The following is a 57,671-nucleotide window of genomic DNA, read 5'->3' as shown; positions in this document are numbered from 1 at the left end:
TATCCGATTGGTCACCGCAAAAGACGTGATGAGGCGAAACCAAAACTAGTAGAAAAGTTTGAACAAAATTTAGCGACTAGATTCCCAGCTAAAAGAGTAGAATCAATTGTTGCACTTTGCATGGATCAAAAGAGATTAGAAGAAACAGCTGTGCATGATTTTATGAAATTATTTAAAATTTAGTCTGTAAATATCCTTCGATTCATAAGTATGATCGAAGGATATTTTTGTTAAAAGCAAAAATTATAAAGGAATAAATTAACTGTTGTAGAAAGTGTTAAGTAAAGGAGGAGATAGAATTGACTGAACAAAATTATAAAAATCACGTAAGAATGCATCCCGTGTATCATTATGTCGGAGCACCTATTGTGTTTATAGCATTTATAGGAACGATCATTCATTTAGTTTTATCCATTATTTCTGGAGAAAATATTTCTACTTCACTTCTTTGGGTTGGGGGAGCTGTTGGGCTTTTTATCGTTTTTGGACTTGTTCGATTATATTCTAACAAGTTGCAGGATCGAGTGATTCGCTCAGAAGAAAATTTGAGACATTATGTTCTTACTGGACGCTTGTTAGATCCTAATTTAAAGATGAGTCAGATTATTGCTCTAAGGTTTGCAAGTGATGAAGAATTTCCAGTTTTATGTGAAAAAGCAGTGAAGGAGAATTTAGATAGTAAGCAAATTAAAAGATCCGTGCAGAATTGGCGTGGGGATTATGTTCGGATTTGAAAAATAATTAGAACTTAAATCATTGTTTTCTTAAGTTGAAAAAAAGCGCTCATTGTAGTGCTATTTTTTATTTAATGAATTTATTAAGAAAAAGTAAAAGTGTAGAAGATATAGAATTATTTTTAGAACAAAAAGAAGAAACTGTTTATAATTTCGTCAAACATTCCACATAGAATCTGCATAATTTATTGTTAAATTATCTGTATAAATACATTGTGAGGTGTTTAAGATGAAAAAAAGATGGATATTGATTTTAGCTGTTATCATGGTATTTAGCATTGGAACCACAATATATGCTAATGGGACTGATCAAGAAGAAAATAGCATTACTAATTTTGATGAGGTACTTTCTTTTTTCAAGCAAATGCACCCAGATTGGTCAGATGAACAATTAGAAGATATGTACAACGATTGTCATGGAGATGAAAACAATATGCAAAATTTTATGAATTGGTGAAATAGTTGAAGCTGTTAAAACTAGATATGATTTTAAAGATATGATGAAGAGTAAAGATGTTATTGTAAATTACTTTAATTATGCTGAAAATCCAATGAGACATTTGGAAAAAAAGCTAGCTCTATTAGCAAAAGTAAAAAAGAAGAAATATATTTAAATGAAAATTTATGGCATATTTTTAGCTGTGAATTACTACCACATGAAGATAAAAAAATGCGAATCGAATAAAGCTTTTGATAATGTAAAGAAAACAAACGCTATATTTTCTATTAGAATCAAAATCATATTACAATAGATAAGAGATAGTATTGGAACTGAAGAATATTCTTCAATTCCAATACTTTATTTGTTTTGTATCCAAAAAGAGATTTGTATTTTTGCTAAGATTCATGTCACATAAAATTACTCTCCTCACGAATCTCTCTCACTTTTCCATTGGTTTCATTTAAAATTTCTACAATATTTATACTATCTGAGTTTAATGTTTCAACAGATGCTGCTACCTCTTGCAAGCTAGCACTTGTTTGTTCTATCAATGCAGCAAATTCATCAATAGCTTGGTCTCCTGCTTGTGTTTTTAATTCTACTTCACTTGAAAAACCAGTTAAATTCTCCATATGTATATTAAGCTGCTGGAATGACTCATTGATTTTATTAAAATATATAGTGGTCGTTTCGGTAGATTCACTATGGGATTGTATTTCTTCATTGCTAATATTCAATTTTTCTTTTACAAGAGAATTGCTATCCCTAATTAAAGCTAAATTATTTTCAATCTTAATGGCTGTTTTTTCTGTTATAGATGCTAGCTTTCTCATTTCCTGAGCAACGACTGTAAATCCTTTGCCTGCATTACCTGCTCTAGCTGCTTCTATAGAAGCATTTAAAGCTAGTAGATTGGTCTGGGAAGTAATCGCTTTGATTAGATCAGTTAATTCATGTGAATCGTTTATTTTTTCTGTTAGCTCTTCAAAAGTAATAAGCACTTCATTTACGATATCTGTTAAATGATTTATACCTAGTGTTAAATCATTCATTTTATCAGTTCCTTCTTGAGCTCTTAGCTGTGCTTGTTTCGATTCTTTTTTCACAACTTCAGACGTATGGTGGACATTTCCAAATAGTTTTTTAATTTCTTTAGTTTGTCCTACGATATTATGAATATGGTTGCTCTGTTTTTCGCTGCTAGATGATATTTCCTTTAAAGCTATATTCATCTCATTCTGAGCTTGGAGGTTCAGGTTGATTTTTTGGAATATGTCTTCAAGATGATTTAATACCGACCTAATATTTTTTTCAAACTTTATCCTCCGTTTTTCTCTTTTTTTAGCCTCGTCTTGAGATTGCGTTAGTGCTTTTAAGTTTGTAAACTGCTTCGAACCTAAGTGTATGACTAACCCCAGTAAAAGTACGATAATAACAAGGGCCAGAGACAAAGTAGTATAATTTTGCAAGAAAAAGGTTTCGTTTTCTGGTTCAAGAATGACATTAATGATCATGATTATGACACTGAGGATACTTCCAACAATAAATATTTGTTTATGTAAATGTATAGCTGAAAAGATAAGAAAAATGTATACTGCAACCATAGTAGTAATAGAGGGTTTTATTAGAGTAATTGAAACGACAACAAGCACAAAGAATAGTACAACAACTGCATAGGCATAACTAAATTGATTTTTAGATTTTTTATAAAATTGAAACAAAACAATGTTTAATACTAATGTACTACTAAGAAGGAAATAAGATAATAGGGTATTTTCAGTCATAAAATTATTCAATATCGCAACAATACATATAATTGTAAAGATAATAAACATGAACTTGTTTTTGGTTCTAATATCTCTTTCAATTAGTTTTAAGACTTCATTCATAACAATCACCTCAGCTTATATAAAATAGAAAAAGTGCAGCAGTTACTTAAACAGACCATTTATTATAGTTATTTATAACAACATAACATTAGAAATATATTACGATATTTTCCATCTATAGTAAATAGGTATGTTGTCCCAATTTTATATAAAAACTGCCTTAATAATATATAGGTTAAATATTGATTTGAAATCTTTATGTAAAATGAAAATAAGATAGTGACAAAAAAGGAAAAATCTAGTATTGTTTAATTAAATATAGTATTTATTTCTAATGTATTGATTCCATCATTTAGTTACTTCGACCTTTCTACTAATTTGTTATTTACTCATACTCATCTAGTAGAGCTTCCACTCATTTAATACAATTCAAAATATTTAGTTCCATAAATGTAAAACTTTCAATCTCACCTTAAATTCATCTTGTAAATTTTCTATTTTCCTTATCCTTATGTTTGATTAACATTAAACGCTTATATATGAACTCCTGTGAATAAATGAATCAGGGGTGAATATAGATTGTATTGTGTTTCTTTTCAACATAGCATCAAGTTATACGTAAAAGTAATTTACTCTGATATGGGAGGTGAAAATGGTAGAAATGAATCATTTGTTTCAGAAAAATTTCATAAGGAGGAAGAAAATGCGATGAAAGTAGTTCGAATCATTTGTATCTGTTTTCTGTCACTTCTAGTGTTGTTCTCTGGAATGTTTGAAAATTTTCTAATAGGTAAAAAAGTGAATGCCGCATCCGATTCATATAATTATGCGGAAGTACTGCAAAAATCGATTTATTTTTACGAAGCACAGCGTTCTGGTGTATTGCCTGATAATAATCGGGTGGAATGGCGTGGAGATTCAGGTTTAAATGATGGTGCAGATGTTGGACTTGATCTAACAGGAGGCTGGTATGATGCGGGGGATCATGTGAAATTTGGTTTTCCTATGGCAGCCACAACAACAATGTTGGCTTGGTCAGTTTACGAATATAAGGATGGATACATACAAGCAGGCCAATATGAAGAAATATTAGAAAATATTAAATGGGCAACTGATTATTTTATCAAAGCTCATACGGCACCTAATGAATTATATGGTCAAATTGGAGCAGGTGGAGTGGATCATGCTTGGTGGGGGCCAGCAGAAGTGATGCAGATGGAGCGTCCCTCCTACAAAATTGATGCAAGCTGTCCAGGTTCAGATTTAGCCGGAGAAACTGCAGCTGCGTTAGCCGCATCCTCTATTATTTTTGAAGATACAGATCCAACTTATGCAGCCACTTTATTGGATCATGCGATTCAGTTATACGATTTTGCTGATCAATATCGTGGAAAGTACTCTGATTGCATTACAGATGCAGCCTCTTTTTACAACTCATGGAGCGGTTATGAGGATGAGATTACTTGGGGAGCTGTTTGGTTGTACCTAGCTACGGATGATGAAGCTTATTTAGATAAAGCTATTGCTTCTACAGCGGATTGGGGGACTGAAGGTCAAACACCTTATTGGGGTTATTTATGGACACAGGCTTGGGATGATAAGCATTATGGGGCTCAAGTTTTGCTTTCTAAAATTACTGGAGATAGTCAATTTATGACCTCAACTGAACGGAATTTAGATTACTGGACTACAGGAACAGATACTGGACAGCAAATAACTTATACACCTGGTGGATTAGCTTGGTTAGATACATGGGGTGTTTTAAGATATGCTGCAAATGCTTCCTTTATAGCATTTGTATATTCTGACTGGTTGGAAGCCAGTGATCCAGTAAAAGCTCAAAAATATCGTGATTTTGCAGAAAGTCAAATTTTATACATGTTGGGAGATAATCCAGACAATCGAAGTTATGTAATTGGTTTTGGGAATAATCCACCAGAGCATCCACATCATCGAACTTCACACGGTTCATGGGCAGATAGTCAATCTGTACCAGAAAATCACAGACATGTGTTGTATGGGGCTTTAGTTGGAGGGCCAGATCAAGGTGACAATTATACTGATTCTATAGGAGATTATGTAAGTAATGAAGTAGCTACAGATTACAACGCTGGTTTTACAGGTGCGATTGCTAAGATGAATATAATGTACGGAGCAGGACAAGAGCCTTTGCCTAATTTCCCCACACCAGAAGTGCGTGAGGATGAAATGTTTGTAGAAGCTTCGATAAACAGCTCAGCAGAAACATACACAGAGATTAAAGCTCTATTAAATAATCGTTCAGGTTGGCCTGCAAGAATGGGAGATAAACTATCCTTCAAATATTTTGTGGATTTAACAGAAGTGTATGAAGCTGGATATACCGTTAACGATTTAACTACTTCATATGCATATAATCAAGGAGCAACGGTTTCAAACTTTATTCCTTATGATATTGATAACAATATTTATTATGTCTTAATTGATTTTACAGGTGTAGAGATATATCCTGGAGGTCAGTCAGCGTATAAAAAAGAAGTGCAATTTAGAATGGCAGCCCCTTCTGGAACATCCTTTTGGAATCCGAACAATGACTACTCATACCAAGGATTAGCTTCTGCAACTTCAGTTGTGAAAACACCATATATTCCAGTTTATGATGCAGGTTTGAAAGTATTTGGAGATGAGCCTGGTCCTGCTGTTCCTCCTAGTGTTCCGACAATTCTTTTAGTTGAGGAAGGAAATGGGCAAATCACTTTAAGTTGGGATCATTCAGCAGGGGCAAACAGTTACCAAATTCAAAGAGCTGAGGTTAGTGGAGGTCCATATGAGAATGTTGCTTCAACCTCAAATAATAGTTATATAGACACTGGTCTAATCAACGGCAATTCATATTTCTATGTGGTTAGTGCTTCCAACAGTTCTGGACAAAGCCAAAATTCAACTGAAGTACAAGGGACCCCATTTTTATCACAACCAGGCGCTTTTACTTTATCGGCTACGGCAGGTGATGCTCAGGTCGAGCTGAGTTGGAGTGCATCCAATGATGCAGTGAATTATGATGTGTTAAGAGCGGAGCAAAGCGGGGGGCCTTATACAACTATTGCAAATGGAATAACGTTTAGAGATCTCATAGATAACAACGTTGTAAATGGCACCACGTACTATTATCAGATTGTTGCAATTAATGATGCAGGGACAGCAGTGTCAAATGAGAGACAGATTACACCACAGTTGCAGCTACCGGGAATTTTCACATTATCGGCTGATGCTAGTGATGGACAGGTAGATTTAAGTTGGACTGCTTCTTCTTATGCAAACCATTATGAAGTCATGCGGTCAAATTCAGAGGATGGAACATTTCATAGCCTGACATCAGAAATTTCAACTACCTCTTTTGTCGATTCGACTGCTTCAAATGGCACAACTTATTATTATAAAGTAGTTGCATCCAACAGTGCTGGAAGCATCGATTCAAATGTTGTAGAAGCGACTCCAAATGCACCTGCAATTGGAAATTTAGTATTGCAGTATAAAGCGGGGGATACAAGTGCATTTGATAATCACTTTAAACCACATTTTAATATTGTGAACAATGGGAATAATCCTGTTCCTCTAAGTGATTTAACGATTCGTTACTACTATTCAATAGACAGCAATCAGCAGCAGCAATTTCATTGTGATTATGCTTCGATTGGCTGTGGAAATGTTAATGGTAATTATGTATCTATCAGTCCAGCAAATGGAGCTGATTATTTTCTAGAGGTTAGCTTCACATCTGGGGCTGGAAGCATTGCGGCTGGGGGACAAAGTGGGGAAATTCAAACTCGTAACAATAAAATAGATTGGAGTAACTTTGACGAAATGAATGATTACTCTTTTGACAGCACTAAAACCCAATTTACCGATTGGGATCACGTTACACTGTATCAAAATGGTCAATTAGTGTGGGGATTGGAACCTTAAATCGTATGGATGCTCGTGATTGAGCATCCATAATATCCTTTGGATTGAAAGCAATATAAAACAGCCATTAAATTTAAGTTTTAAATATTGTTTGAGAAGGGAGGTTTCCTGTGAAAGGAACATAGAATTTAAACAATCTCTTGTAATCATATATTATTTTTTGAAGATTAATTTAGGATATCAATCAAATCCCTTTATGTTCTTAATAACAGGAATGGAATATGGGAAAAAAATTATTTATTATTTTCATAGCGATTATTCTTGTATTGTCTTCTTATAACTTGCCGCTTTCATATGCAGATTTTGATACTGGAAATGTACGTGTGAATCAGATTGGTTATTTACAAAATGTGGATAAGGTTGCAACAGTAATTAATAGCTCCACATCATCCCTCAATTGGGAGTTAAGAGAACTAGGCACTGGAAATACAATGGCAAATGGATTTACTACTGTATATGGAAATGATCAAGCTTCTGGTGATTTTGTTCATCATGCTGATTTTTCTTCGGTAACAACTTCAGGAAATTATACATTGTGGGTAGAAGGGGTTGGGGAGAGCGTCACTTTTAAAATTGGAACAGATTTATATCCTAATCTTGCAAAAGAAGCAATGGAGTATTTTTATTTTCATAGAATGGGTACGGATATTGAGGCTCAATATTTGACAAATCCAGTCTTTGCACATCCTGCATTACATCCTGGGGACAACAATATTAGTTGTTTTAATAATTGGTGTAATGGAGATGTGTTAAATGTTCAAAAATCATGGGCGGATGCTGGTGATTTTGGCATTTACTCTGTGAATCAAGCGATATCCGCTTGGACTTTATTAAACTTATTAGAACGTTATCCCTCTGTTTTTCCAGATGGATCATTAAATATCCCTGAGAACGGAAATGGCATTCCAGATATCTTAGATGAAGTTAATTTTGGTTCAACTTTTATGAAAGGCATGTTGCCAGCTTCAGGCGGATTAGCTTCTCATAAAGTTCACAATGACAATTGGAGTGCATTCCCATTAACGAATATAGCTGGGGAAAATGGAGAAGCAAGGTTTGCACAGCCTCCCTCTACGAATGCTACCTATGCAGTTGCTCGAAACCTAGCACACTTATCTAGACTTCTTCATATTTATGACCCTGTTTATGCTTCAGAATTGTGGAGTACGGCAGAGGAAGCATGGATAAGAGCAGAAGCAAACCAGAATGTGGATTACACAGAAAGTACAGGGGATGCTGTAGGTGGAGGTGATTATCCGGATACGAAAAACAGTGATGATCAATATGCAGCAGCAGTGGAGTTATATTTAACTGCATATGCATTAGGGGATAGTGATGAGCAGACCTATCAATCTGCTGTACAGAATTCTCAGCACTATAAAGAAATAAGTCATTTTGATTGGCAAGAGGTTACAGGGGCAGGTACATTATCGTTACTAAGTGCCAACCATGATTTGCCAGCACAAGATACTACAGAGATGGAACATAATCTATTAACACATGTAAATAACAACTACTTAAATGTAATAAATACAGAAGGTTATCCAGTTCCTTTGTCTGGCAGTGAAACTTATCCGTGGGGTTCCAACTCATTTATTGTAAATAGTATGATTTTTATGGCTGTTGCTTATGATGTTAGCGGAGATATTGATTATTTAAAAGGCATTCACAAAGCAATGGATTATCTGATGGGCAACAATGCGATGAAGATTTCTTATATTACTGGTTACGGTGAATTTTTTGAAACAGATACCCATGATCGTTGGGCTTGGGGGAAATATCAAGGAGGTACTCCATATCCTAAAGGTTGGTTGTCAGGAGGTCCTAACAATGATAATTCAAATGATCCCGCAACACCACAAGGACTTCCTGCTGCGAAATCGTATGCAGATAAGGATACAGCTCCTAGTGCATGGGCATCAAAAGAAAATACGATTAATTGGAATGCACCGCTTGTATGGATTTCTCAATATATACATGATACACAAGATGATTTAAGTGAACCTGATATTCCAACAGAACCAAATAGACCAACTTCATTAAGTGTATCGATAGGGAATGGAGAAGTCACGTTGAACTGGAATAGTGTGTCTGAAGCAGATCTTTATTTTGTAAAACGAGCAGCGGTTTCAGGTGGACCATATCAAACCATCGCGGATAATGTAACTGCTACTACTTATACTGATTCTGGTTTAACGAATGGAACAACGTATTATTATGTAGTAAGTGCTTTAAATGAAGTAGGAGAGTCGAATAACTCAACTCAAGTTCTAGCTACACCGAAAGAGCCTGGAAATATGTCTCAAAATAAAGCACGATTTTTAACGATGTATGATCAAATTAAGGATCCGAATAATGGTTACTTCTCACCAGAGGGAATTCCATATCATTCAATACAAACGTTGTTAAGTGAAGCACCAGATTATGGGCATATGACAACCTCTGAAGCATACAGCTATTGGTTGTGGTTGGAAACGTTATACGGTTATTTTACAGGAGATTGGATTCCGTTAGAGAGTGCTTGGGATAATTTAGAAACGTATATATTACCAATTAATGAAGGAGATGGTGTAGAGGAACAGCCAACAATGAGTTACTATAACCCGTCTAATCCTGCTACTTATGCACCTGAACATCCTTATCCAGATCTGTACCCTAGTTCATTAGGAAATTCTCTTCAGACTGGAGCTGATCCATTGGATGCGGAATTGACTGCAACTTATGGGGACAATGAAACATATTTGATGCATTGGATATTGGATGTAGACGATTGGTATGGTTACGGCAACACATTGAATCCTTCGCGTACTGCAACTTATGTAAATACATTCCAAAGAGGTGAGCAAGAATCCGTTTGGGAAGCTGTTACCCATCCTTCACAAGATGATTTTTCATTTGGTAAACCAGGTGAAGGTTTTGTTTCTTTATTTGTAGATGATGGTGCTGCCCCTTCTCCACAGTGGAGGTATACAGCAGCTACAGATGCAGATGCTCGTGCAGTTCAAGTTATGTATTGGGCTAAAGAAATGGGATATAATAATCCAACCTATTTAGATAAAGCGAAAAAGATGGGTGACTATTTGCGTTATGGTATGTATGATAAATACTTTCAAGAAATTGGAAGTGCTGCAGATGGAACGCCAAGTTCAGGTACAGGTAAAGATGCAAGTCACTATTTGATGTCATGGTACACTTCATGGGGCGGTGGTCTTGGTGAGATGGGATCAGGCAACTGGGCATGGAGAATAGGCTCAAGCCATGCACATCAAGCTTACCAAAATACCGTTGCAGCTTATGCACTCTCTGAAGGTGGTTTAATTCCTGAATCAGCAACAGCTCAGGAAGATTGGGAATTATCTTTAACACGTCAATTGGAGTTTTATACTTGGTTAATGACTGCGGAAGGCGGCATAGGTGGAGGAGCTACGAATAGTGTGGGTGGAGATTACTCAAGCTATCCAGCTGGAGTGAGTACTTTTTATAATTTAGCATACGATGAAGATCCGGTTTATCATGATCCACCTTCGAATACTTGGTTTGGTTTCCAAACTTGGCCGCTTGAGCGGGTTGCAGAATATTACTATATATTAGCTGAAAGTGGAGATACGAGTTCAGCCAATTTCCAAATGGCAAAAGAAGTGATTGATAAATGGATTGACTGGTCTATTGATTATACTTTTGTAAATGAAAAACCTATGACAGATGATGATGGTTACTTTCTTGACAGTAATGGGAATCCGATTTTAGGAGGATTAAATCCTGACATAGCGACTACTTCTGATCCAGGTCAGTTTTATATTTTAGGTGGTCAAGAATGGAGTGGTCAACCAGATACATGGAAAGGATATGAGAACTTTACTGGAAATCCTGATTATCATGCTATTGCTAAAGGTGCTAGTCAAGATGTAGGGGTTTTAGGAAATTACATTAAAGCGTTGACTTTTTATGCAGCAGGTACAAAAGCACAATATGGAGATTATCCGGCACTTGGAAATCAAGCAAAGGAAATGGCAGAGCAATTATTAAATACAGCATGGAATTTTAATGATGGTGTAGGAATCGCTATACCAGAGGAAAGAGCAGATTACTATCGCTTTTTTGAGAAAGAAATTTATTTCCCTGATGGATGGGATGGGATGTTTGGTCAAGGAAATGCAATACCTGGAACAGACGGTGTTCCTTCAGATCCGAGTAAGGGCGGAGATGGTGTATATATTAGTTATCATGAGCTTCGCCCAGAAATTAAAAACGATCCGAGTTGGACTTATTTAGAAAACTTATACAACACATCTTGGAATCCAGCTACCGAAACATGGGAAAATGGGAAACCTACATTTACTTATCATCGATTTTGGTCTCAGGTGGATATGGCAACGGCTTATGCGGAGTTTGATCGTTTAATTGGGGATACGACACCAACTGTACCGAATGCTCCAACGGGAGTTTCAGCGGTAGCAGATGAAAGTGAAGTGATTTTAAGCTGGAACAGCGTCTTTAATGCGAATAGCTACAATATTAAACGTGCTATTGACTCTGGTGGTCCTTATTCAACCATAGCTAATAATGTAACAGGCAACAGCTTTGCAGATACATCTGTTACAAATGGAACAACCTATTATTATGTGGTCAGTGCGGTAAACGACATAGGAGAGTCAGCCAATTCCAGTGAAGTTTCAGCCATACCGAATCCACTTCCAGCTCCAGGAAACTTTACTTTGAGTGCAGAAGCAGGGAATGCAAATATCGATCTAAGCTGGACAGTATCCTCTGATGCAACAGCTTATGATGTGAAGCGTGCAGAAACGGAGAGTGGTCCGTATATAGCAATAGTTACAGGATTAACAGGCAATAGTTATCTTGATACAGATACTGTGAATGGCACGATGTATTATTATGTAATCACGGCAAACAACGGTGCGGGTAGTACAGATTCTAATACAATCACAGCGACACCACAGCTTCCACTTCCAGATTCCTTCACCTTAAATGCACAGGCTGGCGATGGATCAGTAAATCTAACTTGGTCTGATTCTACCTTCGCAGATTCGTATTCCATTGCACGTTCTGCTTCCAGTAATGGAGATTACATTGAGCTTGCAACAGGATTAACAGTGACAAACTACAATGATACAGGTTTATCCAACGGTACTACTTACTATTATGTAGTTACAGCTGAAAATGGCACTGGCACAACAGACTCTAACTCGGTGAGTGCAACCCCTCAATTGCCAAGTGACCTAAAACTTCTATATAAAGCAGAGGATACAAATCCGACAGATAATCAATTCAAACCACGATTCAATATTGTCAACACAGGAAATAACGCTGTACCATTAAGCGAGCTGACGATTCGTTATTATTATACTGCGGATGGAAGCCAGTCCTTTGAGTTCCATTGTGATTATGCGGTCATTGGCTGTGGTAATCTAAGTGGTACTCATGTACAAATGAATACGCCTGTAGATGAAGCAGATCATTATTTAGAAATTAGTTTCCCTGCAGGGGCAGGCAGTTTACCTTCTGGGGGGCAAAGTGGAGATATTCAAGTACGGAACAACAAAGTAGATTGGAGCAACTTAAACGAAACAAATGATTATTCCTTTAATGGCAACTTCATCGACTTTACAGAGTGGAATCAAGTTACTTTATATCAGAATGGTGTTCTAATTTCAGGAAATGAACCGGATGGATCGGGCGGTGGTGATCCAATATCGCCAGAAGCACCAACAGGAGTTGTGGCGAGTGGAGGAGATGAAAAGATAAGCTTAAGCTGGAATCCAGTAAGTGGAGCGGACAGTTATAACGTGAAACGATCCACAACTGAAGGAGGAGTGTATGCAACCATCGCGAGTGGATTGATCTCTGCAAATTACACAGATACGGGTGTCACAAATGATACAACGTATTATTATGTGATCAGTGCAGAAAATGAAGTAGGCGAAGGTAGCGATTCAGCCGAAGTGAGTGCGATTCCGCAAAGTGGAGTCACTGTACCAGCAGCACCGACGGGAGTGACAGCCAGTGCAGACGATTCGGAGGTAAGCATTAGCTGGAGTACAGTAAGTGGAGCGGACAGTTATAACGTGAAACGATCCACAATTGAAGGAGGAGTATATACAATCATCTCAAGTGGATTGACTAGTACAACATACACAGATATAGGTGTTACAAATGGCACGACTTATTATTATGTGATTAGTGCAGAAAATGAAGCAGGAGAAGGCAGTGAATCAGCCGAAGTGAGTGCTACTCCGCAAACTAGTGGGGGAGGAACCCTTAGCGATCTTGTTTTACAGTATAGATCGGGGGACATCAATGCGACAGACAACCAATTTAAACCCCATTTTAATATAGTGAACAATGGATCTGAGGACATTGCTTTAAGTGATCTCACGATTCGTTATTATTACACGTTAGATGGGAATCAATCGGAACAATTCAACTGTGATTATGCCACTATTGGCTGTGAGAATGTGAATGGAACTCATTATCAAATGGCTTCTTCTACGGCAGAAGCAGATCATTATATGGAAATCACCTTTACGGCAGGAGCAGGTACCATTTCAGCAGGAGAACAAAGCGGTGAAATCCAGACTAGAACGAATAAAGCAGACTGGAGCAATTATGATGAAACCAATGACTACTCCTTTGATGCTTCGATTACGTCCTTTACCGATTGGGATGATGTGACCTTGTATTATAATGGTCAGCTTGTTTGGGGGATTGAACCTTAACCTTAAATAGAAATTTGGTGGTAGGCACTCAGTGTGTCTGAGTGCCTACCAAATAAAAATGAAGCATCATAGAGTATGCACATAATAAAATAAATGGTCTTAAATATAAAATGAGGAAGTGAAAATGATGAGTTATAAAAATTTGTACCGTAAAAATATTTTACTCATACTTTCAATCATATTAATATTAAGTTTATTTATTGGTGTCCTTCCTAAATCTATTTCAATAGTTTATGGTGAAACACATGTAGATAATCCATTTGAAGGTGCCACCTCTTATGTGAATCCTGATTATGCTAATTTAATAGATTCTTCTATAGCTCTTGTTAATGACAGTGAATTAGCAGCTAGAATGGAAACGATAAAATCCTACCCTACTGCCGTTTGGCTTGATCGCATTGCTGCTATTCATGGTGGAGATCAGAACAGTGGACGTAAGAGTTTAGCTGATCATTTGGATGATGCACTTGCACAAAAGCAAGACAACACCCCAATTACAGCTACGATTGTCATTTATGATCTGCCAGGTCGAGATTGCGCTGCTTTAGCTTCCAATGGTGAGCTTCCATTATCAGAAGAAGGACTTCAGAGATATAAAACAGAATACATTGATCCTATTGTATCCGTTTTTTCGGACCCTAAGTATCAAGATATTCGAATTGTAACGGTCATTGAGCCAGATGGACTACCTAATCTAGTAACTAACCTAAGTGACCCAGAGTGTGCTGAAGCAAACTCTAGTGGTATTCAAGTAGAGGCAACTCAGTATGCACTTGATCAACTTCATTCTATAGATAATGTTTACATTTATATGGATATTGCTCATTCAGGTTGGTTAGGATGGGACAACAATTTACAAGGAGTAGTTAGTTTGTATACTGATGTTGTTCAAGGAACAACGGATGGATTACAAACGATCGATGGATTTATTACAAACACCTCTAACTATACTCCACTTGAAGAGCCATATTTAACCGATCCAGATTTGACTGTCGGAGGGCAACCTTTGAAATCCTCAAATTATTACGAATGGAACCCTAATTTTGATGAAATCGACTTTACAGCAGCATTATACAACGCATTCGTAGCGAACGGATTTCCAGAGGATATTGGTTTTCTTATTGATACATCCCGTAATGGTTGGGGAGGAGAGAATCGACCAACTGAAGCTAGTGGAGATACAGTGAATAGTTATGTTGATTCAGGACGTATTGATCTTCGAGATCATCGCGGTTTGTGGTGTAACGTTAATGGTGCTGGAATGGGATTACCGCCACAAGTGGCGTCTGGAGAATTTGAAAACACGCATCTAGATGCCTTTGTATGGGTGAAACCTCCAGGAGAATCAGACGGTGCTAGTGAGTTTATTGATAATGATGAAGGAAAAAATCCTGACCCAAACTGTGATCCAGAATATACTGATGGTGCCAATGCAGGGGTACCTACAGGAGCTATGCCTGATGCACCGTTAGCAGGTCACTGGTTCCACGAGCAGTTCGTCATGTTAGTGGAAAATGCTTATCCTTCTATTCTTCCTGCTGATAATACTGCTCCTAGTGCTCCTAATGGATTGAGTGCGATTTCTGATGATGGTACTGTAACTCTAAGTTGGAGCAACGTGATCAGTGCAGACACTTATAATGTGAAACGATCAAGCGACTCTGGAGGACCTTATACGGTCATAGATACAGGTCTAACATCCTTAAGTTATACAGATAGCGGATTAACGAATGGAACAACATATTATTATGTGGTAAGTGCGGTAAACGACATTGGGGAGTCAGTCAATTCCAGTGAAGCTTCCGCCATACCAAATCCACCTCCGGCTCCAGGAAACTTTACTTTGAGTGCAGAAGCGGGAAATGCAAATGTTGATCTAAGCTGGACAGTATCCCTTGATGCAACAAATTATGATGTGAAGCGTGCATCTGTGGAGAGCGGTCCATATACAGCAATTGCTACAGGATTAACAGCCAACGGTTATATTGATACAGATACAGTGAATGGAACGACGTATTATTATGTAATCACTGCCAACAACAGTGCAGACAGTACAGATTCTAATACAGCCACAGCGACACCACAGCTTCCACTTCCAGGTGCCTTCACCTTAACTGCACAAGCTGGTGATGGTTCGGTAAACCTAACATGGTCTGATTCTACCTTCGCAGATACGTATTCCGTTGCACGTTCTACTTCCAGCAATGGAGATTACATGGAGCTTGCAGCAGGATTAACAGTGACAAACTACAACGATACGGGTTTATCTAATGGTACTATTTATTATTATTTGGTTACAGCTGAAAATGGCACGGGCACAACAGACTCTAATTTGGTGAATGAAACCCCTCAACTACCAAGTGATCTAAAACTTCAATATAAAGCAGCGGATACCAATGCGACAGACAATCAATTTAAACCTCACTTTAATATTCTTAACACAGGGAATAGTACTGTACCATTAAGCGAGTTGACGATTCGATATTATTACACTGCAGACGGAAGCCAGTCCTTTGAATTTCATTGTGATTATGCGGTCATAGGCTGCGGCAATGTAAGCGGAAGTCATGTCCAGATGGGTAATCCAGTTGATGGGGCAGATTATTATTTAGAAATTAGCTTCACAGCAGGAGCAGGCAGCTTGTCTGCTGGGGGGCAAAGTGGAGAAATTCAAGCAAGGAGCAACAAAGCAGATTGGAGCAACATAAATGAATCGAATGATTACTCCTTTAATGGCAACTTAATCGACTTTACGGAGTGGAATCAGGTTACTTTATATCAGAATGGTGTGCTGATTTCAGGAGTAGAACCCGGTGGATCAAGCGGTGGTGGAGATCCTATACCTCCAGCAGCACCAACAGGAGTTGCGACAAGTGGAGGAGATGAAGAGATAAGCTTAAGCTGGAATCCAGTAAGTGGAGCGGATAGTTATAGCGTGAAACGATCCACAAGTGCAGGGGGTGTGTACACAACGGTAGCGACAGGGTTGACATCAACAAGTTACACAGATACGGATGTTATAAATGGAACAACGTATTATTATGTGGTCAGTGCAGAAAATGAAGCAGGCGAAGGTAGTGATTCGGCCGAAGTGAGTGCGATTCCGCAAAGTGAAGTTACTGTACCGACCGCGCCAACAGGAGTCACGGTGAGTGCAGGAGATGGAGAGGTAAGCTTAAGCTGGAATTCGGTAAGTGGAGCAGGTAGCTATAACGTGAAACGATCCACAAGTTCGGGAGGAGCATATACAGCCATTGAGAGCGGCTTGACGGCTACAAATTACACAGATACAAATGTCACGAATGATACAACCTATTATTATGTAATCAGTGCAGAAAATGAAGTAGGTGAAAGTAGCAATTCAACTGAAGTGAATGCGACTCCGCAATCTAGTGGAGGAGGAAACCAAAGCGACCTTGTTTTACAGTATAGAACAGGGGACACAAATGATACGGATAACCAATTTAAACCACATTTTAATATTGTAAACATTGGAACTGAGGACATTGCTCTAAGTGACCTCACGATACGTTATTATTACACGCTAGAGGGGAATCAGTCTGAACAATTTAATTGTGATTATGCAACGGTTGGCTGTGAGAATGTGAATGGAACCTATCATCAAATAGGTTCAGCCACATCTGAAGCAGATCATTATATGGAAATCAGCTTTACAGCAGGTGCAGGAAGCATTTCAGCAGGAGGACAAAGCGGTGAAGTTCAGACTAGAACGAATAAAGCAGACTGGAGCAATTATGACGAAACCAATGACTACTCCTTTGATGCTTCGATTACCTCCTTCAACGATTGGGATCATATGACCTTAAATTATAATGGTCAGCTGGTTTGGGGGATTGAACCTTAATCGGAAAATTTAAAGGAATATGAAAGAAAGATCTGCACCTCAATTGTTAGTGACAATCATCCTAATAATTGAAGGTGCAGTTTTTATATTTGGAGATCTCCAGTAATGATTTATTAAAAATAAAGGGGGAATTTTCATCTAAATATAATGAAATATATACAAAAAATATAAAGTAAACCTTATAGCATAAATAGTTGATCATGTTTAAAATTAAAGAGGGTGTATTAAATTTCCAATTGTCTTGTGGAGTTACGTTAGATGACAATTAGAAACTAAGGGGTGTCGCAAATATGGGTGGAAAGAAAATGAGTGTTTTTATCGCTTTGTTAACCATTGTTTTAATTTTAAGTGCATGTAATGAAGAATTGAAAACCGAACACGAACAAAAAGAACAATTAAAAGAAAAAGAAGATAATAAATTAAGGGTCATTACAGAAACTGTATATGACCCTGATTTGTCTTTAATAGAACTTATAAAAAATATAAGAGAAAATAGAAATGATAGTTTGCCACTTTATGAGATATATAAAGACCTTCCGGTCATTGATGTTCATAATCATGATGCTCAATCAATATCTGTGAGCACTTGGGATACATATGGTTTAGATCGAATTGTATTGTTTGGGAATATATCTGAACCAGCGGCGATTAGTACAGATAACAAATCATGGACCCAATATAAAAACATGCCTGATCGTATTATTCCTTCTTTTGCAGGCGTTCCTATTTATGAAGAAGAAAAGGGTTTGGAGATCGTAAAAGAAAATCTGGAAAAAGGTTATTTGAATATTGGTGAACTTATGGTTGCTTCAACATACTCACCAGCCAGTAACGTAAAATGGAAATCTGAACATCCGTATGATGGGAATCTTCCAGAAATCTATCAGTTAGCTGCACAGTATAAAACACCTATTCTTCTTCACATAGATCCGCCAAATGGTACTCCAATGTTTCAGTTTGAAAAAGCATTAACAAACCACCCTGAAACCATTTTTGTTTTCGCCCACGGTAATGTCTATACTTCTCCCATTCAATTGGAGTCGCTTATGAAAAAATACGATAATTTATATATTGATTTTTTTGCAGGTTTTACAGCATATAATTCAAATAGTGGGTATAAATTGATAGACTTCGTACCTTTAATTGAAAAATTTTCTGAGAGATTTTTTGTTTCAACTGATTCAGGGTCTGAGGTAGGTTATGAAGCTGCCGCACTGTCAATATATGAATTAGTTGATCTGCTTACACCAGAAACAGCAGCAAAAGTAACCTATCTAAATTATGATAGAATCATAGAACTGCAACCTCCTACTTCCTATCAAATCAAAAGAATTGAAGAATTAACTACAAAATTAGGAATAGATGGTGACTATAAATTAAATAAAAGAAAAGCGAATGAGTTCATTTTTGAATTAGAGAAAAAGTAATGATATAGATCGTATAAATAGTACATACATTTTTTAATCTTGTTATATTCTTATTCACTTTAATCAAATGAACATGATTACTAACATGTCCTTATCAAATGATAAGTAGCTTTTAAAATAAAAAATATATAGTTATAATTAAAGCTACGATGATAGCGTTGACAAAAGTTGAATTTGAAAAGGATGTGCAGGCCGATGATTAAAAAAGTTGAATTTAACGATTTAAAAGAAATTCTTCAATTACAAAAACTTGCGTATCAAAGTGAAGCATTTTTATATAATGATTTTACAATTCCACCACTAATGGAAACGATTGAAGAAATAACACAACAATATAACAGACATACCATTTTCAAAGCTGAACAAAATGGCAAGATCATAGGATCCATCCGCGGCTATAAAATAGATAATACAGGTTATATCGGTAGAATTATTGTTCAACCAGATCATCAAAATCAAGGGATAGGAACTAGGTTAATACAAGAAATAGAACAACATTTTAAAACTTGTAATCGATTTGAATTATTTACTGGTCATAAAAGTTTCAAAAACATTTATCTATATGAAAAACTAGGATATAAAAAGTGTAAAGTAATAGAAGAACATGAACGATTGCATTTAGTATTTTTGGAAAAATTAATGGGGGATCTATGAAGCAGACCTTAAATAAAATCATAAAGAAAATGAATCTAAAAGTATTGCAGATCGATAGTGTACCGGAATCTTATAGTTCAATTGTATCAAAGTTACTGTTAACTAAAGGAGAAAAAGTGATTTTAAAAATCTCTCATAATAAAAGAAAATATCATCGAGAAATGAATACATTAAAATTACTAAAAGGAACATTAAATGTTCCGCATCTTCTTGATACTTTTGAAGACGAAGAATATGTTATGTTATTGTCTTATATCGATGGCCTTCCTCCACAGGGAGCAATAAATCGAAAACTCGCTTTTGAATTTGGTGAAAATTTAGCAAAAATCCACTCTGTGAGTTTGGACTATTATGGAGATATAAATCAAACAAATACAGAGGATAATAAAAAAGTCTTATGGGCTGATGTGATCAATGAACATTTTACCCTCTGGATAGAGGACACAGAAAGTTATCTTGATCGAAAATTACATAATAAATGTGTAAAATTTATCAATGAAAAAATGAAGCTGCTGACCAAAAATGTAAATCCTGTTGTTTGTCACTATGATTTTAGACCTGGAAATATATTAGTGCAGGATGATCATGTTGTAGGTGTAATAGATTTTGAATCTTCTAGAGGCGGACAGGCAGAGGTTGATTTTACTCAAATGAAAAAATACGTATGGGAGAGGTATGAGGGCACTGAGGAGAGCTTTTTAAGCGGATATAAGTCGGTGAGAAGTTTACCTGACTTGGAAAACTTGTTGCCTTTCTATGAATTTTATAATGCTTTTGGAAGTATTGCCTGGGCTATAAGAAGGGGATATTTCAACAGTCCTGAAATGGTGACGGAAAATGTAAATAAACTGAACAGCATGTTTAAGTGAAAACATAGAGTGAGCTATGCTACGATCTTATAAAGCAAGATTCTCTTTATTAAATACTGCTTTGCTTCAATTGCGAACTAAGTAAAGTATAGCGAAGACTATATAAGTGAAAAATGATATTGAATAAAATTAACATTTAGGAGTGAAAACATGAAACCAACTAAATTACCGAGGGAACAAAAGGATCAAATGATCTCCATGATACAGCATTACTTTGAAATAGAAAGGTCAGAAGAGATTGGTAATCTAGCAGCTGAAAACTTTCTGGATTTTATACTGAAAGAAATAGGACCATATCTATATAATCAGGGAATTAGTGATGCAAGAACTTTAATTAATGAAAAAATGATTCATATAGAAGATGATTTGTATGCTTTAGAAAAACAATTGAAATAAGATAGGAGGTAGAGCATGAATTCTTATTTACTTAACAGAATGAAAACATTCAAACTAACTGGAAACCTCGAAAAAGATGTCGTTAATATTTTGGAAATTCATGATAAATCTAATATTGCAGAGCATACCATTAGAGTGGCATATGAATCAAAAAAATTAGCGCATCAATTTAAAGTGAACCCTGAAGAAGCTGAGATAGCAGGATTACTTCATGATATTAGCGGGATTTTTCCTAATCATGAACGAATACAAGTGGCTAAACATTTAAATATTGATATATTACCAGAGGAAGAAAAGTTTCCACTCATTATTCATCAGAAAATATCTAGTGTAATGGCAAAGGAGATTTTTGGAATTCATAATTTAAATATTTTAGATGCGGTTAGTTGCCATACTACACTACGTGCTGATGCTACATCTTTAGATAAAGTATTATTTGTAGCAGATAAAATCGAGTGGGATCAAAAAGGTACACCACCTTATATCGAACACCTTCAAAATCAACTACAACTATCGTTGGAACATGCAGCTTTTTCCTATATTCAATTTTTATGGGATCAACGAGCATCATTGAAGGTTGTTCATCCTTGGTTAGCAGATGCCTATTTTGAACTAAAAGAAGTGATTTAAGGTTCAATATCATGTTTTTTTGATTTTTTTTTCTTTTTTGCATCAAAAGGAGATCTCGTATTTTTAGTAGTGATTCTGATTTCAATAATAATGGCTAATATAAAAAATAATAAAGCAAAGATCCATAAATAAAATAAAAATTCCATAATTACTCCTTTATTGAAAAAAATTACTATATTTCTATTGTAAATTGAAATTTGTTCAAAATCAAGAGATAATTTGAATTATTTTCAACTTTATTTTGTAGTTAATGTAAATCCTTTATACTAAATGTCAGAGGTGATCTATCTATGACTTTTGGTATTAGATTGAAAAAAGCACGTAAAAATAAACAGCTGATTCAAAGTGAGGTAGCGAAAGCTTTGGGGATAGATTTTACAACAATCTCAAAATATGAGAACGATAAGTCTGAACCTGATCATCACATCTTGCAGAAATTAGCAGATCTTTATGAGGTTTCAATTGATTGGCTGCTGACAGGAGATACAAAAAGTAAAGGCAACTTGGAAAATAGAATCTATTTTAATGGTGAATATGTAAAATTAACTGATGATGAGGCAAAACATCTGAAAGATACTTTGGAAATGTACCGTTTATGGAAACAGAGTAAAGAGGAAAAGTAACTTTTTTCTTCCCTTATAATGTAATATTGAAATGAAACTTTTCAAGTTATGACACGTAAAATGATGAATATACTAAGAAGATTTTTGAATGTTGAACATCTAAAAATAGGCAACTATTTCCTTAGGTGTTTTTTTTATCCGATAGGAGGTATAACCAATGTATACGAATATTAATAAGCAAATTGATGAAACACAACAACGTCATAGAAAACATAAAAAACTGAAATTAAAATTAGATCAGCTTAGGCTTTCTTTACAGACGGAAAAAAGTAAATTAATTAGGTATAAAACAATATTAGATGACGAGGAGCAGGATGTTAATAAATTGGAGTCTTTTAGTTTAGGTGCTTTATTTTATACGATTGTAGGAACAAAAGAAAAAAAACTGCAAAAAGAAAAACAAGAATACTTAGCTGCAAAGCTGAAATATGATGAAGCGTATGAAACGGTATCAGACATATCGGAGGAAGTATTAGAGTTAGTTAAATTGGTAAAAGAATATCAAAGTTCAGACCAGGATTATGAGAAATTAATAAAAATGAAGAAAGAGATGATTCTGCAATCAAAAGATGAAAATACAGAGAAGCTTATTCAATTAAGAGAAGCTAGATCTGAATTGCAAGAGGATATAAGAGAGTTGAAGGAAGCCATTCAAGCTGGGAACAATGTTAAAAGTAACTTAAGAAATATGTCAGAAGCGCTTCATAGTGCAAAAAACTGGGGTACTTATGATATGTTAGGTGGAGGTTTAATTGCAACTGCAAGCAAACATTCTAAAATAGATCGAGCCAATCGTTATGCTCATCAAGTGCAAAGATCACTTCGTTTGTTTAAAAATGAGTTATTGGATGTGAAGGTTCATGGTAATTTCGACTTGCAGCTCAGTTCATTTGATACCTTTGCAGATTATTTTTTTGATGGTCTTATCTCAGATTGGATAGTACAATCTAAAATAAATAATTCTTTAAATAATGTAAGTGATATGAATAGAAAAATTGCTGGAATTACTCAGAAGTTAAATATTCAATCGGAATTAAAACAGAATGAACTAGATGCAATAAATAAATCTATTCTTCAATTTGTATCTGAAATGGAATAAATACAGAATAAGATAGGAAGTGAATTATGAATAATGTAAATGTTTTCAAACAGATTGTAACCTCAGAAAAAGAACTAAGAGAAATGCTGGGAGAGCCTAGTGAAAGAGCCATAAAAAAGGTGATCTCTAAGCTTGATTCACACTGTAGGAAATATTTGAAATTGTCCCCTTTTGCATTATTATCAACTTCAAATGCGAATGGTGCTTGTGATGTTTCTCCACGTGGAGATGCCCCTGGATTTGTACATATTATAGATGATAAACATATCGTTATTCCTGAACGTCAAGGGAACAAAAGAATAGATTCCATTATGAACATTGTATCCAATCCTCACGCTGGACTTATTTTTATCATCCCTGGTTTAAAGGAGACGTTGAGAATCAATGGGAAGGCTTATGTTATTAAAGATCAGGAAATAATGCAGCAATTGGCTGTAAATGATCGAGTTCCCCTGTTAGGTATTGGTATTGAAATTGAAGAATGTTTTGTTCATTGTGCAAAAGCATTGATTAGATCAAACTTATGGGAGCAGAATACTTGGACTGATAAAGAAAACCTACCTTCAATACCAAATATGATGGCAGCCCATGTGAATAACAGTGATACGACTCCTGAAGTTATAGAAAAGTCTCTTCAAGAGAGTTATACAAAAAGACTTTATTAAACTATAGTTGGGTAGATTGATTTGTGGATCGTTTGAATGAAAGGTGGTTTTAATTTGAATACTTTAAAAAATACATTTCTTGAAACAGAAAGGCTTATACTCAAAGTAATTGATGAATCCTATGTTGAGAAAGTTGTGGATTATTGGAATAAAAACAAACAGTTCTTGAATCCTTGGAGTCCATTAGTAGATGACGAATTTTTTACAGCGTATTTTCAGTCATCAAAACTGAAAGATGATATACAAAGAATGAAAGAAGGACTCATGTTTAAAGTTTGGATGATTAAAAAAGAAGATGAAAAAGAAGAGATCATAGGTTCCATTTCTTTAAATAATATTGTTCGAGGTGTGTTTCAATCATGTCATATAGGATATCAATTAAGTCATAATGAAACAAATCAAGGTTATATGACAGAAGCAGTGCAAAGAGTGATTGATTATGCTTTTTATGACTTAAAGCTTCACAGAATTGAAGCGAATATCATGCCGATAAATGGAGCTTCACTGAAAGTAGTAGAAAAGTTAGGTTTCGAATCAGAGGGACTAGCTAAAAAATATTTGAAGATCAATGGAAAATGGGAAGACCATATTCACATGGTCATATTGAATAAGGAGATGGAATGAGCTAATGGATAGTAAGAAAAGATTTTCAAATAGAGTAGAAAATTACGTGAAGTATCGTCCGAGTTATCCTAAAAAAGCATTAGATTTTTGTTATGAAGAGCTTGGGTTTAAGCAAGATTCTGTAATAGCAGATGTAGGTTCGGGAACAGGAATTTTTACAAAACTCTTACTTGAAAGAGAATCAAAGGTATTATCTGTTGAACCCAATCAAGAGATGCGAGAGGCAGCTGAGAAGTTGCTAGAAAGCTATGAAAATTATACTTCGATCAGCGGATCAGCAGAGAATACATCGCTACCTGATCATGCGGTTGATTTTATTGTTTCAGCTCAAGCCTTTCATTGGTTCGATTTGCAAAAAACGAAAAAAGAGTTCGAAAGAATACTAAAACCAGATGGAGAAGTCGTTTTAATTTGGAATAATCGTTTGACGGAAGAAAGTGATTTTTTAATTGAATATGATCGATTACTAAAGACGTATGCAAATGATTACAATGAAATTAATCATCAAAATATAGGGGAACAGGAATTTAGTACATTTTTTAATCATCAAGGATATAAAGTTTTTACATGTCCAAACTATCAATTGTTTAACTTTGAGCAGCTGAAGGGGAGACTGTTGTCCTCATCTTATTCACCAACACCAGGTGATCAAAATTATGAGATTATTATGGGGAAATTACAAGCACTGTTTGATTTGTATAACGAGAATGGAAAAGTCACTTTTCGATATAATACAGAAATTTATTATGGTGGAGTTTAGTTGATTTGAGGAGGATTGATGGATGAGCATTCAATTAAGAGAAGTTTCAAAAGAAAATTGGTATGATTGTACACAGTTGAATGTTTCTGAAGAACAGCTGAAAGTATTTTCTTTTCCCGTTGTATATTGGATTGCTGAATCAAAATATGATGATGATTTAGAATTGAGAGCTGTTTATTCGGATGATGAAATCGTAGGTTTTATCGTGTACTCATCTAAACCAGATCAAGAAAAAAGCTATTGGATCATGGCATTTATGATCGATGAGAAATATCAGGGAAAGGGTTATGGAAAGGTTGCCATGGAAAAACTAATAGAAATAATGCACACTAACTATAATTGTAAAAAGATAATGCTAGGGCATAGACCTAATAACTTTCTAGCGGCTTCATTTTATGAATCTTTAGGATTTAAGAAAAAAAGCGATGAATTGATAGATGGTGAAACCGTTCGGGTGTTGGTAATAAGCGATAACAAAAATATATGTGATTCAAATTACAGTTTACTGACTGCCCATCCTCACAATTTGGTGGAAAAATAAACTGTAAATGTTACTGAATAACAAAAAAACGGATGAATAGATATTCTTAGTATATCCTTCATCCGTTTTTGTATTCTAGATGAGTATTGCTTTCTAGATTGTTTGGCTAGAGCCCCGCAAAAGTAATAAGATTTCACTACATTGCCACTACATAGCTTATCTTCACTTTTGTGGGTATTAATAATATTATTCTTCAGTCTTGCTTGTATCTACAATACGATCTTCCACTTGTGGATTAATGCTTTCTTCATTCATAAAGTATTCCTCAACTACTGAGTAAATCGTTAACCCTGTATCAAATACTTCATTATCTGCAAACATTTCATAACCATCTCCACCTACTGCAACAAAATCATTTGTAGCAAGCTTGTACGTTTTAGTTAAATCAATTTCTTCTCCTGCTACTTTCACATCAATAACACGTTCACCTGCAGGTTGGCTTGAATCATAAGTGAATGACATACCACTGATTTGTGGGAATTGTCCACTTTGTTCTTCAACTTTGCTTACGCCATGTTCTAAAGCAGCTACTATCTCTTCACCAGTAACATCTAATACCGCTAAAGTATTAGGGAAAGGAAGTAATGTGTTTAAATCTAGTTTAGTAATTTCACCAGCTGATAATTGTGTACGTATACCACCTGAATTCATAATTGCAACATCAGCTTCATAACCAGAAATGGATTGTGTTTTTTCAACTAGTACATCTGTAATTAAGTTACCGACATTTGTTTCACCAGATCTAACTAAAGCACGATCTCCATCTAAATCTACTTCAGAGTTTGTAATCACTACATTCATGATTTCTTTGATTTCTTCAGAAACTTCTGAAACCATTTTCGCGATTTCTGGATCTGCTTCAACTTCTGGATCATATTCTTTTAATCCGCCGCTAAATGCAACTAATTCATCATTATAATAATATAAGTCCGCTCTACCTAAAGATTTACCATATTCCCAGTCTTGAACGATATAAGTTCCATTAACAAGCTCAGGAGTTTCTATCGGTGTATGTGAATGTCCACCAATAATCAAATCAATACCATCAACTGATTCAGCAATTTCTCTGTCTACGTCAAGACCCACATGAGAAACTGCAATGACATGATCTACTTCTTCTTTTAATTGAGGAACCATTTCTTTTGCAACTTCTACTGGAGATTTGAATGAAAGTCCCTCTACATTGTCAGGATGCGTTACGATTGGAGTATCTTCAGTAACAAAACCGATAAAAGCAAATGTTTTTCCAGCAATCTCAGCATATTTAACAGGTTGAAGGAATTCAGATCCATCTTCATATACTACATTAGAAGAGATGACAGGATATTCTAATTGACCGACTAAGTTTAACAACTGCTCATATCCAAAATCAAACTCATGATTACCTGCTGCCATTGTTTCGTAATCTAATGCATTTAAAATTGGAATAATGGATTGACCTTCAGTTTGGTTAACAAAGATTGTTCCTTGGAATGTATCACCTGCATCAATTAAGAAAAAGTTTTCACTTTCTGCTTTCCACTCATCAATAATGGTTGCCATTTTAGCATAACCAAATTCTTTGTTGTATTCATCTTCTTCGATATGACCATGTACGTCATTCGTATGACCAATAGTTATCTGTGTTGTTGCTGCCTCACCTAAAGAATGGAAAAACATTTCACGTGTAACTGTATTACTTTCCTCTAATTCTAGTTCCAATCCAGCTTTTGTTCCTAATTCAATAAGTTCAGAGCTAGTGAGTTTTTTATTCGGATTTTTTACATCTTCAACAATGCCAGTATCAAGTGCCCATTTTAAAGCTCCTGAAGCCCAGTGTTTGATTTCAGGATCAGCTTCTAAATCAGTTACACCTTGAATTCTAGAAAACAAAGTTACAGTTTCAGCAAGGGATACTTTTTGATTTAGTACTAAATCTCCCTTTTCATTACCCTGAATAATTTGTTTATCCTTCATCCAGTCTATATGTGGAATAGGTTGTATTGGTTCAGCATTTACATTCCCCATCATTAATGATAAAGACAAAGCACCTGTTGCTGCTAAAGTTCCAACTTTTTTAAACATTCCCATTCTCCTTCTTAGTTGATGTATTTTGAATTTTGTATTCCTTTGAAGATTGGTATAAAAAAAACTTTATTAAAAATTCATAAAAGTTTAATATAAATTTCATCTTTCCCAAGCAATATTATAACGCTAAATGGGGAGAATAATAAACATCTTAAATTATGGAAAATGAAACGATCATTTATCAACTATAATATATGAGGTGCGTAAAAATAATTGTTTGTTTGAAAAAGCAATATTTAAATAATCTTTTGATAGTTAGTTGACAAAAGTAAGTGTTTGGTGTAGTATGTGATTAGAAGAAAGAAAATAAAATACAGAAATGAAAAAATATCTTGAATTAAAGATAATTGAAGCGATAATAAGGAGGTTGTTGATATTTAAACTTTTTTTATATATAATTATCTTGAATTCGAGATAATTGAAAGGTCTGATATAAAGATGGAACAAAAACAAGATTTATCCTTAAAATTATTTATTGTATTATCCCGTGCAAGTAGAACTATCAATGATTTAGTACATCAGGATATACAAAGCTATGGATTAAATCCAACTGAATTTGCTGTACTTGAGCTTTTATATCATAAAGGGGATCAACCTTTACAAAAAATTGGTGAGAAAATATTAATTGCAAGCGGTAGTATTACTTATGTCGTTGATAAGCTGGAGCAAAAGGGTTATTTAACTAGAAATCCTTGTCCGAATGACCGCAGAATTATTTATGCTGCCATAACAGATAAAGGAAAAGAACTTTTTGATGAGATATTTCCAAATCATAAAAGTAAAATTGATGAAATTGTACGTGGATTATCTGATGAAGAAAAGAACGAAGCTATTTTTTTGCTGAAAAAATTAGGTATTTATGCAAAGCATTTAGAATAAAGGATAGGAAGCGTTAATCCTTTCTATCCGATAACCTCTTCGAGAGACTCAGATAGGTGCTTGTGCTTAATTTTAAATAAATATCTTGAATTCGAGATAATTTTTGAAAGGAGAATTTTATTAATGAGAGAAAATAGAATGGGGATTGGATTGTTAATTATTCGTTTAGTAGTAGGGCTTTTATTTATTGGTCATGGTTCACAAAAATTATTTGGTTTGTTTGGTGGTTATGGTTTACAAGGTACTGGAGGATTTTTTGAATCCATAGGATTAAGCCCAGGTACAGTAATGGCCTTTGTCGCTGGAGCAGGAGAATTAGTGGGTGGCATTTTATTAGTCTTAGGTTTTGTAACACCTATTGCATCCGCAATGATATCCATTATTATGGTGGGTGCAATTGCTAAAGTACACGCTCCAGCTGGTTTGTGGGCAGATCAAGGTGGAATGGAATATCCATTAGTTCTTATAGCAACTGTAGTAGGTATAGCATTCATTGGTTCGGGGAAATATTCTCTCGATCATCACTATTTTAAAAAAAATGCGAAGGGTGATATATAATGATTAAAGTTTATTCAAAGGAATCTAGATTCTCAAGAGATCATGGTTGGTTACAATCAAATTTTAGTTTTTCATTTGCAGATTTTTATGATCCAGAAAATTTACAGTTTGGTTCATTACGAGTATTTAATGATGATTTCGTACAACCAAATGAAGGTTTTGGCAAACATCCACATCAAGAAATGGAAATTGTTTCGATTGTATTGGATGGTGAACTGAAGCATGCGGATAGTGAAGGAAATTCTGCAGTAACTACTTTTGGAGGCATTCAAAGAATGAGTGCTGGTACAGGAATTTATCATTCTGAATTTAATCCATCTTCCACAAATGAAGTGAATTTCTTTCAGTTGTGGTTCCTGCCAGATAAAAAAGGAGTAACGCCAGAGTATGAAAAAACAACGTATGATATTTCAAAAATGAAAAACAATCTACTTCCTGTAGTTTCTAGGCAGGCTTCAGAAAATGTTGCTTATATCAATCAAGACGTGACCATTTTTATGTCTGATTTAGAAATTGGAAATGAATTGACACATACACAGGAAGCTGGGAGAAAAATGTTCTTGTTTGTTATTGAAGGAGAAGTTACTTTAAATGGAGATATTAAGTTATCCAAACGTGATTCAGTACGTTTGACAGATGAGACCTCTGCTAAAATCCTAGCGAATTCTGATGCAAGATTCTTGTTGATTGATTTAGTGTAATACTAATTCGAAAGACGATTTTATTACTATAAAGTAAAAAGTTAACAATAATGATTATAAAGAAAAGCTTATCGATTTCGATAGGCTTTTTTTTCGTCCCAACTAAAAAAACAAAAACTTCCTTTGAAGAAGGGTTATTCCAACATCTCAAAGGTTAATATTGGGGGTTTCGTATACACAAATGTGGAAATTTTGAAACTACATAACATAAGTCCAATCACACTTGAAAGCCTTGCATATAATATCGAAACTTATACAGATTGGAGGTTAGTAATATGGGACACTTTGATGAAACGATCTGTGATTGTTGTGTATGTCCAATGCAATGTGTACTAGATCAATTAAGGAATACAGAAAATCCTGTTGTCATTTTTACAACTACTTTAGGTAATTTTGATTTAACAATAACTGAAGTAAATGATTTTATTGTGAGTGGTACAGGCGCTGGAGGTGGAACTGTCCGGAATTTTCCAATTTGCAATGTATCTGGAGTATCAAATATTCCTCTTTCAAGGCAAGTTAAATTAAAGCCTAATAGAACGAGTGTTAAAGGAGAATGTAGTTGCTGTGAAGATCCTACAAATCAGCTATTAAGAACTTTGAGTAGAGAGCAATTATTTAATCTTAGATTTTTAGTAGGTACGGCTATTGGATTCATAAGTGATATTGGGGAGGGGATAGTTATGATTCAATCCCAAGATGGAACCATGAAAACTGCTGTCTCAATATGTTCTTTAAATCGTATTGGTCCTAATTTGTAAATGAAATCATTTTATAGGAAGGAGGAATGAACATGGGTTTCTTTGATGAATCAATTTGCGAATGTTGCGTTTGCCCGATGCAGCGTGTATTAATGCAACTAAGAGGTGAAACAGTTAGCATTGATACTACATCAGATGAGGGTTTTGAGATAACTGTAGATGATGCAAAAAATTTCATATTATTTACTTCAGATGAATTCAATAATGAGTTCTTTTTCCCCATTTGTAATATTACAGCTGTAGAGTTTCCTTCTACAAATCAAATTGATTTAAGTCCAAGTAAAACTAGCTTCAAGGGGGAATGCAGTTGCTGCGAGGATCCTGCTAATCGATTATTGAATAGATTAAGCAAAAATACATCATTTAATTTCATATATTTAGATACTAATATTAATGGTTTCATAATCGATATAGGTGAAGGAATTGTAATTATACAAGATGAATTGGACGCTACTATACTTAAGGCAATTTCAATTTGTAAATTAGCTAAAATTTTGCCTTCTACCCCAGTTATATAAAGACTGATAAATATAAAGAAAGGAGGAAATAAACATGGGAGCTTTTGACCAAAGTATTTGCGATTGTTGTGTATGTCCGATGCAGTGCGTTTTAGACCAACTAGAAAAAGTTGGGGATCCAGTTACAATTTCTACAATTAGAGGAGGCACTGACATAGTAACAATAACTAATGTAGAGGATTTTATATTAACTGGTGAATTAGCAAACCAAGATGAAATTTATTTCCCAATTTGTAATGTTTCAGCTGTTGAGTTTAACCCTGAAAGTAAGATTGATTTAAAACCTAGTGTAAAAAATACTGGGGTTTGCAGTTGCTGTGAAGATCCTGCAAATAAATTTATTACTGCATTCGATAAAAATCAAATAGTGAATATTAATTTTTTAGATGGTTCAGTGAGCGGGTTTGTTGTAGATGTAGGAGAAGGTATTGTTGTGATGCAGGGAGGTAATGGAGCAAGTTTTTTTAGTGCAATTTCAATATGTAAAATAAATCAACTCTTTATTGAAGTTTAATTTTTGAACAAAGTTAAAATAAGGTATAACTCCGAAGTTACAATCCTAAATCAGTCATTTTTTCCAAGATGATATGAAATTAGATTTGGGAAATCGGGGTATCAAATACTTCCTAGTTAAAATGATACCCCTCTCAGTTTAAAAATCTATTCTTGAATTCCTTTTTCGGAATCATACACTGATCCTTCTTGCCAAACCATTTATATCTATTTTTGGCAATCCAATCATATACAACATCTCTTAGTAGTTTTGGTATAATGGTAATACCAAAGAGAATCGGCCAACATTTTTTTAAATGTAAACATATACGCAGTGCTGCTGTAGATTTTGTAAAAGCTCTTCCGTTCTCAATAAGCACAACTGTATCCATTTGGTCTGCATTCAAATTATATTTTTCAAGTAGCTTTTGGCCTGTTTCAGATTGTAATGAAGCAAATTTAATGTCTCCCTTTGAATCCCTAGGAAGTATAAACTGTACTGTACTATTACATAAGTTACACTCACCATCAAAAAGTAAAATAGAAGATTTATTCATTATGTGGTTTCCTCCAAGGTTAGGTTCTAAGTATAACTAATCATGTTATTTTTATTAATTAGTTCTCTAGATTATATTATATTACATTTATTTAAACAGTGTTATTGTTTTAGAAAGGAGAAGATTCATGTATTCTCTTTCAACCCAATCTAATTTTGCAATAATAATACTTCATGAAATTTACGGTATTAATAAACATATTAAAGAGACTGCAAAATTGTTTGCAAAATTAGGTTATGATGTGTTTTGTCCAAATCTACTGAAACAAGAAATAGTTTATGGTTATGATAAAGAGCACGAAGCCTACCATAATTTTAAAGAAAATATTGGTTTTCTTGAGAGTACTGCTATGGTAAACAAGTTAATCAGTGAAATATCGACAAAATATGATAAAATATTCATAATTGGATACAGTATTGGAGCTACGATTGCTTGGTTATGCAGTCAAAATCACCTATGTCACGGTGTAGTTTGTTTTTATGGATCTCGTATCAGAGATTATTTGGATATCAATCCATTAATCCCAATCTTACTATTTTTCCCGGGAAAAGAAGAGTCATTTCATATAGATGAACTGTACGATCAGTTAATGCAGAAGAAGATCCATCATTTAGAAGTGCATCAATTTAAAGCTAATCATGGATTCGCGGACGTTTACTCAAAACATTATAATCAAGTAGCATATAAAAGTTCATTTCAACAAATGATTGGCTTCTTAAAAGGGGGAAGGTAATTAGATGGCAGTTAGATTAATGAAAATGTGTGAGGTTGTGTATGAGGATTTTATCTCAAATACAATAAAAGAGTTTGCAAAGAATCAAGTTAAAGCAGGTAAGTGGAAAGAAGAGGAAGCCATCCAAAAAGCAGCGGAAATTTATATGAAATTGTTGCCTCAAGGGAGAAATACTGAACAGAACTATATGCTTGCTATAGTGAAATACGATCAAACTATCGGCTGGTTATGGTATTTTTATGATGAATCAAAGTTGCAAAAAGAAGCTTTTATTTATGATTTTCATATTCGTTTAAAGTATCAAAAAAAGGGATATGGAAAAGCGTCATTAGTGGCATTTGAAGAGTTGGCAAAAGAAAAAGGAATTCGGAAAATATCACTTCATGTATTTGCACATAATGAACGAGCATTAAACATGTATAAAATGTTAGGATTTAAATCAACGAATATAAGCATGACAAAGAAAATCATGTGAAATAATCACTTAAATTAGACTGACTATAAAAAACTCTAAATTAATGAGGTGAATATAATGACGATTCAATTAAATTCAATGACAGAAGTTATATATGAAAAATTTATTTCCCATAGTATTGAGCATTATGCTAAAGAAAATGTGAAATCAGGCAATTGGCTCGAAGAAGAGGCTTTGAAAAAATCTAAAGAAGCTTTTGATCGTTTATTGCCCGATGGGTTAAATTCAAATCAACATTTTTTACTTTCTATAATGAATGATGGACAGCCGATAGGTTGGTTATGGTATTTTTATGATCATACAAAACCTAAAAAAGCAGCATTTATATATGAGTTTTACATATATGAAGAACATCAAGGAAAAGGATATGGGAAATCCACACTTCAAGCACTAGATAAACTGGCAAAAGAACAAGGGATTGAAAAAATATCACTTCATGTATTTGCACATAATGAACGGGCACTTCACTTATACGAGAAGTTAGGATTTGAAGCTACAGATATTAATATGACAAAAACGTTATAAGAAATTGATAAAGATATTAGAGGTAAGAGAGTCTATTAAGTTATATCATTACTCTTAGACTCCATTATGCTGATCATAATAGATCTAATAAAACGATGCATGAGTATAAAAGTCAAACATTTTACAGCTAACATTATTCTGTTGGCTTTTTTTATTTTCTCCTTTAGAAAAAGTTGACATTGAAAACGATACCATTCCATGTTAGTATATGCTATATCCTTTCTTTTGAAAACGATATCATAGAGAGTCATTCATTATAATTTAACAGGGGAGAGATGTAGCATGTTTAAACTTAAGAGGAGTAATTTACGAATTTTTACTGTACTATCACTAGCTCTATTGCTTGCATTTAGTAGTTTAAATCTAAATATTGCAAACGCTAACAACAATAATGTTCAAGTTTGGTTAACTACAGTAGATGAACAAAATCTATTAAAGCAGCAAGCAGACGTTTTTTTTGAAACAGATACAACATTTAATCCCTTAACCATTCAAGTGGATGAAAATATACAATATCAAGAAATGGACGGTTTTGGAGCAGCGGTATCTGGTTCAGCAGCTTATTTAATGAATCAATTAGATGAAACGCAACAGACTGTTCTTTTAAGTGATTTATTTGGGGAGCAAGGTGTTAATTTCAGTTTTGTTCGTCATACGATTGGTGCTTCAGATTTTTCTTTATCTTCCTTTACTTATAATGATATACCCCAAGGTCAAACAGACCTCAGTTTGGAGCAATTTACAATAGCTCAAGATCAAGTGAATGTAATTCCGGTGTTGCAGGACATTAAAGGCATTAATCCAGATGTGAAAATTTTAGGAACACCATGGAGTGCACCTGCTTGGATGAAAAATAATGAAGAGTTAAACGGTGGTACTTTGAATCCAGAGTATTATCAAGTTTATGCAGAATATTTAACAAAATATGTACAAAGTTATGAAAATGAAGGTTTGCCGATTTATGCGATGACCGTGCAAAATGAACCTCATCATGAAACAAGTGGTTATCCTAGTATGTATATGAGTGCTGAAGAGCAAACTAACTTTATTAAAAATAATCTAGGTCCAACATTTGAAGCACAAGCTATAGATACAAAAATATTAAGCTGGGATCATAATTGGAACGAATATGAATATCCAATTCAAGTATTGGATGACCCTGCTGCTAAAAGTTATGTAGATGGAAGTGCATTCCATTGTTATGGCGGAACACCAGATAAACAATCTGAAGTATATAATGCTCATCCAGATAAAGGAATTTGGTTCACTGAGTGCTCTGGTGGTGAATGGGAAACTGCTTTTGATGTAAATATGAAATGGAACATGTCTAATGTTGTTATTGGTTCAATTAGAAATTGGTCCAAATCTGTGCTTTTATGGAATTTGGCATTAGATGAAAACTTTGGACCGATCAATGGTGGGTGTACAGATTGTCGTGGTGTTGTGACTATAGATTCTAATACAGGTGAAATTACAAAAAATGTGGAGTATTACGTACTTGGTCATGTTAGTAAATTTGTAGAACCAGGTGCAGTAAGAATTGATTCTAATTATGATGAAAGAATAGAAACAGTAGCTTTCAAAAATCCAGATGGATCAAAGGTTTTGCTTGCTCATAACAATTCAGAAAGTGAACAAACTTTTAAAGTGAAAACTGGTGGTGAAGGATTTGAATATACACTTCCTATTGGTGCAGTAGCAACATTTGTTTGGGAAGGAAGCTATCTTATTAATGAAGTAAATGCTTTTGATAAAATGGAAGCAGAATCCTTTAGTGCGATGAGCGGAATCGAAACTGAAACAAACGGTAATGTTACAAATGTTGGTTGGACAGACAATGGTGATTACATTATGTTTGAGAATGTCAATTTTGGAGATGGTGCTATTCAAGTAGATGTTAGCGTAGGTTCTGCTTCTAAAGGAGGATCATTAGAGTTGCGAATTGGAAGTCCTACAGGCACCGTGATTGGTGAAGTTATGGTGAACAATACAGGTGGATGGCATAATTATGAGACGGTATCAGCGGATATTACAAGTGCCAAAGGCATTAATGATTTATATGTTGTATTTAAAGGTACTAATGGTATAGGGAATGTAGATTGGATTCAGTTTCATGAATTCACGCAGACAAATTTATTATTGGATAGTGGATTCGAATCTGGTAACCTCTCCAGTTGGAATGAATGGCATCCGGACAATTTACAACTAGCTCAAAGTGTAGATAGTGAGGGACCTTTAAACGGGAACTATAAATTAGTTCATTGGGCACCAACGGATTATCAACAATTAACGAGTCAGATTTTGAACGTTCCTAATGGGACATATAAAGCATCTGTTTGGGTGAAATCAGGTGGAAGTCAAAACGAGCTGCATTTATTTGCAAAAGGTTATGGCGGTGAAGAGCTAAAGGCTGTTGTTGGTTCTGATCCAGTAGGAACATGGACTCAATATTTCATCGAAGACATTCAAGTGACTAATGGTGAAATAGAAGTTGGAATATGGTCTAATTCCCCAGGAAATAATTGGGCAGTATTTGATGATTTTGAATTAGTGAAGGAATATAGATAAGATATTCATGATAAGCTCTTTGCACCAACACAATTAAGGGGGTCGGCTTCTAGTCGACTTCTTTTTTTGACCCCAAATAACATAAAATCTTAATCTACACCGTTTATTGTGACGTAATCTTTAGGCAAGTAGAATTTGACATTGTAAACCTCATCATCCCATTCCTTATATTCTACATAAGGTTTCATATCTGAATCTAATTCAAAAGTGATATCAATGACGTTATCAAGTTTGATTAGACGACCCGTATCTTTGCTAGTAAAAAAAAGTTCTGCTATATAATGTGAATCCGAATACTCATAGTAATCAAGATTAAAATTTATGACCTCGCTAGTATGTACAGGCAACTCTGGTAATAATGTAGACAAACTTTTATATTTTTTTCCTTCATATTCTACAGCAGTAGAGTCGTCGGTTAAAGTAATGAAAGATAATATGATAGCCACTATAATTAAATAACTTCCTAAAATTAAAGGTGTATTTCTTTCGAGTTTATCATTATCCTTTCTTAGTATCCAAATTCCTACAATAAGTAAAGCCATTATAATCATCCAAATCATATGAATAACCCTCCTTTATTGAAATAAAATATGTATAACTTTTTTGATCGTATTCACTTTATTTTTAAATGTGCTTTATGAAGGCAATAAGTATTTCTTCTTCATTAAAATGGTAAATCCTCTTTATAATGTATATAGTATGAGGAATCAGCCATAAAAGAAGAAAAAAATGAATAAAAGGAGGTTGTAATACGTTCCTCTTATCCATTCTATTTAACAGTTTACAATAATGATAACCCATTCTGATCAATCACATTTTTATAAAAGTAAGCACTTTTTTTAGGAAGACGTTTTTGACTTTTAAAATCTACATAAACAATGCCAAACCTTTTAGTGTAACCATCTATCCATTCAAAATTGTCAAGAAAGGACCACAGATAATAACCTTTGAGATTCACACCGTCTGCTATTGCTTTTTGACACATCAGTAAGTGACTTTTAAGATATTCAATCCGTTCCATATCTTCAATTTCCCCTTTTTCATTTATATTGTCTTTGTATGCTGCTCCGTTTTCAGTAATATATAGTGGGATATTTCCATAATCGTTTTTGATCCTAATTAACAAATCATAAATGCCTTCAGGAGTGACTGGCCAACCCATGTCAGTTTTAGGAGCATCCATTTCCACAGGTTCAACTTCATATTTTTGTTTACCTTCTTTTACAAATCCTGCTGAATAATAATTAATACCTATAAAATCAATGGGTTGAGAAATCGTTTTTAAATCCTTTTCAATAGTAAAGTTGTTTGTAACTGAAGGTTCTTGTATTTGCTGCTTGATGATTACTAAAATATCTTCAGGGTAAGTTCCTTTTAATATAGGATCTAAAAACATTCGGTTTGTAAATCCATCTGATATGTGAGCAGCCTCTTGTGCTTTTATTGTATCTTCGCTTGGATACATAGGAGCAAGGTTCAGAGTTATACCAATTTGACCTTCACTAGGATATAGCTTTCTAAATAATTTCACTGTTTCTCCATGTGCTAATAATGCATGATGTACAGCCTTAGCACCAGATATTTCATCTGCTATTCCCGGAGCATGTATACCTTTTAAATATCCCAAATATGTAAAAACCATAGGTTCATTCAATGTAATCCATTTTTTCACAACATCTCCGAACTCATTAAAAATGACGTTTGCATAGTTCATAAAATCATTTATAATTTTTGGATTTTCCCATCCTCCCTTTTCTTGCAATACTTGAGGAAGTTCCCAATGATATAGAGTTATGATGGGTTCTATGTCATTTTCTATCAGCGTTTCAATGATGGAACGATAAAATTGAAGTCCTATTGGATTCACTTTCCCTGTTCCTTCAGGTAATATTCTTGACCAGCATATCGAAAAACGATAGGATTTTATATTCAAATTTTTCATAAGCTGAATATCTTCCTTATATCGATGATAATGATTGCAAGCTGTATCCCCATTGTCTGCATTTGCTATTTTGCTCGTTGTTTTACAAAAATGATCCCAGATGGTTTCCCCACGACCACCTTCATTAACTGCACCTTCAATCTGATAAGAAGATGTTGCTGTCCCCCATATAAAATCTTTTGGAAATTTAGTTGTCATTATTACACCTCTTTTTCTATTTTATAAAATGATAACGCTACCTCACAAGTATAAACAATAGGGATAACACGACATCAAGAAGAGTTTCGGGATGAAATTAGAATGAATAAATGAAAAAGATGGGGTTAACCCAATTTTTTAAACAATAAAAAATCGACTCCTTTTTCATGGAATCGATTTTTATTTATAATCTTACAATGAATAATCCAAATTTCGTTTTGTTTTTTTCATCAAGAAATTAACATATACAAAAAGTGGGAATCCAATAGCGCTGATAAATGCTAATAAGCCAAAAACCGTTTCAGGTGCACCATAACCAAATGCGCTTAATAAAAATCCGCCTATTAATGGTCCAACTGAACCCCCTAGGGAGGTAAATCCCATAGCTCCAAAGTAAGTTCCCTTCATATCAGGATCAGCGATTTGATCTACAAACAGATCATACATCGTAAACATCATCACTTCACCTATAGTAAAAATGATCATAGATAAACCAATTAGATAAATAGATTCAAAAAGCCCTATTCCAAACAACCCAATAGAGGTTGTGATTGTACCTAACATGATCGAAGTAACCGGAGAGAATCTCTTACCAATACGAGTTACAGGATATTGCACTATTAATACAGTGATCGCATTTAATATGATGAGGGAAGTATATAAGGCAACGCCATTTTCAAAGTAGGATGCATTTTCAAAAAACTGCGGCATGGTTGAGCCAAATTGAGAATATCCAATCACTCCAAATATAAATGCGACCACTGCTACTAGAAACACTAAGTCTTGACGTAACACACTTAGTGCTTGTATCATGGTTACCCTTTCTTTCTTCTCCATATCCACTTTTTTATTCACTTCTCTATATTTTGGTAAAATATATAATAATGATAATCCGTACAACATATAAACAATCGCAGTTATGACAAAGGTTATGGTTGATTTAGAGCTCCCAATTAAAAACCCAACTAGGGGACCGACTGCAGCCCCAACATTAATTGCAGCATATCTTAGATTGAAAACAAGCAGTTTATTTTTTTGCTTTGTTATATCTGATAATAATGCTCTAGAGGATGGTTCAAAAAATGAACTGCATAAACCGTTCAAAGCATTTAATATAAAAAACATAAATACGTGATTGGCGAATGCAAAACCAAGAAAAACAAGCGCCCATACAAAAATTGAAATCAGCATTACTTTTTCCCGTCCATATTGATCTGACAAGTTACCACCTATAAAACTACCAGGAATTCTTGTAAAGGCACTAACACCTAAAATCAACCCTATCATTGCAGGGCTTATTCCATGTACTTTTGATAAATAAATAGCAAGAAAAGGCATGGTCATAAAGGTAGCTGCGCGTGTGAAAAGTGTTCCAAAAATAATACTTTTACTAACAGGGTTTATCGATTTGAATCTATCTAGCATGTGATCCCCTCTTCCATTTTGATATTGAAAAAATACATGAAACCGATCATCTCATCAAACGAACAATCTTGAATAGTAGTTTTGTGATTGATTTTGTTTCATTCTACGAAATCATGTTTCGTTTGGTGATTTATTGATTGGTTTAAATTATACTGTAATTTGATAAATAAAACCACACTTTTTTATAATTTAAGAATTTATATCTTTTTTAAACTCAAAGCTACAACAAAAACTACCTCTAAAGAAGTATTCGGCAACCTTTTCGAGAGACTCCGATAGGAGTTATTGTTCAGTTTTATTTTTAGACTGAGATTAGAGGCATGATTTAAGAAGTAAGCCATTACTATAAGTCTTTTTATATATTATTGGAGGGAATGGTATGAAACCGGTCTTTGTATATGGTTCATTAAGAAAAAAAGCAACTTATGGTGCATATGAATTTTTTTAAAAAGGGAATACAGAAAAAGAAATGAATGCAAAGATGAAAGGGGAAATGTATTTGGTTGGAGAATATCCTGCTGTGATTGAAGGGAAGGGGGAAATTAAAGGGGAATTGATGTATCTAAAACCTTTAAAGTATGATGACGTATTGAGGAGTTTAGATAATAGAACACCAATGCCAAATATTCCTTTTACGAGATTTTGAAAATGATATAAATTACGTACATTTCTTTATCGCTACAATGGCAATTGTCTTATTATTTGTGTTTTTAGGTTATAGAAGGAAACCAAGAAATTGAGGGATGAAAAAGTTGTTGCGCAAGGATCAGTTATGACAACTTGTTACAAATGATGATAAGCACTATTAATTAAAAGAAGAACTTATTTTTTATTAATTAACTTTACACTTTACATTCAAAGTGAATTCCTTTAAAATATCGATAATATAATGAATAATAAATCAGTGATTGGGAGAGTACTCATGTTTGAGAGTCTTAGCGAGCCGAGATGGGTGGGAGTCGGTACGGAAAACATGAAGAAGCGGACCCATGAGATGATCTTTTGAACATAGAAGTAGGAAGATCCGGTGACTCCGATATCGTAGTTGAGTGGCATGCTAATTTTACATTTTTCATGCACTAAGAGTGGTACCACGGGATTATAAATTAAACTCTCGTCTCTAATTTAGAGGCGGGAGTTTTTCAGTTCGTGGATGAACTGGTGTCAGAGTTGTCACATGGAGGTGACAGTTTATGATTGACCACATGGAAGTGGTGAGAAGTTAGCTAGCGTACCTGTAAAATGAATTGATGTCGGTGTTCATCAAATTTACTCTATCAATTTCAAGGAGAGAAATCATGTTAAAAGAAACTATAGTGAACTTGTTAAAAGATGTTGTATCACCTACAAAAGAAGAAATTGAAAAGTTGCTAGAAGTTCCACCGAACCCTGATCTAGGAGACATTGCGTTCCCTTGTTTTATTTTGGCCAAACAATTCAAGAAAAATCCAACTGTCATTGCTGCTGAAATAGCTGAACAATTAAATAACAACCAAAAATCAGAAAACATCAATGTTCAATCTCAAGGTGCATACATCAATTTCTTCTTTAAGAACGAAGTATGGTCAGAGAAATTACTTAATTCTATTCTTAAAAAGGATTTTACGAAGATGGAAATCGGAAATAATGAACGCATCATCATTGATATGTCTTCTCCGAATATAGCCAAACCTTTTGGTATTGGACACTTACGTTCTACAATGATTGGTAATGCTTTGTATCACATTTATAAAACGGCTGGATATGATCCAGTTAGAGTTAATCACCTTGGGGACTGGGGAACTCAATTTGGAAAACAAATTACCGCATATAAACGTTGGGGAGATCCTCAGAAGATGGAAGAGAATGCGATACATGAGTGCCTTCAGTTATACGTGAAATTTCATGAAGAAGCTGAGAATGATCCTGAGCTTGAGAAAGAAGCTCGATTATGGTTTAAAAAGCTAGAGGATGGTGATGAGGAAGCAACTGAGCTCTGGAAATTCTTTATTGAATTGAGCTTAAAAGAGTTTAAATTCATGTACGACAAACTAGGCGTGGAATTTGATTATTATTTGGGAGAAAGTTTCTATAACGATAAAATGTCACCCGTTGTATTGGAACTTAAAGAAAAAGGTTTATTGGAAGAAAGTGAAGGAGCAATGGTTGTTCGTTTAGATGAAGCAGAAATGCCACCTTGTTTGATTTTAAAATCAGATGGTACAACGATTTACCCTACAAGAGATTTAGCCACCGCCATTTATCGTCATGAAGAAATGCAAGGAAGTAAAATTTTATACGTAGTTGGGGCAGAGCAGCAACTGCATTTTAAGCAAGTGTTTGCTGTTCTTGATAAAATGGGAAAAGCTTGGTCAAGCGATTGTGAGCATATTCCTTTTGGATTAATGAAATATGAAGGTAAAAAAATGTCTACACGTCGCGGAAAAGTGATCTTTTTAGAAAAAGTATTAGAAGAAGCGGTCACAAAAGCAACAGAGATTATTAATGAAAAAAGTCCTGAACTATCTAACAAGAATGAGGTTGCAGAAGCGATCGGAATTGGATCTGTTATATTTAATGATTTGAAAAATAATCGTATTCAGGAAGTGGATTTTTCGCTTGAAGATGCTTTGAATTTTGAAGGAGAAACGGGCCCATATGTTCAATATACTTACGCTCGTACACAAAGCTTACTTGAAAAGGGGGCTTGGGACGAAGCATGGATAAACGAATTGACCCTAACGGATGGAAAGCATTTAAACGATCAAGCTTCCTGGGGTTTGACAAAAGAGCTAATGAATTTTCCGAATGTAATCCAACATGCATTAAAGAAAAATGAACCTTCCGTTCTAGCACGTTATGTTTTAGAAATTGCGAAAAAATTCAATAGATATTATAATCAAGTACGTATAAATGTGGAAGATGAAAATGAAAAGAAAACTAAACTAATTTTAACGTATGCTACGGGAAAAATTTTGAAGGAATCTATACACTGTTTAGGTTTAAAATCACCTTCAAAAATATAAAGTTAATATTGCGATAACAATTGTGTTTTAGAATTGAATAACTAATACAAGCATCACAAAAAGGAGAAGAACTATGGCTGATAAAAAGTTAGTATATTTTTTATGTACAGGAAATTCATGTAGAAGTCAGATGGCAGATGGCTTCTTAAAAGCTCTTGGAAGCGAGAAATATGAGGTAAAGAGTGCGGGCCTTGAGGCTCATGGCTTGAATCCTCGTGCAGTACAAGTGATGAAAGAAGCAGGAATTGATATTAGCAATAATAGTTCTGATGTTATCGATCCTGAAATTTTAAATCAAGCCGATTACGTGATTACATTATGTGGACATGCTGATGAACATTGTCCTGTGATCTCGAACCAAAATGTGATCAAATGGCACTGGGGATTTGACGATCCAGCAAAGGCAACTGGAACCGAAGAAGAAATTATGGAGCAGTTTAAAGAAGTTAGAGATTCCATAAAAAATAGAATTGAAACGTTTGTGGAAACTGATAAGTAAATAATAGATACTACATAAATAGAGGAAAAGAAGGGAACAAATAAGACCCCCAATTTCCTCTATTTTTGCATAATCAGATTAAAAATTTCAATAAGATCCTTAACTTTGATAAACGATGAAGATCCCCCAGGCTTATTAATACACCATAAGTTCTCAAATGTTTTGATCGAATAGATTGGTTATTTACCTTATTCGACTAAAAACGATTCGAAACATCTTCTTAAGATCAACAAACCATGTTCTCTTACAACTCCGTTAAAATGAACGGCTTATCCTTTGTAATAGCCAAAGTATGTTCATATTGTGTGGATAAGGAACCATCTTGTGTTCGTGCAGTCCAACCATCGTCCTCTATTTTGCAATAAGGCTCCCCTACATTTAACATAGGTTCAATTGTTATTACCATACCTTCTTCTAAAAATGCACCTTGATCGGCAGGTCCGAAATGAGGAATAAAGGGGTCTTCATGCATTTTTTTTCCAATTCCATGCCCAGCAAATTCCCTTACTACTCCATAGTTTTTAGATTCAGCAAATGTTTGAATTGCATGTGAGATGTCCCCTACGCGATTTCCAACTCGAGCTTGGTTGATTCCAACAAACAAGGCTTCTAAAGTCGTATCCATTAATTGCTGTGCTTCTTCAGAAATTTTTCCTACTGCATAACTCCAAGCAGAATCAGCTAACCAACCATTCAAATTAACAACAAAATCAATTGTAACGATATCCCCTTCTTTAAGCGGTGTATCGTTTGGGAATCCATGACAAATAACATCATTCACTGAACCGCAAGTAGCATAAGGATAACCATGGAAACCTTTTTGCTCTGGTTTTGCTCCATGATCATGAAGAAAATTTTCAACAAAAGCATCAATATCTAAAGTAGTTGTTCCTGGTTTAATTAACTTTTCAACCTGCTGATGACACTCCGCTAATAATATGCCTGCCTCTCTCATTAAGGAGATTTCATTTTTATTTTTTAATCGAATCATCTTCAAAACTCCTTATCACATTTGATTTTGATCAATGTAATTCACCTTTGGAATTTCACAAGAAAGATATCGGTTATAGGACATTTTCTTTTAATGTGAAATACTTAACTTATTTAAATGGTTATCTGATTTATATTTAAAATAGAACTGATTTATGAGATGTGATTAAATTTTAAGATATTTACAAAATGTGATAAGGTTAAATAAAGATAGAGGGTGGTGTTTTACATGAATCTACAACTATATATTAGTGATCATTGCATTGCCTGTGAGGAAGTGTTAGCGTTTTTTGACCAAAAGAACATAGAATATGAATTAATTAATGTAACACATGACCAGGTTAAATTTGATGAGATGCTCCGTCTAGGGGGGATTGCTACTCCATTAATCGTTTGGGATGGAGAAGTTATATATACGTTTGATCCAAATAAGTTTGAAACTATTTTGGAGGGGAAAAATGGATAAGTTATGGTATCTGTCTCAAATCAGTGTTTTTGATGAACTGCCGATGGAAGACCTAATGGAACTTGATAAAATGGCTCCGATGTCAACCATTAAAAAAAATACAATTATACAAACACCTGAAAATTATCATGAAGGAATGTATTTCATTAAAGAAGGAAAATTAAGATTATATAAAATCAACGCAGAAGGAAAACAGTTTACTCTAGGTATTTTAGGTAAAGGAAATATATTTGGTGAAATAGATTCTTTTTCGTTTGGTACTAAGGATGTTTTTATTGAAACCATTGAAGAAACCTTATTATGTTCTTTAAGTAAAAATCATTTTGAAAATTTCATTGAGAAACATCCAAGATTGGCATTAAGGTTTTTAAAAGCTTTAAGTGATCGCCTGAGAGAAAGAGATGCCATGTTGGAGAAGCTAGCATTTGGAGATATTCGCACTCGTACTTTACATTTACTGCTAAAGCTATCGGAGCAGTTTGGCATTAAGGATGGCGAATATTATAAAATTGATCTGCCTTTAACACATCAAGAACTTGCAAATATGATTGGTGCTACGAGAGAATCTGTCAGCGTATTGTTGAAGGAACTTGTGAAAGAAGAAATTATACGTACAGGGAGAAAGTCTGTACATCTTAAAGTGGACATAGCAAAAGAACAGTTAGAAATGAGTGGTGGCTAGACTTGTATAGGATGTACTGATGCATTGTGGCTATGAAAACAGATAAATGTAATGCATCTTACAGAAATGATCCGAAAAACAAATTATAATACACATAGAAAGAAAAAAATAGAGAGATTTTAAAGGAGTGGGAGAAATGGGAGCAGTCGTTTTAAATAAAGAAAACTTTGATCAAACCATATCACAAGGAGTTACATTGGTTGATTTTTGGGCTCCTTGGTGTGGTCCTTGTAAAATTCAATTGCCGATAGTAGAAGAGTTGGCTGGAGAGCTGAATGGTAAAGTGACGATAGCAAAAATTAATGTGGATGAAAACCCTGAACTAGCAGCATTATATTCAGTACAAAGCATTCCTACATTATTGATTTTTCAAAATGGAGAGGTTGCAGAGCGCATGGTTGGTGTGCAAAGTAAAGAGGTTTTAATTGAAAAATTAACACAAGCTATTGCATAATATAAAATATGAAGAAAAGAGGTCATCTCCTAAGTGATTATTCCACTATGAGATGACCTCTTTTTTTTGACTATATCCCACGCACCCCATATTAAATGTCCAACCCTAATGTCTCTTTTAACAGAATGGAGCCTTTTTCAGTTAGTTGAACAGAACGATTTGTAGTTGATTTGATCAACCACTTTTCGTTGAAAAATTGAGTGGCGATGGCGGCACCTAACCATCCAGATATATGATATCTTCTTTCACTCCAATCAAGACATGGTTTAGCAAAAACCCTTCGACTTTTTCCTCTGTTGTTTATTTCAATCCCAATTTTTTGAAACCATTCTTCTCCTTGCTTAGTCACTTCATATTGGTCATCTTTTATGATTATCATTTCTTGACTTAACAATGCTTCTGTTATCTTCACACCAAGTTCACCAGCCAAATGGTCATAACAAGTTCGAGCAGACCGTACTTGTTTCATTTGATCGGATTGTTTTAATGAACGGATTTGAACGGGAGGTGCAATGTTTCCTAATTTTTCCAGCACTTCTGCTACCTGTTCACTTGCTAATTTATAATAACGGTGCCTTCCAAATTGTTCGACTTTAAGCAAATTTCCTTCCACTAGCTTTGATAAATGTGAACTTACTGTTGGATGTGAAACCTTAGCCATATATGCCAACTCACTTGCTGGCAAGGCTTTCCCATCCATCAAAGATTCTAAGATGATAGCCCTGGTAGGCTCGGATATTAGTTTTGCAACATATGAAATATTCGGATATGCATTCATATTTCGATCATACCCTAAATGAATTTGCTATACAATCAATTTATCACTTTCTCATGCTGTTATCTCTCCATTGAAGAAGGGGGAGATAACAGCATAATTTCACCTGATAAGATCATCTAGCTTTCAGCGGGAGATATAAAAACTCCCACTGAAAGCAAGATTCTCTTTATCAAACAAAATATAGGGGGATTTAATATGAATACAATGGATCTAGCAGTTTTAAATTTAAAGGAATCACGCAGACGTTCTATTAAATTATGGACCTCTCTTCCAGATGAGTGGATCAATTGGAAACCTGATCATAAGGCAATGTCTTTCGGAGAAATGATTCGTCATGTCTGGGGGGGCAGCTATGGATATCACAATATATTAATGAATAATGGATCACTAAAAGATGTTACTCCCAGACCTTATGATCATGAGCCGATTATTTCCGTTCGTAGAGAAATTGAATTATCAAAGCCTTATTTTGAGAAATTCATTGAATACATTCAAAATCTATCTTCAGAAGAGTTAAACACTAGATTAATTGATCGAAGTGATGTCGGATATGAACGTTATTTAGGGGATATGCTTTTACGGATTGCTTACCATGATGCAGTTCATGCAGGACAATTTTTACAATATTTACGCATGTTAGGTTTGGATAGACCTTCAATCTGGGATTAATATTTATTATAAATCTATTTGTAAATAATTACAAAATAGAAGAAGGAATGGTATAATAAAGCAGGAACTAAGAAAAGAAGAAAAAACATGATTATCCTTAACAAAGAGAATCAGTGTTCATAGTTTTGAAATAGATTTTTTATAAATCTAGGGAAGGTGAATGAATAGTATGGATAATACCAGAAGCCTGCTTCAAAAGTTTTTTTATGAAAGAGAATGGAAGAAAAGTGAATTTAAAGTTATATATAAGGATACACCCCATTATATTAATATGGACTCTTTAGTGGATTTAATTGTTGATCATACACATCCAGAAATGCAAAAAAAGATTTATGAAACTGTTGTAGAAATGGAACATCAGCAAGAGAATATCTATGTGTTTTTGAAATATTTATATAAGCTATATTTAATATCATCTAAACATGGAAAATCCAATCAATATTACATCGTTTTTTAGGTATGAATATCAAAAGGGGATGGATAATGAGTAAGGGAAGTCAAAATCTATTTAAGATCGTGATAGTGAGTTTAAGTTTTATCATAGTAGCGTCTGTATTGATTTATACTTCTCAGTTGGAAGTGACTAATCACAGAGAAGAGTACCTCGCTAGTGAACTAGAATATAAAAATTGGGAGCTAGTGCGTCAAAGTGAACAGGTTTTTGAGGGTGTTTTAAATATGAACGAAGAATTGTTAGCAGATTTTACTACGCTGCTTGAATCTAAAGATCCTGAATTAAGAGAACAGGCATTTGAAAATATAGACTTGCAGTGGAATATAAGCTCTATCTATTATGCTTTTGATTTTGGTTCTGGAAATATGTATCATATATATCCAATGAGATACAATATTTTTTATGCCAATTTAAAAGGGATCAAAAACAAAATTAAAATGAAAGAAAATCCAACTCTAACTGAAGTAGATCGAGAAAATTTAGAAACTGCAATTTCATATTTATCCATATTTACAGAGGGGATGAGTGAGATAAATAAAATCAAGGTAAGAAATGGTGATCAATGGAAAGATGAAGGGTTAGATAGATTCCATCGGGATGAAGAGGTAATGGAAGTTATAGAAGGAATGCATGAATCAATATCTGAACTGCCACCATTGCTTAGATAATTAAAGTCCTTGTAACAATGGGCAGTGTTTTACATACTTCGAATCATGTTTGATTCAAAGTATAAAACCAGAAAGAGGTTACATATCATAAGAGATGTTTTAATAACCACTGGTCTTATTATAATTTAAAATTGTATGATAGAAATAGCTCGCTAATCAGCGAGCTATTATTCAACTATGAGACCTTTAGTTTTTGTTTTAATATGTTTATATCTTTTAGTATAATTATACTTTGGTTTTTTTAATTTGTAGTTGGAACGGTTCTTTTTTTTACTTTTTTGTTTTGAATCTTGTTCTTTTTTGATCTCTTTTCTATAATCTATTATTTTTTCATAGTAAGTTTTATTTTTTAAAAGATTGAATGGACCAATATCGGGTTTTGTATTCACTTCCAAGATCCAAGGATGAAGCTCTTGATCCAATGCAATGTCCACCCCATTTTCTTGAACTTTTGGATAAAACTTATTCATTTGTTTTGCTGTTTCAATACCAATCATTTTTAGTTCAGTTAGTACATTTTCCTTTTCGTATTTTTGGGTGCAAATATGATTTAATAGTTCGTATACATCACATACAGCACCACCGCCACTTATATTTGTGACTATTTTTTTAGGATGAGATAATCTAGCAAGAAATCCAGTTATCTCCCATTCAGATTGAGGATTTTGTTGCACCATGACTCTTATGTCTGCAGAACGTTTTTTATATTTAATCATATTGATTCCTTTTTGAACGATGTGCATTCGATCTGACTTTTGAATGTGTTCATTCAATTTATAATATAGAGCATTGTAATTATCGAAATGCTTTATACTTAGATTGTTCTGAACTTCGTATACTATTTTTCCATGGTGGATTCTTTGTTGTATTTTCATGACTCCTTTTCCAGATGAACCTCGATTTGGTTTCACATATACTGCTTTGTATTTATTAAGCATTTCTTGTAGGCTTTCTGAACTCACTTTTTTTGTTTCAGGAATATATTTTTTAAGGTATACATTATTTATCAAAGCTAATGTTTTTTCCCATTTGCACGATACATATTTTTTATTATTTTGTTCTTCAGACATGATGAAGTGTCAGCTCCTTCATAAAACCTGTTTGTTAATTGTAGTATACGTAGAAGATTGCTTAGTTGTATGTTTCATTGCCTATGCCTATTCTAACTGATTTAAATCATATCAAGTTCTACATGCTGAAGACTCCTCTTATTCAAAGGAAGATAAAAGTTGTATTTTCATCTGTTTAGGTAATCTACTTTCACTGGGAGACAAAAAACGAACGCTAAAACTAGATTAACTAAAAATAAATTAAATATTCAGAAAATACTGAAAATTTTACATAAATATAGTATAATAATTGGAAACTAGTAAAATTAAAAATAGTAAATAAAAAAATATACATAACCTCTAAATTGACGGAATATAAATAGCTATGTTTATAGTTCTTTTTGTTCAAGTTATTTTTTATAGAAAAGAGGTGTAAGTGAAACAAAGTACTGAAAACGATTTCATAACTAGTATTATAATGAAAAAGGAGAGGTATAATGAAAAAAACGTTCTATTTAGTTCTTTCGCTTTTAATGGTCTTAGCTAGTTTAATATCAACAAATAGTGCTGTGTTTGGTGAAATATCTGAGGATGATGTTGCAGTAGGTGCAGGTGGTTATTCTACAGTAACAAAAGGTGGACAGCTTTATAATTGGGTTTATGAAAATGAACGCAGAACTCCACAAAGTATAGATTATACAACTAGCAATTTTGACAATAAACCGCTTTCTACAAATGATTGGATTAGCTCAGTGGTTTGGCTGCAGTATTCTGGTGCGCTTTATGCCCATCCCTTAGGTTTCAAAGCTGTAGATTCAGGCTTTCAAATCAGCAATCCACCAAAAACGATCAATGTGTTGGAGGATGGCGAAAATGAGGTAGAACGAGAAATTAGGCCTGGCCAGGTGGATTTAGAAGTACAAGCAACTACTTTTTCACCTGTGGCAGCCGAAGCGGATAAAATTACAGACTGGTCTGCGGATATTTTAATGCCAAATGCAGACGGTTCTAGAAATATGAAGGTTACAATTGGACACGGAAGTCCATATGCGTATTTCACTTTTGATGGAGCAGAACCAAAAGTTGTATTTAAAAATGCAGCAACGATTTTAAGGGAAGATGGTTCAAATATTCAATTATCTATAAATAATAACGGACAAATAAATGTTTATGGAGTATACGCACCAACAGGAACAACTTGGACAAATAACGGATCAGAGCTTGTAGCTGATTTGCCAAGTGGAAAAGATTTTATTTCAATAGCTGGATTGCCGGATAACAGTGTGGAAACATACAACCTGTTCATGGATCACGCTTTTGCTTTTGTAACGGATACTAAAGTGGAATGGAATTATGATGAAGCGACCAGTACAGTAACTACAGATTATATAATAACAACGACTCCAATGGAGGGTTCAAACACAGATACAATTACCGCACTCTACCCACATCAATGGAGAGACAATCCTCTCATCAATGAATCTCAGTATTTACATTCTTATAATACAATTAGAGGTAAAATGAAAACGCTTTCTGGACAACTTTTTTCTACGCAATATGTATATAACGGGATTTTACCATTTATGCCAGAATTAACAGATCCTGGTGATCTATCGAGGTTGGAAGGATATGTGCAGGAATATTATGATTATGGAAAAACCTTAGATCCAAATTTTGTTCAACCTGGAATTGATGGTGGAAATACAGGCTACGATACGTATTGGATGGGGAAAAACTTAGGAAGAATCTCTAATGTACTCCCAATAACAACACAATTAGAAGATACTGCTAAACAAGCCGATCTTGTGCAATCGATTAAAAACACACTAGAGTGGTGGTTTACTCCTACGAAGTACGATGAATCTGGTGCAGTTGTAGATGATAATTACTTCTACTATGACGATCACTGGAAGACACTAATTGGATATCCATCAAGTTACGGTGCTGCAAGAGAAATGAATGATCATCATTTCCACTACGGCTACTGGATTTATGCAGCTGCGCAAGTAGCTTTATTAGAACCTAACTCAGCGGATGCTTGGTATCAGGATGATCAATGGGGAGGCATGGTGAATCAATTAGTTCAAGACATTGCAACGATTGATAGAACATCTACTGATTATCTGTTTTTGAGGAATTTTGATCTGTACGCTGGGCACTCTTGGGCGAATGGTGTAGGTTACTCACCGAACAGCGGAGGTCACAGCTGGGAGCACTCAGGAAACAATCAGGAATCTTCATCAGAAGCGATGAATGCTTGGGCAGCTTTGATTTTATGGGGTGAAGCTACTGGGGATACTGCAATTAGAGATGCAGGAATCTATATGTATACTACTGAAAGACAAGCGATTAATAATTACTGGTTTGATTTATATGGTGATGTATTTGACCCAGATTACACGAATGATGGGGATACAGCCGTTATGGTATGGGGTGGAAAATATAATCATATCACTTGGTGGACTGAGGATCCAATAGAAGCGCATGGCATTCAAATGCTTCCAGTAACAGGAGCTTCATTATACTTGGGAATGGATCCAAACTACGTGAAGAATAATTATGATCGGACTTATGCAGAATTTCCTAACTATTTAGAAAAGAAAGAGCAATACGGTTGGGAAGGGTTAGATAATATTAACACATGGCAGGATATTATGCTTTCATATTACGCTTTATATGATCCAGCTGAAGCTTTATTAAGATGGAAAGATACAAATGAAGAACTTGACCCTTCTATTGGAATCGAGTTTGGCGAATCTAGAGCACGCACATATCAGTGGATGAGATCCTTAGATGTTTATGGATTACCTAATTTTGATATTACGGCAAATACACCGCTTTATGCTGTCTTAAATAAAGATGGATTGAACACTTATGTAGCCTATAATGCTTCTGAAGTAGATTTATCTGTAACATTTTCTGACTGTTATGAATTAACAGTTCCAGCAAAATCAATGGCTCAACAAACAGCGGCAAGTCCAGGTGGAGATTGTGCAGGTAATCCTATTGATGAAGAAGCACCTAGTACACCTTCAAATCTGACTTCAACAGGAAGTACTTCTGCTACAGTAGATTTAGATTGGGATGCATCTACAGATAATAGAGGAGTAGCAGGTTATGATATTTACCAAGTGGGTAATGGAAATACATCTGTTTTAATAGGAACAACTACTTCTACAAATTATACCGTAATGAACTTATCTGCAGATACTGCCTATACATTTGAAGTAACAGCAAAGGATGCAGCAGGTAATGAATCTGCAGCTAGCAATCGTGTAACAGTGACTACAGATGCTCCGGATACACAATCACCAACAGCACCTGATACTCTAAATGCAACGAACATAATGGAAACAACAGTAGAATTAAGTTGGGGTGCCTCTACAGATAATGTTGGAGTAACAGGATATGATGTCTATCAAGTGAATGATGGAAATACATCTGTATTTATAGGAACATCAACATCTACAGATTATACAGTTGCAAATTTAGTTGGGAATACTGCTTATACATTTGAAGTAAGGGCAAAGGATGCAGCAGGTAATGAATCTACAGCTAGCAATCGTATAACAGTGACTACAGATGCACTTGATATAGAATCACCAACAGCACCAGGTAATTTAAGCACATCGAATATAACAGAAACCTCAGTAGATTTAAACTGGGATGCTTCAACAGATAATGTAGGTGTAACCGCATACGATATTTATCAAGTGAATAATGGAAATTCAAGTGTCTATATAGACACAACTACGTCTACGAGTTATACGGTTGTTAACTTGTCAGAAAATACGAATTATACATTTGAAGTGAGAGCTAAAGATGCGGTAGGTAATGAATCGATGGCTAGTAATCAAGTCACTATTACAACACTAGAAGGAGATACTGTGATTTCTGAGCCAAATTATACAATTGAAATTGTAGATGAAGGTTCATCAGTGCTGATGAAATTCACACCAAAAGGAGCGACCTCTAATTTTGTAGATATACATTATAAGGTGAATAATGGAGGTCAAATCAATGTTGGTACAGTGAATAATAACGGTACATGGGAGTATGACATTTTAGGAGTAAGTGAAGGAGATGTCATTGATTTCTTCTACACTTATACACGAGGTACCCCAGCATATGATTCTCCAACATACAGCTATACAGTGGGATCTTCTTCTGGAGGTGGAAATCCAGGAGATACAACACCGCCGAGCGCACCTTCCAATTTATCGGCATCCGGTATAACAGAAACCACAGTGGAGTTGAACTGGGATGTCTCGACAGATAATGTAGGTGTAACGGGTTATGATATTTATCAAGGTTCATCAATCATAGGTTCAACATCGTCTACAACTTTTTCAGTGACTGGGCTTACAGCTGATACAACGTATATGTTTGAAGTCAAGGCAAAGGATGCAGCAGGTAATGAATCTTCTGCAAGCAATAGTGTAAACGTAACCACGCATGCTCCAGATATAACATCACCTAGTTCACCATCCAATATAACCTCATCTGACATTACTGAAACCTCAGTGGATTTAAGTTGGGATGCCTCCACAGATAATGTTGGAGTAACAGGTTATGATATATATCAAGATTCCACGTATTTAGGAACAACCACAGCTACAGTTTTTTCAGCAACAGGACTCACTGCCAATACAACGTATACATTTGAGATAAGAGCAAAGGATGCGGCAGGGAATGAATCTGCTGGAAGCTCCATTACAGTCACTACCTTAGAATCTTCATCAGGTGGAGGAACCACCATTAATGAAGATGATTATACGATAGTAATTGAAGATGACGGTTCAACGGTGATAATGAAATTCACACCGATTGGAGCCACATCCAGCTTTGTAGATCTTCATTATAAGGTGAATAATGGTGGACAAATTAATGTGAGAACAAATGAAGTGAATGGTACGTGGGAGTATGAAATCAACAACTTAAGCCAGGGTGATGACATCGACTTCTTCTACACGTACACATTAGGAACTCCTGCTTACGATTCCCCTTCATATAGTTATACAGTGAATTAAGGTGAAAAGTTAAATACAGGATGTAAAAGAGGGGAAAACCTTCTTTTACATCCATTTTAGCTATCTAATTTTCATCATGTTATATTTTTCTCAATTGTGTTTTCTAAAATGATCGTAGGTCAAATTTTATTTTGGGAGTGAATCATGTTTATGGCAAATACAAAAAAACGGATATATATCTTATTATCTATATTGCTAGTTTTTAGTATTTTTCCTGCTAGTTTTGCTGTTCAAGCGTTTGATGGCGAGGTTCAACAAGGCTCTGGCAGTTATACTACAATATTGCCTCCTGAGAGCAGCGCACCTCCTTCATGGGATTTAGATATTGGTCAGCTCGCTTATCCTGAACCACAAATCCAAATTTATTCAAATGTGACGGGTCCTGACGCTCCGACATGGAAACCCACACCAACTAGTGATTGGTGGACAAATATGAACTGGAATACATTCAGTGAACCTCAATACCCTCACCCTTTAGCAGTATATCCAAAAACACAAGGATTACAAATCTATTATCCAGGCAATTCGAAAATTATAAAAAGTACAGTACCTTATCCTGAGCAAAACTTAATAGATGCAACGCTGCCAAAAGATTCAAGTCATGATTTTGTATTAGGTCATTCATCTGTAGGAGGATTCTCAGAGGCTAGAGCTGGAGGGTTCAGTGACTGGTTTGTGACAGCTGATTTTTATAATGGTGGGACAGGGATGAGTATCAGTTATGGTCATGGATCGCCTTTTGTTTATGCAACGTATGCAGGTGGTAATCCAACTCTGAGATTTGGAAATACACCAGAACTTTTTATTGGAGATGCCAATGATTCAATGATTGGAATTTCTGTGAATGGAAACTATTATGGATTATTTGGTCCTTCAGGTTCTAGCTGGAATGGAATAGGATCTAATCAATTAACCAATCTATTACCTAATGGCAAAAACTATTTTTCCGCTGCATTGCTTCCAGATGTGAATTCAGAGGAGGAAGCCATCGAGGTTTTCCATTTAATGAAAGCGTTTGCTTATTCTCATATCACAGATACCACTGCAATTTGGGAGTTTGATGATATCAGCAGCAGTGTGGAAACCACATTTCAATTTACGATTACACCGAAAGAAGCGGGTGCACCAACTGAAACATTGATGACATTGTATCCTACACAATGGAGAGATTTGGATGAGGATTATACAGTATATACCTATCATTCTTTACAGGGTTTGCTCAAGACACTAGTAGGAAATTCTTTTTCTATTTCAGATCAGTTTACAGGTGTTTTACCTAATGCACCTTATTTAGATCATATGTCCTCACAAGATATTAGTCGGATGAAGGCATATTTAACGGAAGAAATTTCTGAGTATTTTCCACATTCTGACCGCAATCCTGTGGACGCAGGCACATATTTTACTGGAAAAGAATTACTAAGATTGACAACTTTATTAGGAATTGCGGATGACTTGGCTAATCGTGCAACAGATCCTGTAGATCAGGCTGAATTTAGAGACTTGGCAGATGAGGCATTAACAATGTCTAAGAATTTAATGATTCCATGGTTGGATGCTAGTGAGCAGGATGGAATACAGGATAATTCACAGTTCTTCTATTATAACGAGAATTGGGGAGCTATGATTGGTTATCGTGAAGAATTTTGGAGTGCCCCAAATTTAACTGATCAACATTTTCATATCGGTCAATACATTAAAGCAGCGGCCGAAATTGCTAGAGTGGATGAACAGTTTGCAGCTGATTATGGACAAATGGTTGATCTTTTAATCAGACATATTGCATCACCTGATCCCGAAGATCCAATGTTTCCTTATTTAAGGAACTTCGATCCTTATGCAGGACATTCTTGGGCAGATGGAAAATCTCCTTTTGCCGCAGGTAACAATCAAGAGTCTGTTTCAGAAGCAATCATGGCTTGGACGGGAATTATTTTATGGGGAGAAGCAACAGGCAATACAGAATTCAGGGATTTAGGCATTTATTTATATACGTCTGAAATGGAAGCTGCCAAAGAATATTGGTTTGATTTAAACGATGATATTTATCCAGATGAGTGGGAACAAGTATCCTCAACCATTATATGGGGAGGTCAAGTGGATAATGGAACCTTCTTTTCAGCTAACCCTGCAAAAAGACATGCTATCATATGGCTTCCGTTTCATGGTGGTTCATACTACTTAGGACATGACCAAGATTATGTATTGGAAAACTACAATAGTTTACAAGATGAGATACCTGAATTTATTAGCTCAGGTTTAGCCTCCCCAAATGAAGAATATTGGGAAGATTTACAATGGATGTACTTGGCTTTAGCAGATCCAGATCAGTCTCTTCAATTGCTAAATAATGCTATGGCTGGGTCTGGTTCTCCACAAGATTTCTTCACGGTCGAAGAAGGGAATTCTATGGCTTTTACCTATAGTTGGATTCACACTTTGAATGAAGTGGGTAAAGTAGATGAAAGCATCAGTGCAGATTATCCTTTTTATACTGTTTTCCAAGATGATAATGGGAACAAAACGTATGTTGTATATAATATGACAAATACAACAAAAACGGTAAACTTTTCTGATGGTCAACAGATCATTGTTGCTCCAAAAAGTTTTAATACGGACCAAGGGACATATATTCCTGATACAAATCCTCCGTCTATTCCAGAAAATTTAGAAATAGCTAGAATTGCATCT

At 34.8% G+C, this 57,671-nt stretch carries 48 protein-coding genes, 2 pseudogenes and 1 other annotated feature (2 of these 51 cut by a window edge); of the genes and pseudogenes, 40 read left to right on the top strand and 10 right to left on the bottom strand.

The annotated features are described in order from the left end of the window. The 3 genes from Q5Y73_RS16900 to Q5Y73_RS16890 all read left to right on the top strand — a co-directional run. Positions 1-183, top strand: part of the annotated coding region (locus Q5Y73_RS16900) for a bifunctional 2-methylcitrate dehydratase/aconitate hydratase (RefSeq protein ID WP_305993097.1) (this coding region is incomplete at its 5' end). The annotated region extends 1,066 nt beyond the left edge of the window; 183 of its 1,249 annotated nt are in view. 116 nt (positions 184-299) lie between these two features. Further along, on the top strand, positions 300-734 hold the full coding sequence (locus tag Q5Y73_RS16895; protein ID WP_305993096.1) for a DUF6526 family protein: 435 nt from the start codon (positions 300-302) through the stop codon (positions 732-734). Positions 735-963: 229 nt separating this feature from the next. Then, positions 964-1,191 carry a CUE domain-containing protein gene (locus Q5Y73_RS16890; RefSeq protein ID WP_305993095.1) on the top strand — a complete coding sequence of 76 codons (228 nt, stop codon included), beginning with the start codon at positions 964-966 and terminating at the stop codon, positions 1,189-1,191. A 392-nt stretch (positions 1,192-1,583) separates the two neighbouring features. Here Q5Y73_RS16890 and Q5Y73_RS16885 read toward each other — a convergent pair whose 3' ends face one another. Continuing rightward, positions 1,584-3,065, bottom strand: a complete 1,482-nt coding sequence (locus Q5Y73_RS16885) for a methyl-accepting chemotaxis protein (protein ID WP_305993094.1) — start codon at positions 3,063-3,065, stop codon at positions 1,584-1,586. A 708-nt stretch (positions 3,066-3,773) separates the two neighbouring features. On the opposite strand from Q5Y73_RS16885, the gene Q5Y73_RS16880 reads away from it, so the two are divergent. The 10 genes and pseudogenes from Q5Y73_RS16880 (at position 3,774) to yqeK (ending at position 21,525) form a co-directional block, all read left to right on the top strand. Next, on the top strand, positions 3,774-6,950 hold the full coding sequence (locus Q5Y73_RS16880; RefSeq protein WP_371320227.1) for a glycoside hydrolase family 9 protein: 3,177 nt from the start codon (positions 3,774-3,776) through the stop codon (positions 6,948-6,950). Positions 6,951-7,171: 221 nt separating this feature from the next. After that, positions 7,172-8,902: pseudogene (locus Q5Y73_RS16875) on the top strand (glycoside hydrolase family 9 protein); the annotation flags it as partial. Positions 8,903-9,223: 321 nt separating this feature from the next. Beyond that, positions 9,224-11,692, top strand: a pseudogene (locus tag Q5Y73_RS16870) (glycoside hydrolase family 48 protein); the annotation flags it as partial. A 141-nt stretch (positions 11,693-11,833) separates the two neighbouring features. Continuing rightward, positions 11,834-13,684, top strand: a complete 1,851-nt coding sequence (locus tag Q5Y73_RS24900; protein ID WP_371320226.1) for a cellulose binding domain-containing protein — start codon at positions 11,834-11,836, stop codon at positions 13,682-13,684. 127 nt (positions 13,685-13,811) lie between these two features. Further along, the gene (locus tag Q5Y73_RS16860) at positions 13,812-17,549 is read left to right on the top strand and encodes a cellulose binding domain-containing protein (protein ID WP_305993092.1); all 3,738 of its coding nucleotides are present in this window, start codon (positions 13,812-13,814) and stop codon (positions 17,547-17,549) included. Positions 17,550-17,854: 305 nt separating this feature from the next. Then, on the top strand, positions 17,855-18,976 hold the full coding sequence (locus tag Q5Y73_RS16855; protein WP_305993091.1) for an amidohydrolase family protein: 1,122 nt from the start codon (positions 17,855-17,857) through the stop codon (positions 18,974-18,976). A 195-nt stretch (positions 18,977-19,171) separates the two neighbouring features. Next, entirely contained in the window at positions 19,172-19,630 is a 459-nt protein-coding gene (locus Q5Y73_RS16850; RefSeq protein WP_305993090.1) for a GNAT family N-acetyltransferase, read from the top strand. Next, complete coding sequence (locus Q5Y73_RS16845) at positions 19,627-20,499, top strand: phosphotransferase (protein WP_305993089.1); 873 nt, start codon at positions 19,627-19,629, stop codon at positions 20,497-20,499. Before Q5Y73_RS16850 ends, Q5Y73_RS16845 begins: the two co-directional genes overlap by 4 nt. Before the next feature lie 150 nt (positions 20,500-20,649). Next, positions 20,650-20,895 carry a DUF2164 domain-containing protein gene (locus Q5Y73_RS16840; protein WP_305993088.1) on the top strand — a complete coding sequence of 82 codons (246 nt, stop codon included), beginning with the start codon at positions 20,650-20,652 and terminating at the stop codon, positions 20,893-20,895. 15 nt (positions 20,896-20,910) lie between these two features. After that, the gene (yqeK, locus tag Q5Y73_RS16835; protein ID WP_305993087.1) at positions 20,911-21,525 is read left to right on the top strand and encodes a bis(5'-nucleosyl)-tetraphosphatase (symmetrical) YqeK; all 615 of its coding nucleotides are present in this window, start codon (positions 20,911-20,913) and stop codon (positions 21,523-21,525) included. Here yqeK and Q5Y73_RS16830 read toward each other — a convergent pair. Beyond that, positions 21,522-21,671 (bottom strand): hypothetical protein, encoded by a 150-nt coding sequence (locus Q5Y73_RS16830; RefSeq protein ID WP_305993086.1) that lies wholly within the window; start codon positions 21,669-21,671, stop codon positions 21,522-21,524. The two genes, yqeK and Q5Y73_RS16830, sit on opposite strands and share 4 nt — an antisense overlap. A gap of 144 nt (positions 21,672-21,815) precedes the next feature. Here Q5Y73_RS16830 and Q5Y73_RS16825 point away from each other — a divergent pair, with 144 nt between their 5' ends. The 6 genes from Q5Y73_RS16825 to Q5Y73_RS16800 all read left to right on the top strand — a co-directional run bounded on the left by Q5Y73_RS16825 (position 21,816) and on the right by Q5Y73_RS16800 (position 25,837). Beyond that, the gene (locus Q5Y73_RS16825) at positions 21,816-22,148 is read left to right on the top strand and encodes a helix-turn-helix domain-containing protein (protein WP_305993085.1); all 333 of its coding nucleotides are present in this window, start codon (positions 21,816-21,818) and stop codon (positions 22,146-22,148) included. Positions 22,149-22,305: 157 nt separating this feature from the next. Beyond that, a complete protein-coding gene (locus tag Q5Y73_RS16820) occupies positions 22,306-23,247 on the top strand; it encodes a hypothetical protein (protein WP_305993084.1) in 942 nt (313 codons plus the stop codon). A gap of 26 nt (positions 23,248-23,273) precedes the next feature. Next, positions 23,274-23,912, top strand: a complete 639-nt coding sequence (locus tag Q5Y73_RS16815) for a pyridoxamine 5'-phosphate oxidase family protein (RefSeq protein ID WP_305993083.1) — start codon at positions 23,274-23,276, stop codon at positions 23,910-23,912. 54 nt (positions 23,913-23,966) lie between these two features. After that, on the top strand, positions 23,967-24,536 hold the full coding sequence (locus tag Q5Y73_RS16810) for a GNAT family N-acetyltransferase (RefSeq protein ID WP_305993082.1): 570 nt from the start codon (positions 23,967-23,969) through the stop codon (positions 24,534-24,536). 4 nt (positions 24,537-24,540) lie between these two features. Continuing rightward, positions 24,541-25,296 (top strand): class I SAM-dependent methyltransferase, encoded by a 756-nt coding sequence (locus tag Q5Y73_RS16805; protein ID WP_305993081.1) that lies wholly within the window; start codon positions 24,541-24,543, stop codon positions 25,294-25,296. Between the two features lie 22 nt (positions 25,297-25,318). Beyond that, entirely contained in the window at positions 25,319-25,837 is a 519-nt protein-coding gene (locus tag Q5Y73_RS16800) for a GNAT family N-acetyltransferase (protein ID WP_305993080.1), read from the top strand. Between the two features lie 186 nt (positions 25,838-26,023). On the opposite strand, the gene Q5Y73_RS16795 is transcribed toward Q5Y73_RS16800, so the two are convergent. Further along, positions 26,024-27,907, bottom strand: a complete 1,884-nt coding sequence (locus tag Q5Y73_RS16795; RefSeq protein ID WP_503366723.1) for a bifunctional metallophosphatase/5'-nucleotidase — start codon at positions 27,905-27,907, stop codon at positions 26,024-26,026. A 435-nt stretch (positions 27,908-28,342) separates the two neighbouring features. On the opposite strand from Q5Y73_RS16795, the gene Q5Y73_RS16790 reads away from it, so the two are divergent. The 6 genes from Q5Y73_RS16790 (at position 28,343) to Q5Y73_RS16765 (ending at position 31,835) form a co-directional block, all read left to right on the top strand. Then, entirely contained in the window at positions 28,343-28,783 is a 441-nt protein-coding gene (locus Q5Y73_RS16790; RefSeq protein WP_305993078.1) for a MarR family winged helix-turn-helix transcriptional regulator, read from the top strand. A 123-nt stretch (positions 28,784-28,906) separates the two neighbouring features. Continuing rightward, the gene (locus Q5Y73_RS16785; RefSeq protein ID WP_305993077.1) at positions 28,907-29,341 is read left to right on the top strand and encodes a DoxX family protein; all 435 of its coding nucleotides are present in this window, start codon (positions 28,907-28,909) and stop codon (positions 29,339-29,341) included. Continuing rightward, on the top strand, positions 29,341-30,042 hold the full coding sequence (locus Q5Y73_RS16780; RefSeq protein ID WP_305993076.1) for a pirin family protein: 702 nt from the start codon (positions 29,341-29,343) through the stop codon (positions 30,040-30,042). Before Q5Y73_RS16785 ends, Q5Y73_RS16780 begins: the two co-directional genes overlap by 1 nt. A 275-nt stretch (positions 30,043-30,317) precedes the next feature. Continuing rightward, positions 30,318-30,803, top strand: a complete 486-nt coding sequence (locus Q5Y73_RS16775) for a hypothetical protein (RefSeq protein ID WP_305993075.1) — start codon at positions 30,318-30,320, stop codon at positions 30,801-30,803. 32 nt (positions 30,804-30,835) lie between these two features. After that, positions 30,836-31,321, top strand: coding sequence for a hypothetical protein (locus tag Q5Y73_RS16770; RefSeq protein ID WP_305993074.1), 486 nt, complete (start codon positions 30,836-30,838; stop codon positions 31,319-31,321). Positions 31,322-31,355: 34 nt separating this feature from the next. After that, complete coding sequence (locus Q5Y73_RS16765) at positions 31,356-31,835, top strand: hypothetical protein (protein ID WP_305993073.1); 480 nt, start codon at positions 31,356-31,358, stop codon at positions 31,833-31,835. Between the two features lie 133 nt (positions 31,836-31,968). Here Q5Y73_RS16765 and Q5Y73_RS16760 read toward each other — a convergent pair whose 3' ends face one another. Further along, positions 31,969-32,370, bottom strand: coding sequence for a thiol-disulfide oxidoreductase DCC family protein (locus tag Q5Y73_RS16760; protein ID WP_305993072.1), 402 nt, complete (start codon positions 32,368-32,370; stop codon positions 31,969-31,971). A gap of 127 nt (positions 32,371-32,497) precedes the next feature. Between Q5Y73_RS16760 and Q5Y73_RS16755 the strand changes: the two genes are divergently transcribed. The 4 genes from Q5Y73_RS16755 to Q5Y73_RS16740 all read left to right on the top strand — a co-directional run bounded on the left by Q5Y73_RS16755 (position 32,498) and on the right by Q5Y73_RS16740 (position 36,671). Next, complete coding sequence (locus Q5Y73_RS16755; RefSeq protein WP_305993071.1) at positions 32,498-33,103, top strand: dienelactone hydrolase family protein; 606 nt, start codon at positions 32,498-32,500, stop codon at positions 33,101-33,103. 4 nt (positions 33,104-33,107) lie between these two features. Beyond that, positions 33,108-33,578 (top strand): GNAT family N-acetyltransferase, encoded by a 471-nt coding sequence (locus Q5Y73_RS16750; RefSeq protein WP_305993070.1) that lies wholly within the window; start codon positions 33,108-33,110, stop codon positions 33,576-33,578. A gap of 57 nt (positions 33,579-33,635) precedes the next feature. Then, positions 33,636-34,103, top strand: coding sequence for a GNAT family N-acetyltransferase (locus Q5Y73_RS16745; RefSeq protein WP_305993069.1), 468 nt, complete (start codon positions 33,636-33,638; stop codon positions 34,101-34,103). 282 nt (positions 34,104-34,385) lie between these two features. Continuing rightward, positions 34,386-36,671: a carbohydrate-binding protein gene (locus tag Q5Y73_RS16740; RefSeq protein WP_305993068.1), complete on the top strand. Its 2,286-nt coding sequence runs from the start codon at positions 34,386-34,388 to the stop codon at positions 36,669-36,671. Between the two features lie 89 nt (positions 36,672-36,760). On the opposite strand, the gene Q5Y73_RS16735 is transcribed toward Q5Y73_RS16740, so the two are convergent. The 3 genes from Q5Y73_RS16735 to Q5Y73_RS16725 all read right to left on the bottom strand — a co-directional run bounded on the left by Q5Y73_RS16735 (position 36,761) and on the right by Q5Y73_RS16725 (position 40,236). After that, positions 36,761-37,231, bottom strand: coding sequence for a hypothetical protein (locus Q5Y73_RS16735; RefSeq protein ID WP_305993067.1), 471 nt, complete (start codon positions 37,229-37,231; stop codon positions 36,761-36,763). A gap of 221 nt (positions 37,232-37,452) precedes the next feature. Continuing rightward, positions 37,453-38,811: a GH1 family beta-glucosidase gene (locus Q5Y73_RS16730; RefSeq protein ID WP_305993066.1), complete on the bottom strand. Its 1,359-nt coding sequence runs from the start codon at positions 38,809-38,811 to the stop codon at positions 37,453-37,455. A 192-nt stretch (positions 38,812-39,003) separates the two neighbouring features. Next, positions 39,004-40,236: an MDR family MFS transporter gene (locus Q5Y73_RS16725; protein ID WP_305993065.1), complete on the bottom strand. Its 1,233-nt coding sequence runs from the start codon at positions 40,234-40,236 to the stop codon at positions 39,004-39,006. A gap of 469 nt (positions 40,237-40,705) precedes the next feature. Between Q5Y73_RS16725 and Q5Y73_RS16720 the strand changes: the two genes are divergently transcribed. The 3 genes from Q5Y73_RS16720 (at position 40,706) to arsC (ending at position 43,740) form a co-directional block, all read left to right on the top strand. Then, on the top strand, positions 40,706-40,882 hold the full coding sequence (locus tag Q5Y73_RS16720) for a gamma-glutamylcyclotransferase family protein (RefSeq protein WP_305993064.1): 177 nt from the start codon (positions 40,706-40,708) through the stop codon (positions 40,880-40,882). A gap of 249 nt (positions 40,883-41,131) precedes the next feature. After that, positions 41,132-41,361: a binding site (T-box leader), on the top strand. Between the two features lie 173 nt (positions 41,362-41,534). Then, complete coding sequence (argS, locus tag Q5Y73_RS16715) at positions 41,535-43,241, top strand: arginine--tRNA ligase (protein ID WP_305993063.1); 1,707 nt, start codon at positions 41,535-41,537, stop codon at positions 43,239-43,241. A 73-nt stretch (positions 43,242-43,314) separates the two neighbouring features. Continuing rightward, positions 43,315-43,740: an arsenate reductase (thioredoxin) gene (gene arsC, locus Q5Y73_RS16710; protein ID WP_305993062.1), complete on the top strand. Its 426-nt coding sequence runs from the start codon at positions 43,315-43,317 to the stop codon at positions 43,738-43,740. A 244-nt stretch (positions 43,741-43,984) separates the two neighbouring features. On the opposite strand, the gene map is transcribed toward arsC, so the two are convergent. Next, positions 43,985-44,731: a type I methionyl aminopeptidase gene (map, locus tag Q5Y73_RS16705; protein ID WP_305993061.1), complete on the bottom strand. Its 747-nt coding sequence runs from the start codon at positions 44,729-44,731 to the stop codon at positions 43,985-43,987. Positions 44,732-44,959: 228 nt separating this feature from the next. Here map and Q5Y73_RS16700 point away from each other — a divergent pair, with 228 nt between their 5' ends. From Q5Y73_RS16700 to trxA, 3 genes are all read left to right on the top strand, one after another. Beyond that, complete coding sequence (locus tag Q5Y73_RS16700; protein ID WP_305993060.1) at positions 44,960-45,196, top strand: glutaredoxin family protein; 237 nt, start codon at positions 44,960-44,962, stop codon at positions 45,194-45,196. Beyond that, positions 45,189-45,878 carry a Crp/Fnr family transcriptional regulator gene (locus tag Q5Y73_RS16695; protein ID WP_305993059.1) on the top strand — a complete coding sequence of 230 codons (690 nt, stop codon included), beginning with the start codon at positions 45,189-45,191 and terminating at the stop codon, positions 45,876-45,878. The genes Q5Y73_RS16700 and Q5Y73_RS16695 overlap by 8 nt, the downstream gene beginning before the upstream one ends. 136 nt (positions 45,879-46,014) lie before the next feature. Further along, positions 46,015-46,332: a thioredoxin gene (gene trxA / locus Q5Y73_RS16690; RefSeq protein WP_305993058.1), complete on the top strand. Its 318-nt coding sequence runs from the start codon at positions 46,015-46,017 to the stop codon at positions 46,330-46,332. Positions 46,333-46,423: 91 nt separating this feature from the next. Here the strand turns inward: trxA and Q5Y73_RS16685 are convergent, their stop codons facing one another. Further along, the gene (locus tag Q5Y73_RS16685; protein ID WP_305993057.1) at positions 46,424-47,110 is read right to left on the bottom strand and encodes an ArsR/SmtB family transcription factor; all 687 of its coding nucleotides are present in this window, start codon (positions 47,108-47,110) and stop codon (positions 46,424-46,426) included. 195 nt (positions 47,111-47,305) lie between these two features. On the opposite strand from Q5Y73_RS16685, the gene Q5Y73_RS16680 reads away from it, so the two are divergent. The 3 genes from Q5Y73_RS16680 (at position 47,306) to Q5Y73_RS16670 (ending at position 48,901) form a co-directional block, all read left to right on the top strand. Next, on the top strand, positions 47,306-47,779 hold the full coding sequence (locus tag Q5Y73_RS16680; protein WP_305993056.1) for a DinB family protein: 474 nt from the start codon (positions 47,306-47,308) through the stop codon (positions 47,777-47,779). Positions 47,780-47,948: 169 nt separating this feature from the next. Continuing rightward, the gene (locus Q5Y73_RS16675; protein ID WP_305993055.1) at positions 47,949-48,236 is read left to right on the top strand and encodes a hypothetical protein; all 288 of its coding nucleotides are present in this window, start codon (positions 47,949-47,951) and stop codon (positions 48,234-48,236) included. A gap of 26 nt (positions 48,237-48,262) precedes the next feature. Then, positions 48,263-48,901 (top strand): hypothetical protein, encoded by a 639-nt coding sequence (locus tag Q5Y73_RS16670; protein ID WP_305993054.1) that lies wholly within the window; start codon positions 48,263-48,265, stop codon positions 48,899-48,901. 167 nt (positions 48,902-49,068) lie between these two features. Here Q5Y73_RS16670 and Q5Y73_RS16665 read toward each other — a convergent pair whose 3' ends face one another. Next, the gene (locus Q5Y73_RS16665) at positions 49,069-49,971 is read right to left on the bottom strand and encodes a YheC/YheD family protein (RefSeq protein WP_305993053.1); all 903 of its coding nucleotides are present in this window, start codon (positions 49,969-49,971) and stop codon (positions 49,069-49,071) included. Positions 49,972-50,447: 476 nt separating this feature from the next. Here Q5Y73_RS16665 and Q5Y73_RS16660 point away from each other — a divergent pair, with 476 nt between their 5' ends. Together Q5Y73_RS16660 and Q5Y73_RS16655 are read left to right on the top strand one after the other, a co-directional pair. Next, positions 50,448-54,980, top strand: a complete 4,533-nt coding sequence (locus tag Q5Y73_RS16660; protein ID WP_305993052.1) for a fibronectin type III domain-containing protein — start codon at positions 50,448-50,450, stop codon at positions 54,978-54,980. 150 nt (positions 54,981-55,130) lie between these two features. Beyond that, on the top strand, positions 55,131-57,671 hold the 5' portion of the coding sequence (locus Q5Y73_RS16655; protein ID WP_305993051.1) for a fibronectin type III domain-containing protein. 2,490 nt of this gene lie beyond the right edge of the window; 2,541 of the gene's 5,031 nt are visible here — the first part of the coding sequence; its start codon is at positions 55,131-55,133; its stop codon lies off the right edge, out of view.

This window comes from Chengkuizengella axinellae (genome assembly GCF_030730905.1).
In the GTDB taxonomy this organism is placed as follows: Bacteria; Bacillota; Bacilli; order Paenibacillales; family KCTC-33759; genus Chengkuizengella; species Chengkuizengella axinellae.
This window is presented reverse-complemented; position numbering and strand designations above follow the sequence as displayed.

What these genes read in the sequence shown, in the direction of transcription:
- trxA (WP_305993058.1), top strand. Translation starts at nt 46,015, where the DNA reads ATGGGAGCAGTCGTTTTAAATAAAGAAAACTTTGATCAAACCATATCA.
- Q5Y73_RS16840 (WP_305993088.1), top strand. Translation starts at nt 20,650, where the DNA reads ATGAAACCAACTAAATTACCGAGGGAACAAAAGGATCAAATGATCTCC.
- Q5Y73_RS16760 (WP_305993072.1), bottom strand. Translation starts at nt 32,370, where the DNA reads ATGAATAAATCTTCTATTTTACTTTTTGATGGTGAGTGTAACTTATGT.
- Q5Y73_RS16885 (WP_305993094.1), bottom strand. Translation starts at nt 3,065, where the DNA reads ATGAATGAAGTCTTAAAACTAATTGAAAGAGATATTAGAACCAAAAAC.
- Q5Y73_RS16720 (WP_305993064.1), top strand. Translation starts at nt 40,706, where the DNA reads ATGAATGCAAAGATGAAAGGGGAAATGTATTTGGTTGGAGAATATCCT.
- Q5Y73_RS16660 (WP_305993052.1), top strand. Translation starts at nt 50,448, where the DNA reads ATGAAAAAAACGTTCTATTTAGTTCTTTCGCTTTTAATGGTCTTAGCT.
- Q5Y73_RS16795 (WP_503366723.1), bottom strand. Translation starts at nt 27,907, where the DNA reads ATGGGAATGTTTAAAAAAGTTGGAACTTTAGCAGCAACAGGTGCTTTG.
- Q5Y73_RS16740 (WP_305993068.1), top strand. Translation starts at nt 34,386, where the DNA reads ATGTTTAAACTTAAGAGGAGTAATTTACGAATTTTTACTGTACTATCA.
- Q5Y73_RS16770 (WP_305993074.1), top strand. Translation starts at nt 30,836, where the DNA reads ATGGGTTTCTTTGATGAATCAATTTGCGAATGTTGCGTTTGCCCGATG.
- Q5Y73_RS16820 (WP_305993084.1), top strand. Translation starts at nt 22,306, where the DNA reads ATGTATACGAATATTAATAAGCAAATTGATGAAACACAACAACGTCAT.
- Q5Y73_RS16695 (WP_305993059.1), top strand. Translation starts at nt 45,189, where the DNA reads ATGGATAAGTTATGGTATCTGTCTCAAATCAGTGTTTTTGATGAACTG.
- Q5Y73_RS16750 (WP_305993070.1), top strand. Translation starts at nt 33,108, where the DNA reads ATGGCAGTTAGATTAATGAAAATGTGTGAGGTTGTGTATGAGGATTTT.
- Q5Y73_RS16685 (WP_305993057.1), bottom strand. Translation starts at nt 47,110, where the DNA reads ATGAATGCATATCCGAATATTTCATATGTTGCAAAACTAATATCCGAG.
- Q5Y73_RS16745 (WP_305993069.1), top strand. Translation starts at nt 33,636, where the DNA reads ATGACGATTCAATTAAATTCAATGACAGAAGTTATATATGAAAAATTT.
- Q5Y73_RS16765 (WP_305993073.1), top strand. Translation starts at nt 31,356, where the DNA reads ATGGGAGCTTTTGACCAAAGTATTTGCGATTGTTGTGTATGTCCGATG.
- Q5Y73_RS16730 (WP_305993066.1), bottom strand. Translation starts at nt 38,811, where the DNA reads ATGACAACTAAATTTCCAAAAGATTTTATATGGGGGACAGCAACATCT.
- Q5Y73_RS16680 (WP_305993056.1), top strand. Translation starts at nt 47,306, where the DNA reads ATGAATACAATGGATCTAGCAGTTTTAAATTTAAAGGAATCACGCAGA.
- Q5Y73_RS16780 (WP_305993076.1), top strand. Translation starts at nt 29,341, where the DNA reads ATGATTAAAGTTTATTCAAAGGAATCTAGATTCTCAAGAGATCATGGT.
- Q5Y73_RS16790 (WP_305993078.1), top strand. Translation starts at nt 28,343, where the DNA reads ATGGAACAAAAACAAGATTTATCCTTAAAATTATTTATTGTATTATCC.
- Q5Y73_RS24900 (WP_371320226.1), top strand. Translation starts at nt 11,834, where the DNA reads ATGTATTATTATGTAATCACGGCAAACAACGGTGCGGGTAGTACAGAT.
- map (WP_305993061.1), bottom strand. Translation starts at nt 44,731, where the DNA reads ATGATTCGATTAAAAAATAAAAATGAAATCTCCTTAATGAGAGAGGCA.
- Q5Y73_RS16735 (WP_305993067.1), bottom strand. Translation starts at nt 37,231, where the DNA reads ATGATTTGGATGATTATAATGGCTTTACTTATTGTAGGAATTTGGATA.
- Q5Y73_RS16665 (WP_305993053.1), bottom strand. Translation starts at nt 49,971, where the DNA reads ATGTCTGAAGAACAAAATAATAAAAAATATGTATCGTGCAAATGGGAA.
- arsC (WP_305993062.1), top strand. Translation starts at nt 43,315, where the DNA reads ATGGCTGATAAAAAGTTAGTATATTTTTTATGTACAGGAAATTCATGT.
- Q5Y73_RS16675 (WP_305993055.1), top strand. Translation starts at nt 47,949, where the DNA reads ATGGATAATACCAGAAGCCTGCTTCAAAAGTTTTTTTATGAAAGAGAA.
- Q5Y73_RS16700 (WP_305993060.1), top strand. Translation starts at nt 44,960, where the DNA reads ATGAATCTACAACTATATATTAGTGATCATTGCATTGCCTGTGAGGAA.
- Q5Y73_RS16830 (WP_305993086.1), bottom strand. Translation starts at nt 21,671, where the DNA reads ATGGAATTTTTATTTTATTTATGGATCTTTGCTTTATTATTTTTTATA.
- argS (WP_305993063.1), top strand. Translation starts at nt 41,535, where the DNA reads ATGTTAAAAGAAACTATAGTGAACTTGTTAAAAGATGTTGTATCACCT.
- Q5Y73_RS16845 (WP_305993089.1), top strand. Translation starts at nt 19,627, where the DNA reads ATGAAGCAGACCTTAAATAAAATCATAAAGAAAATGAATCTAAAAGTA.
- Q5Y73_RS16815 (WP_305993083.1), top strand. Translation starts at nt 23,274, where the DNA reads ATGAATAATGTAAATGTTTTCAAACAGATTGTAACCTCAGAAAAAGAA.
- Q5Y73_RS16880 (WP_371320227.1), top strand. Translation starts at nt 3,774, where the DNA reads ATGTTTGAAAATTTTCTAATAGGTAAAAAAGTGAATGCCGCATCCGAT.
- Q5Y73_RS16890 (WP_305993095.1), top strand. Translation starts at nt 964, where the DNA reads ATGAAAAAAAGATGGATATTGATTTTAGCTGTTATCATGGTATTTAGC.
- Q5Y73_RS16855 (WP_305993091.1), top strand. Translation starts at nt 17,855, where the DNA reads ATGAGTGTTTTTATCGCTTTGTTAACCATTGTTTTAATTTTAAGTGCA.
- Q5Y73_RS16775 (WP_305993075.1), top strand. Translation starts at nt 30,318, where the DNA reads ATGGGACACTTTGATGAAACGATCTGTGATTGTTGTGTATGTCCAATG.
- Q5Y73_RS16800 (WP_305993080.1), top strand. Translation starts at nt 25,319, where the DNA reads ATGAGCATTCAATTAAGAGAAGTTTCAAAAGAAAATTGGTATGATTGT.
- Q5Y73_RS16670 (WP_305993054.1), top strand. Translation starts at nt 48,263, where the DNA reads ATGAGTAAGGGAAGTCAAAATCTATTTAAGATCGTGATAGTGAGTTTA.
- Q5Y73_RS16860 (WP_305993092.1), top strand. Translation starts at nt 13,812, where the DNA reads ATGAGTTATAAAAATTTGTACCGTAAAAATATTTTACTCATACTTTCA.
- Q5Y73_RS16825 (WP_305993085.1), top strand. Translation starts at nt 21,816, where the DNA reads ATGACTTTTGGTATTAGATTGAAAAAAGCACGTAAAAATAAACAGCTG.
- Q5Y73_RS16850 (WP_305993090.1), top strand. Translation starts at nt 19,172, where the DNA reads ATGATTAAAAAAGTTGAATTTAACGATTTAAAAGAAATTCTTCAATTA.
- Q5Y73_RS16785 (WP_305993077.1), top strand. Translation starts at nt 28,907, where the DNA reads ATGAGAGAAAATAGAATGGGGATTGGATTGTTAATTATTCGTTTAGTA.
- Q5Y73_RS16725 (WP_305993065.1), bottom strand. Translation starts at nt 40,236, where the DNA reads ATGCTAGATAGATTCAAATCGATAAACCCTGTTAGTAAAAGTATTATT.
- Q5Y73_RS16805 (WP_305993081.1), top strand. Translation starts at nt 24,541, where the DNA reads ATGGATAGTAAGAAAAGATTTTCAAATAGAGTAGAAAATTACGTGAAG.
- Q5Y73_RS16755 (WP_305993071.1), top strand. Translation starts at nt 32,498, where the DNA reads ATGTATTCTCTTTCAACCCAATCTAATTTTGCAATAATAATACTTCAT.
- yqeK (WP_305993087.1), top strand. Translation starts at nt 20,911, where the DNA reads ATGAATTCTTATTTACTTAACAGAATGAAAACATTCAAACTAACTGGA.